The following is a 57671-nucleotide window of genomic DNA, read 5'->3' on the forward strand; positions in this document are numbered from 1 at the left end:
ATCATGCGTCCGGATCAATGACGGCATCCGACATATCATTGCGCGTGATAATAACCTTCGCTCCATTCGATTCGTGCGCCACGCGCAAGGCACTCACACTCCGCCCACTACTAATACTTCGGCGGAGTTCTCCATGGATCACTCACTCAAACCCTTGCGCTTCCCCCTCGCTGCCCTGGCAGTGGTGGTGCTCAGCGCTTGCGGTCGCACCCCCGACGCTGTGCAGGCTCCCGCCGCGCCCAAGGTCAGCGTGGCCAAGGTCATCGAACAGCCGATCAACGAATGGGACGAGTTCACCGGCCGCCTGGAAGCGCCGGAAACCGTAGAGGTTCGCCCACGCGTTTCCGGCCAGATCGACCTGGTGGCGTTCACCGAAGGCGCCCAGGTGAAGAAAGGCGATCTGCTGTTCCAGATCGACCCACGCCCGTTCCAGGCTGAAGTACGCCGCCTCGAGGCCCAACTGCAACAGGCCAAGGCCACCGCCATCCGCAGCGCCAACGAAGCCCGCCGCGGCGAGCGTCTGCGCGACAGCAACGCCATCTCCGCCGAATTGGCCGAGTCGCGCAGCAGCGCCGCCGCCGAAGCCCGCGCCGGCGTCGACGCGATCCAGGCGCAACTGGACCTGGCCCGCCTGAACCTGAGCTTCACCCGCGTCACCGCGCCGATCAGCGGCCGTGTCAGCCGCGCCGAGTTCACCGCCGGCAACATCGTCACCGCCGATGTCACCCCGCTGACCAGCGTGGTCTCCACCGACAAGGTGTACGCCTACTTCGACGCCGACGAGCGCGTGTACCTCAAGTACACCCAGCTGGCCCGCGACGGCCAGCGCGGCCAGAGCACCCCGGTGTACCTGGGCCTGACCAACGAAGCCGGCAACCCGCACCTGGGCCAGATGAACTTCGTCGACAACCAGGTCAACCCGCGCACCGGCACCATCCGTGGCCGCGCTGTGTTCGACAACCGTGATGGCCAGTTCACCCCTGGTCTGTACGCACGCCTGAAGCTGGTCGGCAGCGCCCAGTACGACGCCGTGCTGATCAACGACGAAGCGGTCGGCACCGACCTTGGCAAGAAGTTCGTGCTGGTCATGGACAAGGACAACAAGGCCACCTACCGCGCCGTGGAACTGGGACCCAAGCTCGAAGGCCTGCGTATCGTGCGCAGTGGCCTGGGCAAGGATGACCGCATCGTGGTCAAGGGCCTGCAGCGCGTGCGTCCGGGCTCGCCGGTAACCCCCGAGGAAACGCCGATGGCTAGCGAGCAGACCCTTGCCGCCCTGGCCCAGCAGCGCCAGGCCCTGGAAGCCAGCAACCCGGCGCCGAAGGTGGCCGGCACCAATGAGAAAGTCGCCAGCGCCCAGGCGCCGCGCGGTTAAGGGACCACACCGATGAACTTTTCGAAATTCTTCATTACCCGGCCGATCTTCGCCGCGGTGCTGTCGCTGGTGCTGCTGATCGCGGGCTCCATCTCGCTGTTCCAGCTGCCGATCAGCGAATACCCCGAAGTGGTGCCGCCCACCGTGGTGGTGCGCGCCAACTTCCCCGGTGCCAACCCCAAGGTGATCGGCGAGACCGTCGCAGCGCCCTTGGAGCAGGCCATCACCGGTGTCGAGAACATGCTGTACATGTCCTCGCAGTCCACCGCCGACGGCAAGCTGACCCTGACCATCACCTTCGCCCTGGGCACCGACCTGGACAACGCGCAGGTACAGGTGCAGAACCGGGTGACCCGCACGCAGCCGAAGCTGCCTGAGGAAGTGACGCGGATCGGCATCACCGTCGACAAGGCCTCGCCCGACCTGACCATGGTCGTGCACCTGACCTCGCCGGACAACCGCTACGACATGCTCTACCTGTCCAACTACGCCATCCTCAACATCAAGGATGAGCTGGCGCGCCTGGGCGGCGTGGGCGACGTGCAGCTGTTCGGCATGGGCGACTACTCGCTGCGCGTGTGGCTCGACCCGAACAAGACCGCTTCGCGCAACCTGACCGCCAGCGACGTGGTCGCGGCGATCCGCGAGCAGAACCGCCAGGTCGCCGCCGGCCAACTGGGCGCCCCGCCCGCGCCGGGCTCGACCAGCTTCCAGCTGTCGATCAACACCCAGGGCCGCCTGGTCAATGAGGAGGAGTTCGAGAACATCATCATCCGCGCTGGCGCCGATGGCGAAATCACCCGCCTGAAGGACATCGCCCGAATCGAGCTCGGCTCCAGCCAGTACGCCCTGCGCTCGCTGCTGAACAACCAGCCGGCCGTGGCCCTCCCGATCTTCCAGCGTCCTGGCTCCAATGCCATCGAGATCTCCGACGAAGTCCGGGCGAAGATGGCCGAGCTGAAGAAGGACTTCCCGGAAGGCATGGACTACAGCATCGTCTATGACCCGACCGTGTTCGTCCGTGGCTCCATCGAAGCGGTGGTGCACACGCTGTTCGAAGCCCTGGTGCTCGTCGTGCTGGTGGTGATCCTGTTCCTGCAGACCTGGCGCGCCTCGATCATCCCGCTGCTGGCCGTGCCGGTATCGCTGATCGGCACCTTCGCGGTGATGCACCTGTTCGGCTTCTCGCTCAACGCGTTGTCGTTGTTCGGCCTGGTGCTGGCCATCGGTATCGTGGTGGACGACGCCATCGTCGTGGTGGAGAACGTCGAGCGCAATATCGGGCTCGGCCTGAAACCGCTCGAGGCCACGCAAAAAGCCATGAGCGAGGTGACCGGCCCGATCATCGCCACCGCCCTGGTGCTGTGCGCCGTGTTCGTGCCGGCAGCGTTCATCTCTGGCCTGACCGGGCAGTTCTACAAGCAGTTCGCCCTGACCATCGCCATCTCGACCGTGATCTCGGCGTTCAACTCGCTGACTCTGTCGCCGGCCCTGGCCGCCGTCTTGCTCAAGGAGCACCACGCGCCCAAGGACCGCTTCTCGCGCTTCCTGGAAAAACTGTTGGGTAGCTGGTTGTTCGCCCCGTTCAACCGCTTCTTCGACCGTGCCAGCCACAGCTACGTCGGTGGCGTGCGCCGGGTCATCCGCTCCAGCGGCATCGCCCTGTTCGTCTACGCCGGGCTGATGGGCCTGACCTACCTGGGCTTCTCGTCCACGCCAATGGGCTTCGTCCCGGCGCAGGACAAGCAGTACCTGGTGGCCTTCGCCCAACTGCCTGACGCGGCGAGCCTGGACCGCACCGAAGCGGTGATCAAGAAGATGAGCGAGATCGCCCTCAAGCAGCCTGGCGTTTCCGACTCGGTAGCCTTCCCGGGCCTGTCGATCAACGGCTTCACCAACAGCCCCAACAGCGGCATCGTGTTCACCCCGCTCAAGCCGTTCGACGAGCGCAAGGACCCGAGCCAGTCGGCGCAGGCCATCGCAGCCGCGTTGAATGCCCAGTTCGCCGATATCCAGGACGCCTACATCGCGATCTTCCCGCCACCGCCCGTGCAGGGCCTGGGCACCATCGGCGGCTTCCGCCTGCAGATCGAGGACCGTGGCAACCTGGGCTACGAGGCGCTGTACAAGGAAACCCAGAACATCATCACCAAGAGCCACGAGGTTCCGGAACTGGCAGGCCTGTTCACCAGCTACCAGGTCAACGTGCCGCAGGTCGATGCCGCCATCGACCGGGAAAAGGCCAAGACCCACGGCGTGGCGATCAGCGACATCTTCGAGACGCTGCAGGTCTACCTGGGCTCGCTGTACACCAACGACTTCAACCGCTTCGGCCGCACCTACCAGGTCAACGTCCAGGCCGAGCAGCAGTTCCGCCTCGACGCCGAGCAGATCGGTCAGCTCAAGGTGCGCAACAACCTGGGCGAGATGATTCCGCTGGCGACGTTCATCAAGGTCAGCGATACCTCCGGGCCTGACCGCGTCATGCACTACAACGGCTTCATCACCGCCGAGATCAACGGTGCCGCGGCGCCCGGCTACAGCTCCGGCCAGGCCGAGGCGGCGATCGAGAAACTGCTCAAGAAGGAACTGCCCAACGGCATGACCTTCGAGTGGACCGACCTGACCTACCAGCAGATTCTCTCGGGCAACACCGCGCTGTTCGTGTTCCCGCTCTGCGTGCTGCTGGCCTTCCTGGTGCTGGCCGCCCAGTACGAAAGCTGGAGCCTGCCGCTGGCGGTGATCCTGATCGTGCCGATGACCCTGCTGTCGGCCATCACCGGGGTGATCGTTTCCGGTGGCGACAACAACATCTTCACCCAGATCGGCTTGATCGTGCTGGTGGGCCTGGCGTGCAAGAACGCGATCCTGATCGTCGAGTTCGCCAAGGATGAGCAGGCCAAGGGCCTCGACCCGCTGGCTGCCGTGCTGGAAGCCTGTCGCCTGCGGTTGCGGCCGATCCTGATGACCTCGATCGCCTTCATCATGGGCGTGGTGCCGCTGGTGTTCTCCTCCGGCGCCGGTGCCGAGATGCGTCACGCCATGGGTGTGGCGGTGTTCTCGGGGATGATCGGGGTCACCGTGTTCGGCCTGTTCCTGACCCCGGTGTTCTTCTTCCTGATCCGCCGTTTCGTCGAGCGTCGCGAGGCCCGCAAGGCCGAGCACGTTGCCGCGCTGGAGAACCATGCATGAAGCTGCTCAAACCCCTGACCCCGAGCCTGCTGGCGCTGGCCCTGGCGGCCTGCGCCGTGGGCCCGGACTACAAGAGCCCGGACACCGAGCCGGCAAGGCTGGACAGCGGCCTGGAGGCTAAGGCCTTCGACCGCAGCCGCTTCGAGAGCGTGTGGTGGAAGCAGTTCGACGACCCGGTGCTCAACCAGCTGGTAACGGCGTCGCTGGACGGCAACCGTGACCTGCGTGTGGCCTTCGCCCGCCTGAAGGCGGCGCGGGCCATCCGCGAAGATGCGTCCAACGACCAGTTGCCGGTGGTCACCAGCCGCGCCAGCAGCGACATCGGCAAAGGCCAGGTCCCCGGCCAGACCGAGCGCCGGGTCAACAGCGAACGCTACGACCTGGGCCTGGACATGGCCTGGGAGCTCGACCTGTTCGGCCGCATCCAGCGCCAGATCGAAGCCAGCGAAGCCCAGGAAGAGGCCGCCGAGGCCGACCTGCAGCAACTGCAGGTGAGCCTGATCGCCGAATTGGTCGACGCCTACGGCCAGCTGCGCGGCGCCCAGTTGCGCGAACAGATCGCCGTGGCCAACCTCAAGACCCAGCAGGAATCGCGGGACATCACCGTGACCTTGCGTGACACCGGGGTCGGCAACGAACTCGATGTGGTCCGCGCCGACGCCCGCCTGGCGGGGGTCGAGGCCACCGTGCCGCAACTGCAGGCCGAACAGGTACGGGCGAAGAACCGCATCGCCACCCTGCTCGGCCAGCGCCCGGACGCCATGACGGTCGACCTGGCGCCCAAGGCCCTGCCGGCCATCGCCAAGGCCCTGCCGGTGGGCGACCCCGGCGAGCTGCTGCGCCGCCGCCCGGACATCCGCAGCGCCGAGCGCCAACTGGCCGCGGCCACCGCCAATGTCGGCGTGGCCACCGCCGACCTGTTCCCCCGGGTGAGCCTCAGCGGCTTCCTCGGCTTCACCGCCGCGCGCGGTTCGCAGATCGGCTCCTCGGCCGCCAACGCCTGGGCGCTGGGCCCGACCATCAGCTGGGCGGCATTCGACCTGGGCAGCGTGCGGGCCCGCCTGCGTGGCGCCAAGGCCGAGGCCGACGGCGCCCTGGCCAGCTACGAGCAACAGGTGCTGCTGGCCCTGGAAGAGTCGGCCAATGCCTTCAGCGACTATGGCAAGCGTCAGCAGCGCCTGCTGGCGCTGATGCGCCAGAGCGAGGCCAGCCGCAAGGCAGCCGAGCTGGCCTCGGTGCGCTATCGCGAGGGCACGGTGGATTACCTGGTGCTGCTCGATGCCGAGCGCGAGCGCCTGAGCGCCGAGGATGCCCAGGCCCAGGGCGAGGTCGAGCTGTACAGCGGGATCGTGGCGATCTACAAGGCCCTCGGCGGTGGCTGGCAACCCGAGGTGATGGCCAGCGCGCGATGATCGCCCAATGAATTGAAGGCTCCTTTGGTTGGTTCCTCCCCCAACCACTTTGCCCCGCAGGCCTTGGTCCGCGGGGCTTTTTTATAAAGCATGTAGCAAGACGACGAGCACGCTGAAGGTTCTAGGTATCCGCGGCGCCACCATCAGCCAAAGGAAACCAGCTTGCTCAAGTTCTCGTTGAGCCCTTGGCTTAAAGGGAACTTCATGGGCTGGAGATTGTGCAGCCTGTTTGCATGCTCCAATGCCTGCTCGAGCCGAATTTGCGCGCAATCCAAAGCTTGCTGTATCACCGCAGTCGGCACGTTATTTCTCAAGAGCAGATCGATGAGTTTCACGAAAGCGATCGAGTCTTCATGAAACGCTTTCAAGCAGCCCTCGACCGTTGGCTGTGTGTCAACGGCCAGGTTGTACGTACCCTTGTTCAATGGCGGTGCCCAGAACACCCTGCGTAGCGCGAGCTCGATGCGTGCACGGTCCCAGTATTGCCTGTCGAACGTCTGAATCGATCGCATTTCCTCACAGGCACGGAACAAATCCATGAACAGTTTCGTCGATGTATCGTCATTCGAAGCAGCGCCCGCGCCGCTGACAATGTAATCAAGTATCGAGAGCCCGAGGTCGAAGGCCACGACCGTCAGATGTTCTGCAGAGGCTCGCTTACGCCAGCCGCTCTCGTCGTCAGGGTCACCGAACTCGGTAATCTCGCGAAGTACAAGTGTCCGCTCCCACAGGGACACCCAGTTTTCGTGAGGAGCACTTGAATACACGAACGGTAAGGCGAGCAAACGACTCGCCAACAGATTGCGACGCGCCTGCCTGGCCATGAAGTCGGCGGCCTGGGACTCTAACGAGCGACCTGCCGTCTGCGACCAGCTGTCTGCGTCTATATCCCAATCGGTGAGTACTTCTGCAGCAGCCGGAAAATCGCCATGTCCTTCGACCGCCAGCCAGGTTCTGAGGGCGCGATAGCGCCAAGCAATCTCGTGCTCAGGGTCCTCATGGGGCGCCACCCCAGGATTGAGACGCGCGGCGTGGGGGCCGATCGCAAGAATGAGCGACGTATAAACATGGATGGGGGAAGGGGTTTGCTGGCTACTTGGGTCATCCTGAGCAATAGCCCTCTTGATCAGTAATGCTCCCCACTGGGTAATCAACCACGGAAAGTCATCACGCCGAGCCAGGGTTTCGATGATCAGACGACTGAAACTGTCCATTTCGTCAAGCAGTTGATCTTTCTCGGCAGAGGGCTTCTGCCTGGTGACTTCCGACATACCTTGGACTTGTTGTCGCAAGGCGATGTCGAGCAGGAGAATGACGCCAAGGTCTCCATTCCAAATGCCATCCACCGTAAAGCTGGGGGGCGTGCTTTCCAATACCTTCCTCCACTGGCTGAAAGACTGATCGGTTCGCCCTGCCAGCAGTGCCGCCTGAACCGCGTTGGGCTCGGGAAACACGTTCAGCATCTGGGTGTACGTCTCCAGATCAAGGTAGGAAAGAATCTCGAACTCCATTCTGTTCCACAGGTGCCAATAGTGGTCTTCTGCCGCCCAGAGGTGATGCGACCAAACCGCTGTCAGCGATTTCTCCTCCTGCCAGACCTCCCGGGATGCCAGATATGATTCTCGGGCTTTTTGGCCGCATAGCGGGCCCTCGGTCGCGGCCTGGTTCAGAGAGGCCGTCATCAGCGATATGAATGGCTGCGCCCAGTCCGGCTCTACTCGCACTTGTGCCACCAGCGCCAGCGGGAGAATAAATCCTACTCGACCATGCGATGCGCAGATGCCCGACACGGATCGCCAGGTATCCAGTGCCGGATACCGTGCCAATGCCTTAATGCAGGCAAGCGCCAGCAGCAAATACTCTGCAAAATTGCATATGTTGGACTCTCGACCATCGCTGATGGATCGGAGGTCACACTCCAGCCGTTCTATCAGCGCCTGCGGGGACTGCTCTGCGCGCGTATGGAAGTGAGCAATCGACTCCACGCAGGCCTCGAACACCTCGGTACTCAGCGCTTCAGATTCGACGATGAAATCCTGAAACCCGGAAATGACGTCCTCATCTTCAGGACCGTTACGATACTGGAAACGCTCAGCAAGCCACTTCATCTTCTTTTCCCAACTTTCTCGTCATGGTCCCAGGCAAGACAGAAGAACTCTGCTGCCCCATGCTCGGCTGCCGACCAGCCTCGCGTGGTCGCGTTTACCTGGCGGTGCAACCCTCCCACAGCCGCACCGAAATGCCACAGTTCATCATCGACAATAGCGAAACGATCATGGACGTAGGGGAAGTTCGTTTGCAGCGAAAATCGCACGTCTATCTTGCATCGCTCGTTCCGTCTGAACGAATTTATCCTCTGGGTGCGTTCGTCGAATGCCTCCTTGTATACAGCATCCACGTCCTTCCCCGCACTTTTGGTTAGCAGTCGAATGTCACTAGCCGCCATGCCTATCGGAAACCATTCCAACAGTTGTTCAAGCTTGTCGACTTCCATCTCGCCAGAGGCTTTGAATAAATAGTCATCCAGCAACCAGACACGCATCCGCGCCTCGGCGATGGCCTGTACGAAAGAAGAAAGGGGTTGCAAACGCGTTGCGCTATGTCGCGCCTTGATCGCCTGCAACTCAGGAAACCTGCTGGCATCGTCCATGCCCCACAGGCTCGGCCAGAGCATTTGCTTGTCCTTGACGAACGGCTCAATCGGCGGTTCCACAATGAAGCGGGGGGCGTTATCTAACATTGACTTGCTCACGCGCCTCCTGTCCGCTTCGCACGATCATCGAAATCGCGAAGATACTTCTCGAAGGAGGGAGCACTCTTGGTCAATGCGAGCAATTGCTGAATGACCTCATCCGCGTTCGGCACCTTGAGTATCAAGGCGGGGGCATCGCCTAAAGAACTGAAGGAGTGGCCCATGAACCAGACGTCGTCGTCCACGACAAGAAAACGGTCATGCAACTTGGTCCTCCGGCCTGTGAGCACATAAGCCTGCATCTCTCCACGAAGCAGATTTTTGGTTTCGTTCAAGATCGTTTTAAATTTTTGGAGCTTCGCTGATGAGTTCTGTTTCTTCCGTTTTTCCCTCAGTTGCTCATACTCCTCAAGCGTCATGTCCTTTCGTACGCTGTCTTTCGAAGGTGTGCCCAGGTCATCGAATGCGGTTCGAGATGTGATCACGATGACGTTCACCTGCTGGCTGCTCACCTTCGGCACAAATTGAGCGATCTGCAGAGCCCCGAAATAAGGATCCGCCATGATGACGCGCCGGCGGGCATGCTCTATCCGGTCATGAATGAAGTCAATCGCCGCCTCGCGCTCATCATCGCCAAACCAGCGCTGGTCAAAACGCTTCGTCTCATCTTGCTGCCGGCGGCGCTCAGCGGCCTCTGCGACACGCATCGATGACGAGACGGCCACCTCTCCCCAGGTAGAGGGTGCAAGCGGTTCATTGCGATGACGCAGATAGGATTTCACTGGAGCGCCGAACTTGTCACGCACGGGCACAGCCACTTTTGTTGGCGAGGACATGACGTTCATTTGCAAGTTCATGCGTCGCAGGTAGTTGGAAAGGGGCTGGTACGCCAGCAGTTTATGCACCTTGTGGCTGATCAGAAATCCGCTACTTGCCGTTTCCGAGGCCCGATCATGCAGCACGACCCCATCTTCCGGAATGTCACACGTATAAAAACGACTGAGCAGATTCGCACTTCTCTCAAAAAATGTGATCTGCAGATCGCTTAGGCTTTTCCCCGTTCTGGCAACGAGTCTGATACACGCCTTTTCCGCACTGTCAGGTGTAGCCGGAACCAAGTAATTGTCGATACGCTCTATGACAGGGTCGGGAACAATCAGTGCCAACGAACCTAGGTACTCGCTATATTCTTCGATATTGAAATGAATGCGACGCTGCAGAAAACGAATGCACTCCTTGTCCTTGAGTACGGCCTCAAAGCCATTGCCACCACCAAACCGCCTATGCACCCTGGCCCCTGCATCCCCTCGAAAAGGAGCGGGATCCTCCCGCCCGGTCAGACCAGAAAAGATTTCCCCGGTAAAGGGAATACCCAGCTCCGGCCACACCGGATTATCTTCGAATCCTGTGCAATCCACGGGCACACCATCGAATTCTCTTTTAATTGCTTCCTGCTGCATGGGCACAGGCGTTTTGAAATTCCCTGGCGCAGCCGAACGGTACCATCGGAGCGCAGCCTCGGCGGTCATGACGACGCGACGAAAATATACTTTTGCTTTTCCGCCACGAAGCGGCCAGGTCTCGATCCCGGTCATGCCTTTCTCCGGTGAACGGCCGGATGCCAACAGGGAGACACTACCGAACAAGAGCTTGGCGGGTACATCGGAGGTCGCTTGAAAAGTCGTCAGCCTAACGACTGCATAAGTGTATTCACGAGCAAGTTCACGGACATCGACAGTCTTCAAGCAACCACTCCATGGAAATAATATGGCAATTGGCCTTCAGCCTCACAGAGCGCCCCACGGCAAGTCAAGCCAAACCGTCGGTCTCTGCAGGCTTAAAGCGCTGACGCCATTCTGCTTCGAGGCTGTTTGCGTCGACATCCTGCCCCTGCGCATAAACACGCTAACCGAGAGAAAAACGCCCTCGACAACTGGCGATGGAATCGAGAAAGCCATACCCGCGCCCAGAGGCTGCTAATTGCCCCAGCAGCATTCACCCCTTGATGGCTTTCTCGATGGCGGCGATATCGATCTTGCCCATCGTCATCATGGCCTCGAACGCCCGCTTGGCAGCCGCACGATCGGGGCTGGCGACAGCCTCGGTGAGGACGCGCGGGCTGATCTGCCACGACAGCCCCCACTTGTCCTTGCACCAGCCACACACACTCTCCTGCCCGCCGTTGTCGACGATGGCATGCCAGTAACGGTCGGTTTCCTCCTGGCTGTCGGTAGCCACCTGGAAGGAGAACGCCTCGCTATGGGTGAAGGCCTTGCCGCCGTTCAGGCCGATGCAGGGAATGCCCATCACGGTGAACTCGACCGTGATCACATCGCCCGCCTTGCCCGACGGATAATCAGCGGGGGCCTTGTGCACGGCAGTCACCTGGCTGTCCGGAAAGGTCTGGGCGTAGAAGCTGGCCGCCTCCTCGGCATCGTGATCGAACCAGAGGCAGATGCTGTTCTTCGGGGTCATCGTCATGGCTCCTGTGGCTGCACACTGCCACCGAGTCTAGCCCCGCAGTCCGCCCGGCTTGCGGGCCTGCGATCAACGGAGGGTCAACTGCCTTGCGCAAAACCGCTCAACTGAGTGTTTTCCCTGTGGGCCGGGCTGGACCGCAAAGCAAGCGACGCGGTGCCTGGCACCGGCTTCGCCGGTGTTCGCGGCGCAAGTTGCTGCAACCTCACAGGCGCTGCAAGGCTCCCGACGAACAGGCGAACGCCCGGACCAGCAAGCGCACTGTATGCCGCGTTTGCCGGCCATCTGTATCTGACGCTCGGTCGCCGGCGGATCTAGCATCGAAATCCCGATCCAAGGTGCCCGCCATGAACGATTTCCCTGCCACGCTCGACCTGCACGGCCTGGCCATGCGCCCACTGCAACCCAGCGACCTGGAGATGATCTGCGCCCAGCGCGAGGCCATGTTCCTCGAGGCCGGCGGCGATCCTGCGCGCTTGCGCACCATGAGCGAACACTTCCGCCCGTGGCTGCGACCTCGCCTGGCCGATGGTCGCTACCACGGTTTCGCGCTGCTGGACGCGGGCCTGGCCGTGGCGGCGATCGGGCTGATGGAGATCGAGTGGCCGCCCCACCCCGCCCACCCGAGGGAGGACCGCCGCGGCTATGTGCTCAACGTCTACGTCGAGCCCTCTCATCGCCGCCGGGGCCTGGCCTCGAGCCTGATGCGCCTGGCCGAGGCCGAGTTCATTCGCCGGGGCGTGGGCTTTGCCGTGCTGCATGCGACCGAGGTCGGCAGGCCGGTTTATGCCGGGCTTGGCTGGACGGCCACCACGGAGATGGCGAAGGTCCTGTGAGACCCTGACAGTTTTGCCAGTTGCGCACACCAGGCCACGCTTGCAAAGTCATCGCAGGGCCACACGGGGTGCTTGGGTTTGACGTGTGCCGGCATAACGTTCAAGGTCAGGGGCTGCGCCCCCCCCCAACGACCCGACACAGCATGGAGCCCGAGATGCATTTCGACCTGATCCAGACCCTGAGCCTGGCTGGCAAGCCCGGTGTCCCCAACGATGACCGCATCGGTTGCGCCGACCGTCATGCCTGGGTCATCGACGGCGCCACCGACCTGGGGGAGCCCGGATTGCTGGGGGAGCGTGGCGGCGCGGCCTGGCTTTCGTCGACGGCGCAACGGGCGTTCGCGGCCGCGTCGGGTTCGTTGTCCGATATCTGCCAGAACGTGTTCGCCAGCATTGCCAAGGCTTACGAGCATGATTGTCGGCGCGAGCCGTTCGGTAGCTGGGAGCTACCGCGCGCCGCCTTTGCCGCAGTCGCCCTGGAAGGCGACGAGCTGGTCTGCGCGCATCTGGCCGACTGCGTGGTGCTGCATCGCGGCACAGAAGGCGTACGGTTCCTTACCCCAGCGCCGGATCACGACGACGAATGCGCCGCCGCTGCCGCCCTAGGTGCCGGGATTGGCGCTCATGGCGTGCGCCCGCCTGCCGTGCTGGAAGACCGTCGCGCTGCGCGCATGCGCGCTCGGGAGGTCCTCAGCGTCGATGCCGTCTGCGCCGGTGAGAACACCTGCCACACACGCCACCCTGTCTCACAGGGTGACGATATCGTGCTGATGAGCGATGGCCTGGCGGCGCTGCTCTCGCCCTACCAGGTCCTCGGGCCCGAAGCGTTCATCGATCAGTTGCTGTCCAACGGACTGGACGACCTGGCCCGCCGGCTGCGCGCCATCGAGCAAGAGGATGCCGCCTGCCTGCGTTACCCGCGCTTCAAGAAGAGCGACGATGCCTCGGCGATCTGGTTGCGTGTCGCCTGAGGCGTCCATCCGAACGCACCCCACCCCATTCAATCGATATATATTTTTGTATACACCGTTGATTCCAATCGTCAGTCGGCGCTAGGATTGCCAGGCTTGGCAACGCTCCCTAGACCTGTCAAGTGAAATCAAGCCCGTCGATGCCCTGGGGAGGGTGAGTCGACGGGCTTTTTATCGCCTATCGCTGTATATAAAAATCTATAACGAGGCCGCACGCCGTAACCGGCATGGCCCAGCAAGGAGCCGACATGAAGTCGCTAGCCCCCCGCCTGTCCCTGGCCGCGCTCGCCGCCATGGCCACCTCTGCGGCGTTCGCCGACGAACAGGAAAAACCATTCACCCTCGGTGAAATCCGCATTTCCGCGCCGCAGGACGACAAGCTGGCCACCGGCAACTCGGTGGTCGAGGCTGCCGACATGCGCCTGCACGACCGTGAAACCGTGGACAAAGCCCTCGCCCTGGCCCCCGGCGTCAACCTCGCCTACATGGGCGGACGGGCCGAACAGGTGGTCTTCGTGCGCGGCTTCGACCGCCTGCAGGTGCCGGTGTTCATCGACGGCATTCCCACCTACGTGCCCTACGACGGCAACATCGACCTGGGCCGCTTCACCACCTACGACCTGTCGCGCGTCGAAGTCGCCAAGGGCTTCGCCTCGCTGCTGTATGGCCCCAACACTCTGGGCGGCGCCATCAACCTGGTCACCCGCCGCCCGACCCAGGCCTTCGAAGGCGAGGTGGGCGGCGGCCTGGAGCTGACCGACCACGGCAACGTCAATGCCTACCGCAGCTACGTCAACGCCGGCTCCAACCAGGGCAACTGGTGGATGCAAGGTGGCGTGTCCTACGTCGACTACGACTACACCCTGCTACCCGACGACTTCAAGCCGACCAACAACCAGCAGGGCGAAGGCCGCCGGGAGAACAGCGACAAGCGCGACGGCAAGTTCAGCTTCAAGCTCGGCCTGACCCCCAACGACACCGATGAGTACGTGCTTGGCTATGTCCAGCAGCAAGGCCGCAAGGGTCAGCCGCCCTATGCCGGCGACCTGCCCGCCAGCGGGCAGCGCAAACGCTGGTGGGAGTGGCCGACCTGGGACAAGAGCAGCCTGTTCCTGGCCACCAACACCCGCTTCGGCGAGCATGGCCTGAAGACCCGGGTCTACCACGACACCTTCAAGAATTCGCTGGAGAGTTTCGTCTACAACAACGGCATCGTCGGCCCGTTGCAAGCGGGCTTCCCCAGCAAGTACGACGACGAATCCAGCGGTTTCTCCCTCGAAGGCGACCTGGCCCTGACAGCCAGCAACCGCCTGGGCATCGCCTACCACTTCAAGGAGGATGTGCACCGCTCCCGTGATGGCGGCGACCCGTGGACCCATTTCCGCGACCAGACCCAGTCCATCGCCCTGGAGGACACCTGGAAGCTCGACGAAGTGTTCAGCGTGGTCGGCGGCGTGTCGTACAACTACCGCAAGAGCCTGGATGCCGAGAACTTCGGCACCAACGCGGCCTCGCCCCGGGTCAAGACCCTGTACGACGAACCCACCGGCAGCGACGATGCGGTCAATGCCCAGTTGGGTCTGTTCATGAACACAGGCCCCCTGCTGGCCATCGACCACGACGGCCAGGTGCGCCTGACCGTGGCGCGCAAGAGCCGCTTCGCCACCATCAAGGACCGCTACTCGACCCGCTTCGGCACGGTGATCCCCAGCCCGGACCTGAAATCCGAACGCGCCACGCACTACGAGCTGGGCTACGCCGGTTCGCTGGGTAGCCTGTGGTCGCTGGATGCCGCGCTGTTCGTCAGCGAGATCGAGGATTCCATCCAGCAGGTCACGGTGGCGCCGCAGCCCGGCTGCGCGGCGCCCTGCGGGCAGTACCAGAACATCGCCAAGGCTCGCAACCAAGGCGTGGAGCTGGGCCTGAAGAGCGATATCGGCGACTGGCAGCTGGGCGCCAGCTACACCTACCTGGACCGCCAGAACCGCAGCAACCCGGACATCCGCCCGGTGGATACCCCGCGCCACAACCTGTTCGCCTCGGCCACCTGGAACCAGGGGGCCTGGCGCCATACCGGCAGCGTCGAGGCCGCCTCGCGCCGCTACAGCGCCTCGGACGGCACCCAGACCGCCAATGGGTACGCCGTCTACAACCTCAAGACCGGCTACACCTTCGCCAACGATCTGCGCATCGAGGCCGGCGTGCGCAACTTGCTCGACCGTCTCTACGCGTACACCGAGGGCTATCCGGAAATGGGCCGCAACTACTTCGTGCAGTTCAATGTGCCGCTGTAAGCCATGGCTGCTGGCCCTCGCCCTGTGGGCCGGGGCCGCGCAGGCGCAGCCGGTGGTGGTGCTGACCAGCTATCCCGAGGCGATGATGACCCGCTTCGAGGACGCCTTCGCCCAGGCCCACCCCGAACACCGTCTGCACCTGATCTGGCGCCAGGGCTTCGATGCCCTGCCCTTCCTGCTGCAGCCCGACCAGGGCGGCGTCGATGTGTACTGGGCGCCGTCGCCCGGCAACTTCGCTCGGCTGGCCCAGGGCGGTGGCTGGCAACCGCTGGGCATCGACCTCGACGGGCTGCCGGCGAAGATCGGCGGCATGCCTTTGCGCGACCGCGATCGACACTACCAGGCCACCGAGCTGGCAGGTTACGGCTTCGCCACCAACCCGGCGCTGTTGCGCCGACTGGGGCTGTCGCCACCGAAGGACTGGTCCGACCTGCTCGACCCACGCCTGCGCGCACGCATCGCCCTGCCCGACCCCGGCCGGGTCGGCTTTGCCCCGGTAATGCTCGATATCGTCCTCGATGCCTACGGCTGGGACCGCGGCTGGGCACTGTGGAGCGAACTGGCCGGACAGTCGCGGCTGGTCAGCCGGGGTGGCACGCTGGTGACCGACGAGGTCACCAGCGGTCGTGTCGCGGTGGGGCTGTCCATCGACTTCTTCGTCGCCTCGGCGATCGCCAATGGCGAAGACGTAGGCTTCGTCTATCCGCGCCATGGCGGGCTCAACCCCGCCCACATCGCGATCACCGCCAAGGCCCGGCATGTACAGGGCGCACGGGATTTCGCGGCCTTCGTGCTGTCGCCGGACGGCCAGAAACTGCTGGCCGACCCGGAGATCCGCAAGCTGCCGGCGCGCCCGAGCGTGTACGCCCAATTGTCCGGTGCCTACCACGACCCATTCGCCGCCGCGCGCCAGGGCGCCTACCGCTACGGCAACGACGCCTCGCGCGAACGGCTGGGGTTGGTCAGTTCGGTCTTCAGCCAGTGGCTGGCCCTGCCGCACGAACGGCTGAGCGGCTTGTGGGCGCGCGTTCACGCGGGCGAGGCCGCCGGTCACGATCTGCAGGCCGTGCGTGAACAGCTTACTCGACCACCGCTCACCTCGGCACAAGCACACTCGCCCGCGCTGCTGACGCTGTTCGCCCAGCGCCAGGACCGTGGATCGCAGGCATCACCCACGGACGCACTGGGGCGCCGCGAAATCGACTGGCAGTTCCAGGCCGCGCTGCACTTCACAGAGGCCGAACGGTTGCTCGACGGGATGGGGCTGTGAAGCGTCTGCGTATCGCGTTGCTAATGTTGCTGGGTACGAGTGGGCACGTCTGTGCGCAAGCCCCCCGCATGGCGTTCGCCCAGCCCATGCCCGGCCTGGTCGAGGATGCGCAGCTGGAGCGGTTCTTTCGTGGTCGTGGCCTGTTCCACCAGGCCTGGGTGATCGCGCCGTCGCTGGACACCGCGGTCGACGGCCTGGGCCCGTTGTACAACCGCATCACCTGCATCGCCTGCCATCCGCGCAATGGCCGGGGCCAGGCGCCCGCACAACCCGACGAGCCGATGCGCAGCATGTTGGTGCGGCTGTCGGTCGAGGGCCTCGGCGAACACGGCGAACCCGCGCCCCACCCGCTCTATGGCGACCAGCTCAACGAGCAGGGGATTCCCGGTGTGCCCGGCGAAGGCCGGGCGCTGCTCGACTGGGAGGAACATCCGTTGCCGCTGGGCGACGATGAAACGGTCATGCTGCGCAAACCGGCCCTGCGCTTCGAGGCATTGGCCTACGGCCTGCCGGGGCCGGTACGCACCTCCGCCCGGGTGGCGCCGCCGGTATTCGGCCTGGGACTGCTCGAAGCCATCGAGGCCAGTACCTTGCAAGCGCTGGCCGATGCGCCGAAACCCGACGGAGTGAAAGGCCGGATCAACCAAGTGTGGAGCGTCGAGCGCAAGCGCCTGGAGCCTGGTCGCTTCGGCCTCAAGGCCAACCAGCCTGACCTCAGGCAGCAGATCGCCAGCGCCATGCACGGTGACCTGGGGATTACCTCGCCACTGTATCCGCAGCAGAACTGCACCTCGCTGCAGCGTGCCTGCCGGCAGGCACCCGTCGGCGGCGAGCCGGAACTCGATGGCCTGCAACTGAGCGACCTGCATTACTACTTCGCCCACCTCGCGGTCCCTGCACGGCGTGATCGCGACAAACCCGAGGTGATCGAGGGTGAGCGGTTGTTCGCCGCTCTCGGTTGCGTCGCCTGCCACACGCCTTCGGTGCAGACTGGCGAACACCCGGATTTTCCCTCGCTGCCCCGTCAACGCATCGAGCCCTACAGCGACTTGCTGCTGCATGACATGGGCGAGGGCCTGGCCGACGGACGCGAGGACTTTCGCGCCAGCGGACGCGAATGGAGGACGCCACCGCTGTGGGGGCTCGGGCTGAGCCAGACGGTCGCGCCCGGCAGTGGCTACCTGCATGATGGCCGGGCCCGGAGCCTGAGCGAGGCGATCCTCTGGCACGGCGCAGAGGCCGAGGCGGCCCGCGAACGCTACCGCCAGCTGCCTCGTACGGCACGCCAGGCGCTGGAAGCGTTTCTGATGTCGCTCTAGGCATTGCATGAAACTCTTGTGTCTCCTTTCCGGTCACATCCCACGAGCATGCAACAAGGACCGCCACCCAATGGAGACTGGAAATGCCCCACCCTCTTCCCGCTCATTTGCGCCCACTGACCCTGGCCGGGGTCCTGCTTGCCTGTACACCACTGGCCAACGCCGCCGATGTGCTGCTGGTGGGCAACAAGGCCGACGCCAGCATTTCGGCGCTGGACACCCGCAGCGGCAAAGAACTGCTGCGCCTGCCGGTCGGCACTGGCCCGCACGAAGTGGTGGTCAGTGACAACGGCCTGCTGGCGGTGGTCGGCAACTATGGCGCTCAGGGCACGGCCAACAACAGCCTGAGCGTGATCGACTGGCCGAGCCGCACGGTGGTCCGCACCATCGACCTGGGGCAGGACTCGCGCCCGCACGGCATTCGCTTCCTGCCTGACAGCCAGCGGGTGGTGGTCACCACCGAGGACAGCGAACGCCTGCTGCTGGTCGACCTGGCCCAGGGCCAGGTGCTCGAGCGCATCGACGTTGGCGGCGGCAAGCCACACATGGTCGCGCTGTCACCGGGCGCCGATCGCGCCTATGTCACCCATGTCGACGGCGGCAGCCTGTCGGTGGTCGACCTGCTGTACAAGAAGAAGATCGCCACGATTCCCACCGGCAACGGCAGCGAAGGCATCGCCGTGACACCGGACGGCAGGCAGGTGTGGGTCAGCAACCGCGAAGGCGATGACGTGGTCATCGTCGATGCCCAGCGCCTGGAGGTCACCGACCGGCTGCGCACGGGAATGTTCCCTATCCGCGTGGCCATGACCCCGGACGGCAAGTATGCGCTGGTGACCTGCGCGAAATCCGCCGAGCTGGCGGTGTTCGACGTGATGGCCAAGAAAGAGATCAAGCGCATCGGCCTGGCCCGCGAAGGTGCCGAGTACCGGCGCACGCTGCTCGGTGAAGAGGCGCTGCCCATCGGCGCCGTGGTGTCGCCCGATGGCAAGCGGGTGTATGTGGCGATCAGCGGTGGCGATGAGGTGGCCGTGATCAGTACCGCCAACTGGACCGAGAAGGCGCGCTGGAAGACCGGCCCCGAGCCGGACGCCCTGGCGATCGTGATCCAGCCGAAAGAGGAAAGTTCAGCGTCGGCCAGGCCATGACGGCGCGGCCCCCATACGTACGACGCCTGGCTCGAAGCCCGGGCGAACGATGTGGGGGCTTGTCGCTGACTGGCCTGGAACCTAGTGAAAATCCCGGCTGCGCACATCCAGCCCCTGCAGCAGCGGGCTGATATCTTCCAATCGCCGCGCAATCAGGTGTCGCACTCCGTTTTCCTGCTCCAGGCGACCGCTCACCTTCAACAGTTGCGACCCCACCAGTGCCCGCCGCTGGCGCTCGGCCAGATCCCGCCAGACCACCACGTTGACCATGCCGTGCTCGTCCTCGAGGGTGACGAACGTCACCCCGCTGGCCGTTCCGGGCCGTTGCCGGCCGACCACGATCCCGGCCACCGCGATGTGGTCGCCATGCTCGACCTCCATCAGTTCCCGTGAGCTGCGACAACCCAGTGCGCGCAAGCGCGAACGCAGCAGCCGCAAGGGATGCGGGCCAAGGGTGGTGCCGAGCGTGACATAGTCGGCGACCAGGTCCTCAGCCACGCTCGGTGCCGGCAACTCGACCGCCGGCTCGGGCTGCGACTCGACCAGGGCGAACAACGGCAACTGCGCCTGCACCGCCGCCACCTGCCAGCGGGCCTGGTGCCGGTTACCGGCCAGCCCGCGCAACGCCCCGGCATCGGCCAGGCGGGCACGGGCCCGGGCATCGAGCCCGGCCCGCAGGCACAGGTCTTCGACATCGCGCCACGTTCGTTCGGCCCTGGCCTGCCGCAACCGCTCGGCATCTCCTGCGCTGAAGCCCCGGATCTGGCGCAAGCCCAGGCGAATGGCCAGCGCGCCCTCGCCCACGGGCTCCAATGTGCAGTCCCACTCACTATGGAACACATCCACGGGCCGCACCTCGACGCCCTGGCGACGAGCCTCCTGCAGCAACTGATCGGGACTGTAGAAGCCCATCGGCCAGCTGTTGACCAGGGCGCAGGTGAAAATGGCCGGTTCGTGGCACTTCAACCAACTGCTGGCATAGCACAGCAAGGCGAAACTGGCGGCATGGGACTCAGGAAAACCGTAGCTGCCGAAGCCCTTGATCTGCTCGAAGATACGTTCGGCGAAAGCCCGCTCATACCCGTTGCGCAGCATGCCGTCGATCAACCGCTGGCGATGCGGCTCCAGACCACCATGGCGCTTCCAGGCGGCCATGCTGCGGCGCAGCTGGTCGGCCTCGCCCGGGGTGTAGTCGGCAGCGACCATCGCCAGTTCCATCACCTGCTCCTGGAACAGGGGGACGCCCAAGGTGCGGTGGAAGACCTCCTTCAATTTCTCCGAAGGATAGGTGACCGGCTCCTGTTTAAGCCGACGGCGCAGAAACGGATGGACCATGTCGCCCTGGATCGGCCCGGGACGCACGATGGCCACTTCGATCACCAGATCATAGAACTCGACAGGCTTCAGCCTGGGCAGCATGGCCATCTGCGCCCGTGACTCGATCTGGAACACGCCCATGGTCTCGGCGCGGCCGATCATGGCGTAGGTGGCCGGGTCCTCCTTGGGCAGGGTCGCCAGCGTGTACTGCTGTCCCCGGTGCCGGGCGATCAGGTCGAAGCAGCGGCGCAGCGCGCTGAGCATGCCCAGGGCGAGCACATCGACCTTGAGCAGGCCGACCATGTCCAGATCGTCCTTGTCCCACTGGATCACCGTGCGCTCGGCCATCGCGGCATTCTCCACCGGCACCAGCTGGTCCAGGGGTTGTTCGGAAATGACGAAGCCACCTGGGTGCTGCGACAGGTGCCGGGGGAAACCGATCAACTCCCCCGCCAGCACCAGAATGCGTCGCAACGACGGGCTCTGCGGATCGAAGCCAGCCTCGGCCAGGCGCTCGGCGTCGGGAATACGGTCGCTCCAGCGCCCGCAGCACTTGGCCAGGGCATCCACCTGGTCGGCTGGCAAGCCGAGCACCCGCGCCACATCGCGCACCGCGCCCGCGGCGTGGTAGCTGCTGACCACCGCGGTCAGCGCGGCACGGTGCCGGCCATAGCGGCGAAACACGTACTGAATGACCTCTTCGCGGCGATCATGCTCGAAGTCCACGTCGATGTCCGGTGGCTCATTGCGCTCCCTGGACAGGAAACGCTCGAACAGCAGGCGATGCGCCATGGGGTCGAGCTCGGTGATGCCGAGGACGAAGCACACCACCGAGTTGGCTGCGGAGCCCCGGCCCTGGCAGAGGATGCGCTGGCTGCGGGCGAAGGCGACGATGTCGTGGACCGTGAGGAAATAACTCTCGTAGCCCAGCTCTTCGATCAGGGCCAGTTCCTTGTCCAGCGTCATGCGGACCTTGTCGCTGACCCCCTGGGGCCAGCGCTCGGGCAGGCCGCGCTCGCACAGCGCGCGCAGCCAGCTGGCCGGCGCATGCCCCTCGGGTACCAGCTCGCGTGGGTACTGGTACTTCAATTCGGCAAGATCGAATGTGCAGCGCTCAGCGAGCGCCAGGGTGCTTGCCAGCAGCTCACCGGGATACAGCTCGCGCAGCTGCTCCAGCGACCTCAGGTGGCGCTCGCCATTGGCGAACAGGAACTGCCCTGCCTCGGCCACCGTGCAATGCTCGCGAATGGCGGTCATGCAGTCCTGCAACGCACGGCGCCCGCGCACATGCATGTGTACATCGCCACAGGCGACCAGGGGGATGGCCAAGCGCCGACCCAGCGCCTGCAGGCCCACGAGACGTGCGGCGTCGTCAATTCCACGGTGCAGGTGCGCCGCCAGCCACAGCCGCTCGCCAAAGATGGCCCGCAACTCGCCATCGGCGACATCACCCGGCTCGGCCACCCACAGCGCCAGCAGGCCGTGGTGATGGGCCTGGAGGTCTTCGACCAGCAATCGATATTGCCCCTTCGGCGCCCGCCGTCGCGCATGGGTGATCAGCGCGCACAGGTTCTGGTAACCGGTGAGGTCCTGCACCAGCAGGACCAGCTTCGGCCCCTGATGCACCCGGACCTCGCTGCCGACGATCAGCCGCAGCTGGTGCTCCTTGGCCGCCTGCCAGGCGCGAACGATACCTGCCAGGGTGCATTCGTCGGTGATCGCCAGTGCCTGGTAGCCCTGTTCCCGGGCACGGCGAAACAGCTCATCGGCACTGGAGGCGCCGCGCTGAAAGCTGAAGTTCGACAGGCAATGCAGCTCTGCGTAACCCTGGCGGCTCATGCGAACCAGCCTTGCAACCACAGCGGTCCCGGCGCGGCCAGGTCACGGAAGGCCCAGCCGCGCAGGCCATTGTGGGTTTCGATGCGGTAATAATCACGCCGTACATCGCCACCGTCCCACCAGCCGGACTCGATACGCTCGGCCGGCCCCAGCAGTTGCAGACCGGCTTCGGACAGGGGCCGGGGCGCTGGCAGCAACCACCCGGGGCGGCTGCCAGGTGCCATCACCAGACGCCCCGCAGCACCTTGCTCGGCGCCTTGCCAGGCGCACTCGGGGCGATGGTCCGCCTCGGCCCGCATGCCCTTGACCGCGTCATCGCCGAGCCGCGCGCGCAAGCGTTCGCGCAGTTGCTCCCAGGGCTGAGCCTGCTGCGCACGCGGGTCGAACAACGCCTGGTGCGGGGGTACGAAAGGTGGCAGGTCGGCGGCGACCAAGCGCAGGTTGCGCACTGGCGCCGGGATGCGCAGTGGCTCCAGGCGTCCACGCGCCAGCTCGAACAACAGCGTGGCATCACGCTCGGCCGCCAGCAGGCCGACCTGCAGCAGCGTGTCTTCACCGTCAGCGTGTTCCAGGTGCAGTGCGAAACGCTGCACCCCGCAGTCACGCCCGGCCAGGAACACCGCCAGGTCGCTGACCAGGCGGCGCAAGGGGAACAGCAACGCCTGGTGTGACTCGACATCGAAGTTCAATTCGAGCCGGGCCTCGAAACGATCGGGCGGCTGGTAGAAGTCCAACCCCAGCGTGCGAAGGCCCAGCAACTGGTCCAGATGCAGTTGCACCTGGGCGCTGAAACGCCTGGCCAGGGCATCACGGGGTAATGCCAGTACCTGCCCCAGCTGGCGCAGGCCCATGCGGGCGAAGGCCTGCGCCGCCTCGGCAGGCAAGCCGACCCGATCCACAGGCAGGGTCAACAGCGTGGCACGGGTCGCCTCCGGGCAAGTCAGGGCCAGGCCATCGTAGCCATTGGCGAGCACTCGGGCCGCCACCGGGTTGCTGGCCAGGACGATACGCTGGCGCAGCCCCAGTTCCGCCAGTTCCTGGCGCAGGCGCGCCTCGAACAGCGGCCAGGGCCCGAACAGTTGCAGGCTCGAGCCGACCTCCAGCAACAAGGCGCGGGGGTAATGCAGGCTGACCTGGGCACTGAAGCGGTAGGCCCAGGCCGCCAGCAGTTGCTGCATCTGCTCGATGCGCGCCGGGTCGACCTCGACGCAGGTGAATCCGTCGGCCAGGGCGCGGGCGGCGGTCAAGGTCTGCCCGGCGCGCAGGCCCAGCGCGCTGGCGGCGCCGTTGACCGCCTGGAGCACACGGCGCTGGGTCGGGCCACCGATCAGCACCAGCGGTGTGTCAGGGTCGTCACGCTCGCGCAGGATGGTATCCAGCGCCAGCTGTGGCAGCAGGATGCAGGCCCAGAGCATGGCGCATCACCCCCGCCCGGGGCAGACAATGGGCATGACGGGCGGCAGGCCGCCACGGCACTTGAGTACCCGCCATTGCGCCGGGCGGCTGTCGATGGCGATACGCAGCGCGGCGGGCGACGGATTCAGCGCGGCCTGCTGCGGGCGGCAGGCGAACGCCAGGGCGTCGCCGGTTTCCGCGGCCACCTGCAGGCGCCGCAAGGCGCGGTCATCGGCGCGCTCCGGCCAACACAACACCGCCGAACAACTGCCCGAACGCAGGCACTGCTCGGCGGCCCACAGGGCATCCTTCGCCTCGGCGTCGACCTGCACCAGCCAGCGCAGATCAACCCCCGCTGCCTGCCAGGCCGGCGCATAGGGAATGAACGGCGGCGCCACCAGCAGCACCCGTTCGCCCTGCCCGGTCAGCCGGGCCAGGGTGGGCCAGAGCAATTGCAGTTCGCCACAGCCCGGGCTGGCCAGCAGCAGCTCGCTCAGCGCCGCCGCCGGCCAGCCGCCATCCGGCAAGCATGCGTCGAGCGCGGCATGGCCGCTGGGCTGCAGCCCCGACGGACGTGCCTGTACCTGCCGCCCACGCCACACCTGGCGCTGGTCGAGCAAGCGATCGAGTTCGATCACCGCGCCCATCAGTCACGCCTCAGCAGGCCGCAGAACACGCCTTCGATGAAGAATTCGCGCTCGGGGCTCACGTCGATGGGGGCATAGGCAGGGTTGCGCGGTAACAGTCGATAACCGCCAGCGGTACGCTGCAGGCGCTTGATGGTGACCTCGCCATCGAGCCGGGCGACCACGATCTGGCCATCACGGGCCTCGCCCTGTTGACGGATGCCGACCAGGTCGCCGTCGAAGATGCCGTCGTCGATCATCGAGTCGCCACGCACCTTGAGCAGGTAGTCGGGCGTGCGCCGGAACAGGCTGGGGTCGAGCAGCAGCTGCTCGTGGATATCCAGGTCGGGGCCGATCGGGGCGCCGGCGGCAACCTGGCCGAGCACCGGTACTTCGAGGATCTCCGGCCGGCGCAACGGCTCGGCCAGGCGGATACCGCGCGCCTGGTTGGGCGTGACGTCGATGAAGCCGGCCTGACACAGTGCGGTGATGTGCTTGCGCGCCACGCTGCGCGACGCGAAACCGAAGCCCTCGGCGATGTCGGCCAGCGACGGTGGCTGGCCCTGATCGGTGATGCGCTCGCGAATGAAGTCGAGAATGGCGCGGCGCTTGGGAGATAAAGTGTCCATGGAGCACATTTGTACTCTTTTCGACGCACACTGAACAGCCCCCTTCGTCGCGACGCCTCGACGGTCAGAACAGGCTGAGTGGATAGTCGACGATCAAGCGGTACTCGTCCGCGCTTGAGTTGCCCCGGGTATTGCCTGGCGCGGTATAGCCATCGCCCTCGCGATGAGTCGCCCAGCGCAGGGTCATCGACAGGTCCTTCGCCGGCCCGGCAGGCACCTGGTACTTGACGGCCAGATCGCGTTCCCAGTGCTTGGCGTGCTTGCCATCGGGGTTGTAGATGTAGCCATAGCCGATGCTGCCGGGATCGACACGGGTCAGGTCCGCCTCGCCCCGCGTGTAACCGGCGGTGAACTGCAACGAAGGCATCCCCAGCGGGGCCAGGTTCGTCTCGTACTGCAGGCGCCAGGACTTTTCGCCGGGGCCGTTGAAGTCGGCGAACTGCTGGGAGTTGCTGAGGTAGAGAAAGATCCGGTCGTTCTGCGTGATGTAGTCGAAAGGCGTCCTGCCGTCGACCTTCTGCAGCCCGAGGGTCAGGGTCTGGCCATGGGCCGTGGCGCTGATGCCGGCGCTGTAGGTGTCGTTGTCGATGTCGCCCAGCTGGCTGCGCCCCTGGTCCCGGGTCTTGTAGTAGTGCAGGTAGGGTTTGAGCACCAGCGCCTCGCTGACCTGCACGACCTCGGAGACCCCCAGATAGTACTGGTTCCACATGTCCTCGAGCTGGCCGCCGTAGACCGTCAGCTGCAGCCCTTGCGGACGGCCGTAGACAGCACCCAGCCAACCGATATGGGGGCTTTCGCGGTCCGCGGCCACGCCGGCATGATCACGCGCGCCGTAGGCGGTGACCAGGTGGGAGTGGCCGCTCTGGTTGCGCAGGCGGGTGCTCTCCACGAAGCCCGCATCCAGCCACAGGTTCGCGACGCTCTGGTTCTTCAGGGTGACGCCACGATACGCCTGCGGAAAGAGGCGGCTCGTCCCGCTGGCGAGGATGGGGTTTTCAACCAGCTGGTCGCCGGCTTTGACCAGCGTATCGAGGTACCTGAACTTGAGCGCCGCGCCCGCGCTGGCAAATTCGTCCTCCGGCCTGAGCGCAGCGTCCAGCGGGAGCAGGCCGGCGCCGCCACTGCCACCGCCGCCATCGAGCTTGAGCCCGAGAAAGGCATGCGCGTCCACGCCCACCCCGAGCGGCGTATCGGTAAACCCGGACCTGAACGAAAAGAGAAAACCCTGAGCCCATTCGGTGGGATCGCGACTCACCAGATCGGAATGGTTGTCGCGCTGGAAGTAATAGTTCCTGACCAGGGCATCCAGGCGCGCCCCCTCGATCAAGCCCGGTGGGATACGCAGCTCGACGGCTTGTCGCTCATTAACGCCGGTGAAGATGTTGTCCTGCTGCCCCAGGGCATTGTCGGCCTGCGCGGGCGAGGCCAGCGCCAGGCCAATGCCCAAGAGAGGGAGAAGCAGGTATCTGTTCGCGTGGCGGCTAGTCATCCGAGATGGCCTTTTGTCATTCGTTCGAGGGTTTTCAGGCCGCAGGGGTTAACAGTAGCTGACGACACCCTCCACGCTAGGTCGATCAGACGCCTCACAGCGTTCTGTTTGGTGAACGATGGGAAACTCCGATTGTGCAAACGCCTTCCCTGATGGAAAAATCCAGCGTTCCGCTCCGATGACTCCAGGATGCCCGATGCTGACCGCCCTGCTGTTCGACCTCGATGGGACTCTCACTGACACCGACACCCTGCACCTGCAGGCCTTTCGCACGCTGCTGCACGACCACGATGGCCGTGAACTGACCCAGGAGCAGTTCGACACGCAGGTCAGTGGTCGTTCCAACGGACTGCTGTTCGCCGACCTGTTTCCCGAGGCCGACGCGGCCCGGCGCCAGGCCCTGGCAGAACGCAAGGAGGCGCTGTTCCGCGAGCTGTCCCCGACCCTGTCGCCCCTGCCTGGCCTGCTCCGCCTGCTGGCCTACGCCGAACGCCACGCCATCGGCATGTGCGTGGTGACCAATGCGCCGCGCCTGAACGCCGAGCACATGCTCTCGGCCATGGGCCTGGGCGAGCGCTTCGAGCATGTGCTGGTCGCCGACGAGCTGGAGCGCCCCAAGCCCGACCCGCTGCCCTACCTCACCGGCCTGCAGCGCCTGGGTGCCAGCGCCGGGCAGGCGCTGGCCTTCGAAGATTCGCTGCCGGGCGTCAAGGCGGCGGTGGACGCCGGGATCTTCACCGTGGGGCTGGCGACCACGCAGACGCCGGAGCGGCTGCAGGCAGCCGGGGCGCGGCTGGTGATCGAGCATTACGACGATCCGCGCCTGTGGGACTTGATCGAGGGCATGTGATCCTGCCATCGAAGGTGCGAAGCAGCCCCACTCGGTTTCCACCGTCTGTCGGCCAAGGAGTGCTTGCTGTCGAAACGCCGGGGCGTCATTCGACCAGTCGATGAATCCACCCCCCTGGAGTCGCCGCCATGAGCAATGCCGAACACAAGCACGCCGTGGTTTCACGCAGCCAGTGGCTCGCCGCCCGCGAGCAGTTGTGGCTGCACGAGAAGGCCTTCACCCACCAGCGCGATGAGCTGGCCGCCGCCCGCCGCGCCCTGCCCTGGGTGCGGGTCGAGCAGGATTACCGCTTCCACGGACCGAACGGCGAACTGACCCTGGCCGAGCTGTTCGATGGACGCAGCCAATTGCTGGTCTATCACTTCATGTTTGCCGAAGGCTGGAACGAGGGTTGCCCGGGCTGCTCGTTCCTGGCCGATCACTTCGACGGCGCCAACCTGCACCTGGCGCACCACGACGTGAGCCTGGTCGCGGTGTCGCGGGCGCCCTACGCCGAGTTCCAGGCGTTTCGCCAGCGCATGGGCTGGCGCTTTCCCTGGTTTTCGTCACACGGGAGCAGCTTCAACCAGGATTTCGGGGTCAGCGTCGCCACCGATGGCAGCGCCCGCTACAACTACGAGCCCTATGCCGGAAACGAGAACGAATTGCCCGGCCTCAGCGCGTTCTACCGGGAAGCCGATGGCACGCTCTATCACACCTACTCCACCTACGCCCGGGGGTTGGACATCCTGGTCAATACCTACAACTTCCTCGACCTCGCTCCGCTGGGGCGCAACGAGGAAGGCACGATGGACTGGGTACGTCACCACGATCGCTATGAAGGTGCCGCCGGCAAGCCACACTGTTGCGGGGAGTGAGGCCGTCGCGTTTCAGATCGCCTGCATCGCCAGCAGCTCGGTCAGCACTTCGGCCAGGGCCTTGACCATCACATCCGCCGTGGGCCGGTGCACGATGACGATCTCGTAGCTGTCCACCTCCGGCAGCCCCTGCCCGGCGCCGAGCACTCGATGTTCGCCGCTCGCCGCCCGGGGCGGCAGCAGGCTGATGCCCATGCCATCGGCCACCGCCGCCTGGATGCCGCTCAGGCTCGAACTGGTGAAACTGATCCGCCAGCGCCGGCCCATGCCTTCGATCGCGCTGATCATGTCGTCGCGGTACAGCCCCCGCGGCGGGAAGGTCACCAGCGGCACGGGGTCGAGCTCGAAGGCCGGCATCCGCGCACTGTCGATCCATTGCAGCCGCTCCGGCCAGCAGGCCACGCCTTCGCGGCTGTTGCGCCGCTGCTTGAGCAGCACCAGGTCAAGCTCGCCATTGTCGTAGGCCTGGCTGAGGTCACGGCACAGCCCGCTGGTGACCTCCAGCTTGACCTGGGGATGGCGCCGGCTGAACGCGGACAAGGCATTGGTGGTGCGCCCCCCGACGAAGTCCTCCGGCACGCCCAGGCGCACGGTGACGCCCACCATGGCACCTGCCAGGGCCTCGAGCATCTGGTCGTTGAGCGCCAGCATGTGCCGGGCATAACCCAGCAGGGTCTGCCCGGCGTCGGTAGGCAGCACGTCGCGGTTGCCGCGCACCAGCAGGCGATGGCCGACCATCTCTTCGAGGCGCCGGACCTTCTGGCTGATGGTGGACTGCGTCGAGTGCAGGCGCGCGGCGGCGGTGGTGAAGCTGCCGCAGTCGGCCACCACGACGATGGCCCGCAACAGGTCAAGGTCGAACAGTGTCCTATTCGATTTCACGCTGGTAGACATCCTGGTATTCAACTTATGAATGACGAGCCTGACTTCTACCATGGGCCCGAACACCCGGCAACATTCGCAAACGCACTGGGTTTCATCCAGATAATTCACTTCTGCTACAACCACAGGTTGCCTAGCATCGAACCACGCCATATCAGGAACCCTGCCCATGCGCCTGTCCTTCACCGCCTTGCTGCTGACCCTGTTCACCTGCCTTGCCGCCAAAGCCGAGACCCCCGCCATGAACGCTGACCTGCTCGAGGCCGCCCGCCGGGGCGATGCGCCTGCCATCCGTCAACTGCTCGACCAGGGCGCCCAGGTGGATGCGCGCAACGACCAGGGCCAGACCGCACTGCTGGTGGCGACCCATGCCAACCAAGTGGATGCAGCCAAGGTGCTGATCGACGCCGGCGCCGACGTCAACGCCAAGGACAGCATCAACGACAGTCCCTATCTGTATGCCGGGGCGCGGGGCCTGAACGACATCCTGCGCCTGACCCTCGCCCATGGCGCCGACCTCGGCAGCACCAACCGCTACGGTGGCACCGCACTGATCCCGGCTGCCGAGCGCGGGCATGTGCAGACCGTGCAACTGCTCATCGATGCCGGCGTGGATGTCGACCATCTCAACCGCCTGCACTGGACCGCGCTGCTCGAGGCGGTGATTCTCGGCGATGGTGGCCCACGGCATGTGGAAATCGTGCGTCGGCTGCTGGCGGCCGGGGCGGACCGGTCGATTGCCGACAAGGACGGAGTGACCGCGCTGGCGCATGCGCGTCAGCGCGGGTATCGAGAGATGGTCAGCCTGCTGGAGAAATAGAATCGAACGCGCGGCATGCCGCGATGGGTCGCGAAGCGGCCCGCCCCTATTCCACGGCCTCGAACGGCAGCCCCACATAGTTCTCGGCGATATTGGCCAACCCCGCGGGCGACCCGAGGTAGTACTCGCGGTCGGCCTCCTGCATCTTGCGATCCCAGGCATCCTGGTGCTCGCCGAAGTCGTGCAGCAAGCGGGTCATGAACCAGCTGAAGCGCTCGCCCTTCCAGACACGACGCAGGGCCAGGGGCGAGTAGCGGGCCAACAGTTCGGTGCGCCCCTCGCGATACACCTTGACCAGTATCCGGTACAGGTAGTTGACGTCCGAGGCCGCCAGATTCAAGCCCTTGGCCCCGGTGGGCGGGACGATATGCGCGGCATCGCCCACCAGGAACAGCCGGCCATGCTGCATGGGTTCGACCACCTGGCTGCGCAGCGGCGCGATGCTCTTCTCCAGCGCCGGCCCGGTGACCACCTGCGCGGCCACCTCCTCGGGCAAGCGGGCCTTGAGTTCGTGCCAGAAGCGCGCATCCGGCCAGTCCTCCACCCGCTCGTCCAGGGGCACCTGCAGGTAGTAGCGACTGCGCGTGCGCGAGCGCTGGCTGCACAGGACGAAGCCGCGCTCGTGCTGGGCATAGATCAGCTCATGGCTGACCGGCGGGGTATCGGCCAGCAGGCCCAGCCAGCCGAACGGATAGGTTCGCTCGTAGAGTTTCAGCGCGCCGGCCGGGATGCTCTGGCGCGCCACCCCGTGGAAGCCGTCGCAACCGGCGATGTAGTCGCAGTCGACACGATGCTGGCGACCCTCCTGGTCGAACGTCAGGTAGGGCCGTTCGCCGTCGATGCCATGGGGCTGCACATTGCTCGCCGAATAGATGATCGGCGCCCCGCTCTGCTCACGCGCCTGCATCAGGTCACGGGTGACTTCGGTCTGGCCGTAGACCATCACGGTCTTGCCGCCGGTCAGCGCCTTGAGATCCAGGCGCTGGAGGCGACCGTTGACCAGCAACTCGACGCCCTCGTGCACCAGCCCTTCGCGGTCCATGCGCTCGGCCACGCCAGCCTCGCGCAGCAAGTCGACCGTGCCCTGTTCGAGCACGCCGGCGCGAATCCGCCCCAGCACGTATTCGGCACTCTGGCGTTCGACGATCAGCGTGTCGATGCCCGCCCGGTGCAGCAACTGGCCCAGCAACAAGCCGGAAGGACCGGCGCCGATGATTGCAACCTGAGTTTTCATTGTTGTTGTCTCATGATGAGCGTGCCCGCCTGGCAGTGGCGGGCATCTGCTGTTAGGGTTTTCACCTGTATTTTTAATGGCATCAACCTGACAAAAAGTGCGATATCCGATGGCAAAGCTGCACTTTTGAAAAATATGTTCGATTAACGGACAGGCCACGCCCCATGCATAGCCCTCTCCCCGGCATCCCGCTTTTCCAGCTTTACGGCGAGAACCGCGCCTGGCCGGACACCGACCTGCTGCACTGCGAGTCGATCCCCGCGCGCAGCCGTCTGCACCACTGGGAAATCAAACCGCACCAGCATGCCGAGCTGTTCCAGCTGCTCTATGTGCAGCGGGGTGAAGCGCGGGTGGAGATCGAAGGACGGCACAGCGTCATCCGCGAAGCCGCGATCCAGGTGGTGCCACCGCTGACCGTGCATGGCTTTCATTTCAGTGCCGATATCCAGGGGCATGTGCTGACCTTCGGCACCGCCCTGCTGAGCGAGCTGGAGCAGCGCCTGGGTGTGGCGTTGCACATGCTGGCGGCGCCACGCTGCTATCCGCTGGGCAAGGATCGGTCGCGCCTGCACCGCCTGATCGATACCCTCCAGCAGGAATACCAGGGCAACGCACCGGCCCGCGCAGCCATGCTGCAGGCGCTGGTCACCGCACTGATGGTCTGGCTCAGCCGCCAGCAGCAAGCCCTGCAGCCGCGCAGCCGGGACGAGCGCGACCAGCAGTCGCTCGGTCGCTTCCTGCGCCTGATCGAAGCGCACTACCGGGAACACTTGGGCGTGGACGTTTTCGCCCGCCGGATGGCCATCACCAGCGTGCAGCTCAACCAGTTGTGCCGCACGCTGACGGGGCAGACCGCACTGCAGCTCATCCATCAGCGAGTGCTGCTGGAAGCGCGACGCAACCTGGCGTACACACGCATGAGCATCGGGCAGTTGTCCGATAGCCTGGGATTCACTGATCCGACCTACTTTGCACGGTTCTTCAAGAGGCTCACCGGGCAGACACCCAACGGGTACCGGAAATCGGTGCAGGCCGGTTGAACAAGATCCCATGAGGAGTCGTTCGCATACCCCGCTTGACGTATACGTCAAGCGGGCATTAGGTTACCTGCATCACCTCCCCCGAGCCCTAGCATGAGCAGCCAGACCTATAGCATTTCCGACCTGTCCCGCGAGCTGGACATCACCACCCGGGCCATCCGCTTCTATGAGGAGCAGGGCCTGCTCAGCCCCGAACGCCGCGGTCTGGAACGCATCTACTCGGCCCGCGACAAGGTCACCCTCAAGCTGATCCTGCGGGGCAAGCGCATTGGTTTCTCGCTGGCCGAGTGCCGCGAGCTGATCGAGCTCTACGACCCCTCCGGCGGCAACCAGAAACAGCTCACCAGCATGCTGGCCAAGATCGCCGAACGTCGCGCCCAGCTCGAACAGCAGATGCTCGACATCCAGCAGATGCACCTGGAGCTGGACACCGCCCAGGAACGCTGCGAGCAGGCCCTGGCCGCCACCCTGAACCCGTCGCACAACAACCGTTGATCCGCCACAGGAACTCCACCATGTCATTGCCCGAGAACGTTCGCCTGGTCGAAGTCGGCCCTCGCGACGGCCTGCAGAACGAAGCCCAGCCCATCAGCGTCGCCGACAAGGTGCGATTGGTGGACGACCTCACCGAGGCGGGCCTCGCCTATATAGAAGTCGGCAGCTTCGTCTCGCCCAAATGGGTACCGCAGATGGCCGGTTCCAGCGAAGTGTTCGCCGGCATCCGCCAGCGCGAGGGTGTCACCTACGCGGCGCTGGCGCCCAACCTGCGCGGTTTCGAGGATGCCCTGGCGGCAGGCGTGAAGGAGGTCGCGGTATTCGCCGCGGCCTCCGAATCCTTCTCCCAACGCAACATCAACTGTTCGATCAGCGACAGTCTCGCCCGCTTCGAACCGATCATGGAAGCCGCTCGCAACCATGGCGTGCGGGTGCGCGGTTATGTGTCCTGCGTGCTCGGCTGCCCCTACGAGGGCCGAATCGGCGCCGAGCAGGTCGCCCCAGTGGCCCGCGCCCTGCACGAGATGGGCTGCTACGAGGTGTCCCTGGGCGACACCATCGGCACCGGCACCGCCGGCGATACCCGCCGCCTGTTCGAGGTGGTCTCGGCCCAGGTACCGCGCGAGCGGTTGGCCGGACATTTCCACGACACCTATGGCCAGGCCCTGGCCAACGTCTATGCCAGCCTGCTGGAAGGCATCGCCGTGTTCGACAGTTCGGTGGCGGGCCTCGGCGGCTGCCCCTACGCCAAAGGCGCCACCGGCAATGTCGCCAGCGAGGACGTGGTGTACCTGATGCAGGGCCTGGGTATCGACACCGGCATCGACCTGGACCGGTTGATCGCCGCAGGCCTGCGGATCAGCGAAGTGCTGGGACGTGTTACCGGGTCACGGGTGGCGCGGGCACGCAGCGCGCACTGAGTCATACGGCTGTCACAAAGGTGTGGGTGGAGTGTTACCGCCTACACGCTTCCCAGAAAAAAATCGGGTAACAGGGAAACAATTCGACAGAATTTCATGTGCCAATTTTTCCTCTAAAACAGTTAAGTCATTGATTTTAAAGCGATTTAAAAAGTTGGCACGCCACCTGCTATATCTCTGGCATAACAAGAACAAAAAACGCGATACCCAATAAAAACAACAGAGAACGGCTCTGACATAACAAGAACAATACGGCAGAGACGTAGCAAGCAGATTTTTTTGGAGTCGACGTGCTTTCCAGGGGTAACCCGCAACCTGACACAGAACAATAAAACTACCTGCAAGGTAGCGGCGGTCACGGTTGGATCACGTTGGATGAACGCAGGTCAGCGCTCAAAAAAATACGTTTGCTCTTGGCCCCGGTTGGGGGCCCCGCAGTGCAGGGACAACGGTCGACAAAAACAACAACAGGCCCGTCTCCAATAACAATAAAGAGCAGGCAACATCGCTTTGAGGGGAGCTTCGGCTCCCCTCAGTGCTTTCCACCCTCCCCGTTTTCGCCTTCCACCTTCTCCACCACCAGCGGCATGCTCGCCAGCACCAGCAATGCCAGCACGGTGCTGATCAACGCCGTGGCTTCTCGCCCCATGCCGGCGGCGGTGCCGATGGCGGCAGTCATCCATAATCCTGCCGCGGTGGTCAGGCCCTTCACATGGTGAGTGTCCTGGCCATGGCCCTTGAGGATGGTCCCGGCACCCAAGAAGCCGATGCCGGCGACGATGCCCTGGATCACCCGGCTCAGCGCCTGCTCATCGGCACCGGCCATGCTCGGCGCCAGCACGAACAACGCCGCGCCCATGGAGACCAGCATGTGTGTGCGCACACCAGCCGACTTGCCCTTGCTCTCGCGCTCGAACCCCAGCACCGCACCCAGCACCGCAGCCATCAGCAGGCGCAGCAGGATCCGAATCACCTCACGTTCATCGGTGACATCGGCGAACTCGGCCTGTATCACCGCAACGATCGAACTCCACAGTGCGTCCATCTCGTATCTCCAGCAGGCCCTCCGGCTTCTATGGAGTCGACCGCGGTACCTGGCGAACAGTGCCAGCGATCCGCCGAGCGGGTGCGGTGTATGGCCGCACGTGCCTGCAGGCCACCGCTACAACCTCCGTGAATCAAGGCCTTTCATTGCGGCAGGAGAAATCTGATACGGTTTTTATCGCCATAGCTGAGTCTGTGCTGCAAACAGATCCACCGCCATAGTGCCTGGGCCTGATAGAGGCCTGATGAGCGATGAACCATGAGCGATAGAATCCCCTTCCGAGTCATCGAGATTGCCCCTGCCGCCCCGCAAAAGAGCAAAAGCCATGCGGATGGCGGCATTCATACGCGCAGCTTCACCGGTTTCTACCGCAACCTGCGCATCGCCTTCGCCGGCTTGCTGTTCGCGCTGTTCTTCGGCACGGCCTGGTTGCAGTGGAACGGCCGCCAGGCCGTGCTCTGGGACCTGGCCGACAGCAAGTTCCACATCTTCGGCGCGACCTTCTGGCCCCAGGACTTCATCCTGCTGTCGGCGCTGCTGATCATCTGCGCCTTCGGCCTGTTCGCCATCACCGTGTTCGCCGGCCGCGTCTGGTGCGGCTACAGCTGCCCGCAGAGCACCTGGACCTGGCTGTTCATGTGGTGCGAAAAGATCGCCGAGGGCGATCGCAACCAACGCATCAAGCTGGCCGCCGCCCCCTGGGGCGTGGAGAAGATCGCCCGGCGCGGCTTCAAGCATGGCCTGTGGCTGGCCATCGGCCTGCTCACCGGGCTGACCTTCGTCGGCTACTTCACCCCGATCCGTCCGCTGGCCGCCGAGCTGTTCAGCTTCGAGTTGGGCGGCGTGGCACTGTTCTGGATCCTGTTCTTCACCGCCGCCACCTACCTCAACGCCGGCTGGCTGCGCGAAGCGGTGTGCATGCACATGTGCCCCTACGCACGGTTCCAGAGCGTGATGTTCGACAAGGACACCCTGGCGGTGGCCTACGACCCCAGCCGCGGTGAGGCGCGCGGCCCGCGCAAGAAAGGCAGCGACCCGCGCAGCCAGGGCCTGGGCGACTGCATCGACTGCACCCTGTGCGTGCAGGTGTGCCCGACCGGCATCGACATTCGCGACGGCCTGCAGATGGCCTGCATCGGCTGCGCCGCGTGCATCGACGCCTGTGACGGGGTGATGGACAAGATGAACTACGCCCGCGGCCTGATCGGCTACAAGTCCGAGCACAACCTGCAAGGCGGCAGGACCCACTGGCTGCGCCCCCGCCTGCTGGGCTACGCCGCCGCCCTGGTGGTGATGATCGGCGCCCTGGTGGTCGCCCTGCAGATGCGCCCGATGGTGTCGATGGACGTGATCAAGGACCGTGGCCTGTTCCGCGAGAATGCCCTGGGCCAGATCGAGAACATCTACCTGCTCAAGATCATCAACAAGACCCAGGAACCCCAGCACTATCGCCTGCGCCTGGTGGACGCCGACGGTTTCGAGCTGCACGGGCGCACCGACTTCACCCTCGCCGCCGGCGAGATGAGCGAGCTGCCGGTCTCGGTGGCGATGCTCGCCGACCGCCCGGCCAGCAGTTCCCAGGAACTGACCTTCGAGATCCAGGACAGCGACCAGCCAGGCGTACGCGGCACCGCGCGCAGCCGTTTCGTCGCGCCGATGAATCGCTGATCCCTTACACTGACCTTCACCTTGCCTGCCAAAGCCATAATGAAACGCTACGAACGATTCGCCGACGACATTGCCGAACTGATCCGCTCCGGGGTGCTTGGCCCCGGCCAGCGCGTGCCTTCGGTACGCTATGCCAGCCAGACCCACGGGGTCAGCCCGTCCACGGTGTTCCAGGCCTATTACCTGCTGGAACGCCGAGGCCTGATCCGAGCCCGGCCGCGCTCGGGCTATTTCGTCAATGCCCACGCCCCACGCCCGTTCAGCGAACCACAGGCGCAGGCACCGGCCACCGAGTCCACCGACGTGGACGTGAGCGGGCTGGTGTTCTCGATCCTCGACTCGATCAAGGATCCGCACACCGTGCCGTTCGGCTCGGCCTTCCCCAGCCCCACCCTGTTCCCCCTGCAGCGCCTGGCCCGCTCCCTGGCCAGCGCCAGCCGGGCCATGGACCCGCGCATGGTGGTCACTGACCTGTCGCCGGGCAACCCGCAACTGCGCCGGCAGATCGCCCTGCGCTACATGGTTGCCGGGCTGATGCTGCCGATGGAGGAACTGCTGATCACCAACGGTGCGCTGGAAGCGCTGAACCTGTGCCTGCAGGCCGTCACCCAGCCAGGCGACCTGGTGGCCATCGAGGCCCCCGCCTTCTATGCCTGCCTGCAGGTGCTCGAGCGCCTCAAGCTCAAGGCCGTGGAGATTCCGGTACATCCACGCGAGGGCATGGACCTGGGCGTGCTCGCCCAGACCCTGGAGAAACATCCGGTCAAGGCCGTCTGGTGCATGACCAACTTCCAGAACCCGGTGGGCGCCAGCATGCCGGAAGCGAAGAAGCAGGCGCTGGTCGAACTGCTGCGCCGTCACCAGGTGCCGTTGATCGAAGACGACGTCTATGCCGAACTGTACTACTCGCAGCAAGCCCCAAAACCGGCCAAGGCGTTCGATACCGAAGGCCTGGTGATGCATTGCGGCTCCTTCGCCAAGAGCCTGGCTCCGGGTTATCGCATCGGCTGGGTCGCCGCCGGGCGCTTCGCGCAGAAGATCGAACGGCTCAAACTGATGACCTCGCTGTGCGCCTCGATGCCTGCCCAGGCCGCGATCGCCGACTATCTGCAGCACGGGGGTTATGACCGCCATCTGCGCAAACTGCGCTATGCGCTCGAAGGTCAGCAGGCCAACATGCTCGCCGCCATCGCCCGCCACTTCCCGGCACAGACCCGCGTCAGCCGGCCGGACGGCGGCTATTTCCTGTGGCTGGAGCTGCCCGAACAGATGGACGCGCTGAAGCTGTTCCACATGGCCCTGGCCCAGGGCATCAGCATCGCGCCCGGACCGATCTTTTCGCCGACCCGGCGCTTTGGCAACTGCATTCGCCTGAACTACGGCAGCCCATGGGGCGATGGCGCGGAACAGGCCATGGAAACACTGGGGCGAATTGTGCGCTCGTTCTAGCGACGGCATGGCGGGCAATCCACGGCGCGGTTATAGTTTCGCGACCGGCCGATTGGATCCAGCCTATGTCCAGCACACCCTCATCCGAACAACTGCAGGCGCGTATCGACGAACTCGAAGCCCGGCTGGCCAGACGCGACCTGGAGCTGGACTGTTTCCAGCTCTTGCGCAGCCACATGGCCGAAGGTTTCTGCGTGTTGGAGATGCTCGATGGCCCTGGCGGGCCACTGAGCGACTACCGCTACCTGCTCAGCAACGACGCCTGCCTACAGCACACCGCGCATGGCAAGCAGATGGGGCAGACGGTTCGCGAGCTCATCCCGGAAGAGGCCGATGCCTGGGTCTCGCGCTTTGCCGAGGTCGTGCGTACGGGGCGCCCGAGCCATTTCGAACAACGGCTGAAGGTCACCGACCGCCTGCTCACCCTCTCGGCCCACCGCCTCGGCCCTGCCAACGACCGGCGCGTGGCCGTGCTGTTCACCGGAGTCCCGGCCAGCGAGCAGGCCCGCAACCTGCTGCTCGAACGCGCAAACAAGCGCGTGGGCGAAACCGAGTTGAACAACAAGCTGCTCGGCGAACTGGTCGACCACAGCCTCGCCAATGTGTTCGCCGCGGACAGCAACATGCGCCTGGTGGCCATCAACCGAACGGCGCGCGAGACCTTCGAGCGCCTGCACAGCTTCACGCCCAAGATCGGCGACTACGTCCCGCACATCCTCGACCGGCAGCCGGAGATCATGGCCAAGCTGGAACCCGTGTGGCCAAGGATGCTGGCAGGCGAGGCGCTCGTCGAAACGGTGACCCTGGGCCCGCGTGACGCGCCACGCCACTACGATATGCGCTACAACCCGCTGCTCGATAGCGATGGTCGGCTTCAGGGTGGCTACCTGTTCGCCTACGACATCACCGAGCGGGTCAAGGAGCAGGAGCGCCTGCGCCAGACCGAGGAAGCCTTGCGTCAGTCGCAGAAGATGGAAGCCATCGGCCAGCTGACCGGCGGCATTGCCCACGACTTCAACAACCTGCTGGGCGGCATTCTCGGCGCGCTGGAGCTGGCGGACAAACGGCTGGTCCAGGGGCGTCAGCAGGACAGCCGGCACATGCTCGGCATCGTCCGGCAGAATGCCTCGCGCGCGGCCTCGCTGATTCAGCGCCTGCTGGCCTTCGCCCGTCAGCAGACACTGCTGCCCCAGCCCGTGGACGTGCATCACCTGGTTGCCAGCATGCACGAGCTGATCCAGAGCTCCATCGATTCGCACATCGCCTTCGTCGACGCGACCCTCGCCGGTCAATGGCTCATCCGGGTGGACCCGCCCCAGCTCGAGAGCACCCTGCTCAACCTGTGCATCAATGCCCGGGACTCCATGACACGGGGCGGCACCTTGCGCATCGGCTGCAACAATTGCACCCTCGACGCCGCCCAGGCCGCCGAGCTTCAACTGCCCCCCGGGCAATACCTGCACATCCAGGTCGACGACACCGGCTGCGGCATGCCTGAAGAGGTCACTGCGCGCGCCATCGAGCCGTTCTTCACCACCAAGCCTCTGGGGCAAGGCACGGGCCTGGGCCTGTCCATGGCCTACGGCTTCGTACGGCAGTCGGCGGGCCAGCTGCTCATTGACAGCCAACCAGGTCACGGCACCCGGATTCACCTGTATCTGCCCCGAGATCCGCAAAGTCCTTCGTCGCCACCGGTTGCCGTGGTCACGCCCGATAGCCCGAAACCCCATCGCCTGCGCGCCCCCCTGCTGCTCGTGGAGGACCAACCGACACTGCGCCTGGTGATCCGCGATGTGCTCGAGGAGCAAGGCTTCGAGGTCCAGGCATTCGACAGCGGCCATGCCGCGCTGCGCGCACTTGGCAAGGGCACGCAGCCAGGATTGCTGATCATCGACATCGGATTGCCGGGCGACGTCGATGGCTATCAGGTCGCCAACGCCTATCGCGCCCTAGACGAACAACTGCCCATTCTGTTCATCACAGGCTACGACGGAGCCATCGACAGCCACGCCTTGCGCTCTGCGCAGCACACTGCACTGTTGCACAAACCCTTCGAACTGGCGCTGTTGTCCGCCCAGGTCGAGCAGCTGCTGAGCCTGGCCGACGCGACACGCGGGCCTGATGACCCCGCACGGCGATAACAGACGATCACTGCTTTTCTCCCTTGCAACGGATGCCCGCATGCCCTCTCGTGAATTGCAGTCCCTGCGCCAGGAAGTCGAACACCTGCGCCAACGCAACGCCCTGCTGGAGGCAAGGCTGAGCGCGCCTGAACAGGATGATCCGCACCTGTTGCGCTGCCTCTTCGACACCATGGACGAAGGGTTCTGTGTCATCGAGTTCTTCGACGGCCCCCATGGCCCGCTCAGTGACTACGTGCATGTCGTGGCGAATCCGGCTTATGCACGGTATGCCGGAATACCCGATGTGGTCGGACAGACACTGCGCCAGATCGCCCCGGAGGAAACGAGCAATTGGCTCGCGCGCTATGGCGAGGTCCTGCGAACCGGCCAGCCCCTGCATTTCGAGCAGGAACTGGTGGCAACGGGACGGGTGCTCTTGGTCACCACGTTCCGCATCGGAACGGCCGAGCGTCGACAGGTGGCGGTGCTGTTCACCGACGTCACCGAGCGGCGGCGCGCCGAACTTGCCCTGCGACAGCTCAACGAGCAGCTCGAGCGGCGGGTGAACGCGACCCTGGCCGAACGCGCCCTGCTCGCCGAGCTGGTGGAGCACTGTGTCGCCCGCGTCCAGGTCATGGACCGGTCACTGCGCTTTCTCGCGTTGAACGCGCGTGCGGTCAAGGACTTCGAGTACTTGTTCGGGCGTCGCGTGCAAGCCGGTGACAGCTTGCTCGAGTGCATGGACGGATTCCCCGAGGAATGCGCCAGGTCGGTGGCCTCATGGCGCCGGGCGCTGGACGGCGAAAGCTTCACCGAAGTGATCGAGTATGGGCGCGGCGATGCCACGCGCCACTTCGAACTGCGTTTCACCCCGCTGCGTGACACGGCGGGTGAAGTGAGCGGTGCCTATCTGTTCATCTACGACATCAGCCATCAGGTCGAGGAGCAACAGCGCCTGCTGCAGACCGAAGAGGCCTTGCGCCAGGCGCAGAAAATGGAGGCCGTGGGCCAGCTGACCGGCGGCATCGCCCATGACTTCAACAACCTGCTCGCTGGCATCCTCGGCGCCCAGAAGCTGATCCGCCGCCGCCTCGAACAAGGCCGCCATGCCGAGGTTCCGACATTGCTCAACGCCGCCTGCGACTCGGCGCAGCGCGCCGCCACCCTGGTACAACGCCTGCTGGCGTTTTCTCGCCGCCAGACCCTGCAACCACGGGCCACCCGACTGAGCACGCTGGTCGAAGGCATGACAGAGCTGATCAGCCGCAGCGTCGGTCCGAGCATCGAGGTGCGTGCGCACTTCGCACAGGAACAGGGCACAGCCTTCATCGATCCGCCGCAGCTGGAAAGCGCCCTGCTCAACCTGTGCCTCAATGCCCGCGATGCCATGCCAGGCGGCGGCCGCATCGACATCAGCTGCACGACACTGCGGTTGACCGACGAAGCGGCCCGGGCCGTTGCGCTCCCCAGCGGCACGTACTTGCGTCTCAGCGTCCTGGACTGCGGGGGGGGGATGCCACCCGAGGTGGTCTCACGGGCCTGCGAGCCGTTCTTCAGCACCAAGCCGCCGGGACGCAACAGCGGTCTGGGGCTGTCGATGGTCTACGGATTCATCCGCCAGTCGGGCGGGCAGTTGCATATCCAGTCCGCCCCCGGCGTGGGCACTTCGGTTCACCTCTATCTACCCTGTCACGACGATACTCCGCCAGCACGGCAAGACGCCTGGCCCAAGGCGCCGGAGCCAGTGCGCAAACCTGGCGGACGGGTCCTGCTGGTTGAAGACCAGCCGGCCATGCGCCTGGTGATCACCGAGGCGCTCGAAGAGCTGGGACATCGGGTCGAGAGCCATGCCAGCGGCCCCGCCGCGCTCGGCAGTGCTTTTCAGTTCGACCTGCTGATCACCGACATCGGGCTGCCCGGCGGACTCGACGGACATCAGGTGGCGCGAGCCTTCAGAGCGCGCAGCCCGGCCGTACCGATCCTGTTCATCACCGGCTACGATCCCAGCGTTGTCCTGAGCGACAACCCGCTGCCGGCAGGCGCCCGGATCCTGACCAAGCCCTTCCCGCTCGAAGCGCTGATCGAGCAGGTCGATCAGTTGCTGGAAGCCGCCGCCCCCCCTTTACAGGCAAGGAGCCACATCGATGCAGCCGCACCCGCAAAACCGATCCCATGATGAGCTGCACGCCCTGCGCCAGGCGCTGCGCGAAGAACAGCAACGGAGCGCGCGGCTGACCCAGGACCTTGAGCGACTGCATGAGCGGATCCAGGAAGCCGAGCGCTACCGCTTCCTGTTCGAGACCATGGAAGAGGGTTTCTGCATCATCCAGTTCATCGATGGCCCCGACGGCCCCTTCAGCGACTACCTGCACCTGATGGCCAACCCGGCCTATTGCCGTCATGCCGGCCTGACCAACGTGGTGGGCCGCACGTTAAGGGAAGTCATCCCCGACGAGGCCGATATCTGGCTGGAGCGCTTCGGCAACGTCGAGCGCACGGGCGAGCCAACCTACTTCGAACACGAACTGTTCGCCACCGACCGCTGCCTTGGCCTGGCGGCCATCCGGGTCGAGCCCGCCGAGAACCACCAGGTGGCGGTGATCTTTCGCGACGTGACCGCGCGCAAGCGTGCCGAAACCGCGCTGCAGGCGCTCAATACTCAGCTGGAGCAGCGCATCGCCGAGGCCGTCGCCGAGCGCAAGCTGCTCGCCGACCTGGTCGACGGCAGCGTCGCCTGCGTCCAGGTCGTCGACGCGCAACTGCGCTGGCTGGCCATCAACACGGCCACCCGCGCCGAGTTCACGCGACTCTTCGGCTTCGAGCCCGAGATCGGGGCATCGCTGCTGGACGAGTTCGCCGCCGACACGAGCGACTGCCAACGCTCACTGGCGCTCTGGCGCAAGGCGCTGACCGGCGATGCGTTCATCGAGGTCGCCGCGTTCGGCCAGGACCAGGCGCTGCGCCATTATGAAATGCGCTTCGCCCCCTTGCTGGATGACCAGGGCGGGGTGTTCGGTGCCTACCTGTTCGCCTACGACATCAGTGAACGGATAGCGGAGCAGCAGCGCCTGGAGAGGGCCGAGCAGGCCTTGCGCCAAGCCCAGAAGATGGAAGCCATCGGCCAGCTGACCGGCGGTGTCGCCCATGACTTCAACAACCTGCTGGGCGGCATGCTCGGCGCGCTGGAACTGGCCAGCCAGCGCCTGCGCGCAAAACGCTACAGCAACCTGGCACCGTTGCTGGGCAGCGCCCAGGATGCCGCGCAGCGGGCCGCGGCACTGGTGCACCGGTTGCTGGCGTTCTCCCGGCAACAGACCTTGCAGCCCATGCCCACTTCGGTCGACGCACTGGTCACCGGCATGCGCGAGCTGGTCGCTCGCACTGTCGGCCCGCACATCGCGCTGGACTGCCGGAGCACCCCGCATCTGTGGGAGGTACGCATCGACCCGCCACAGCTGGAAAGCGCGCTGCTCAACCTGTGCATCAATGCCCGCGATGCCATGCCCGAAGGCGGTGAGATTCGTATCGCCTCCAGCAATGTCGAGTTGAGCGAGGAACAGGCCCACCGGTTGGACCTGGACGCCGGGCATTACGTCTGCCTGAGCGTCGCTGATGACGGTTGCGGCATGGCGCCACAGGTGGTGGCCCGAGCCATGGATCCGTTCTTCACCACCAAGCCGCTCGGCCAGGGGACCGGCCTGGGGTTGTCGATGGTGTTCGGTTTCGTACGCCAGTCCGGGGGCCAACTGCACATCGAGTCCACGCCTGGCCAGGGCACCCGCGTGCAACTGTTCCTGCCACGTCACCAGGCACAGTCGGCGCCAAATGCCGTGCCGGTCACGTCATCCCAGCCGACGGCGGATGAACGTGTCGCGGCGCGAACGATCGCGGTGGTCGAGGATGAAGTGGCCATGCGCGTGGTCATCGGCGAGGTGCTCGAGGGGCTGGGGCACCGGGTGCTGATGTTCGAGAACGGCCCGCTTGCCCTGGCGGGCCTGCAGGCATCGCCTGACCTGCTGGTCAGTGATGTCGGCCTGCCGGGAGGCCTCAACGGTCGACAACTGGCCGACGCGCTGCGCCAACGCTACCCGGGCCTGAAGGTACTGTTCGTGACCGGCTACGACGAGACCGCCGCCTTGCGCGATGGCAACCTGGCGCCAGGCATGAGCCTGCTGACCAAGCCGTTCAACCTGCGGCAGCTGACCGAGCGTGTCGCCGGCCTGCTGCGCGATTGAACGGGGCGGGCCTAGCGCCCGCCGCCCAGGTCGATGAAACTGCCGGTCGAATAGGACGCCTTGTCCGAAAGCAGCCACAGGATCGCCTCGGCCACTTCTTCCGGGCGACCGCCGCGCCCCATGGGCAGGCCGGGCTCGAGCTTGGTGACGCGGTCGGGGTCGCCGCTCAGGGCGTGGAAGCCGGTATGGATGTAGCCCGGACGCACGCCATTGACCCGCACCCCTTCGCCCGCCATTTCCTTGGCCAGGCCGATGGTGAAGGTATCCAGCGCGCCCTTGGAGGCGGCGTAGTCGACATACTCGTTGGGCGAGCCCAGCCGCGCCGCGATAGACGAGACGTTGACGATCGCCCCGCCCTGCCCGCCATGGCGGCGCGCCATGCGCAGCAAGGCATGCTTGGCGCACAGCATCGGGCCGACCACATTGGTCTTCATCACTTTCAACAGGCGGAACTCGGACATCTCCTCGAGCCGACTCTGCTGACCGATGGTTCCGGCATTGTTGACCAGCGCCGTGACCGGACCCAGCTCCTGATCGACACGCTGGAACAACCGCGCCACCTCATCCTCGACGCTGGCATCGGCGCGCACGGCGATAGCCTCGGCGCCCGCTGCGCGCACCTGGGCCAGCACCGCCTCGGCGGCCTGGTCATCGGCGTGATAGTTGATGCAGATGCGGTAACCCTGTTGCGCCGCCAGCCACGCGGTGGCGGCGCCGATGCCACGGCTGGCGCCGGTGATGACGATGACCTTGTCCATGAGTCTGCCAAGTAGTCGGGAAAAGGCCTACAAGGTTAGGGGAAAAGCATCAGCGTGATCAATGCCCTGCCGAGGCCGGTGCGGCCTTGGCCGTGAACGGAGGCTTGGCCAGCCAGACCAGCAGGATCAACCCGGCGAACACCCAGGTCAGCAAGGTGAAGTAGTCCACCGTCGACATCATGTACGCCTGGCTGTTGAGGATCTGCTCCAGCTTGGCGTAGCTCTGCTGGTTGGTACCGCCGAGCTGTTCGAGGGTCTGCCGGGTGGCCGGGTCGAAGGCGCTGATGTGCTCGCTCAGGTAAGCATGATGCTGGTCGGCGCGGCGGATCCAGATCCAGGTGGTCAGCGACGCGGCGAAACTGCCGCCCAGGGTGCGCAGGAACGTCGCCAGCCCCGAACCGTCGGCGATCTGGCTGGGCGGCAGGTCCGACAGCAGGATGCTCAACGTCGGCATGAAGAACAGCGCCACGCCAATGCCCATGAACAACTGCACCAGGGCGATGTGCAGGAAGTCCACCTCGTTGGTGAAGCCGACGCGCATGTAGCAGCTGGTGCCGATCGCCAGGAAGGCGATACCGGCCAGCAGGCGCAGGTCGAAGCGGTGTGCGTACTTGCCGACGAAGGGCGACATGAGCACCGGCAACAGGCCGATCGGCGCCACCGCCAGGCCCGCCCAGGTCGCGGTGTAGCCCATCTGCGTCTGCAGCCACTGCGGCAGGATCAGGTTGATGCCGAAGAAGCCCGCGTAGCCGCCCACCAGCACCAGGGTGCCGATGCGGAAGTTGCGGTGCACGAACAAGCGCAGGTTGACCACCGGATGACGGTCGGTCAGCTCCCAGATGATGAAGATCGCCAGGAACACCACCGAGATCAGCGTGCCGACCACGATGAACGACGACTCGAACCAGTCCAGGTCGTTGCCCTTGTCCAGCACCACCTGCAGCGCGCCGACACCGACGATCAGGGTCAGCAGGCCGATGTAGTCCATCGGCTGGCGGCTGGTGACCACCGGCCGGGCGCGCATCTGCTGGCGCACCACGGCAGCGGCGAACAGGCCGATCGGCACGTTGATGAAGAAGATCCACGGCCAGCTGTAGCTGTCGGTGATCCAGCCGCCGAGGATCGGCCCTGCGATGGGCGCCACCACCGTGACCATCGCCAGCAGCGCCAGGGCCATCCCCCGTTTCGCCGGCGGGTACACGGCGATCAGCAGGGTCTGGGTCATCGGGTACAGCGGACCGGCCACCACGCCCTGGAGCACGCGGAACAGCACCAGCTCAGGCATCGACTGGGCGACACCGCACAGGAACGAGGCCAGCACGAACAGCAACGTGGCCCAGATGAACAGCTTCACCTCGCCGAAGCGCCGGCTCAGCCAGCCGGTCAACGGCAGCGCGATGGCATTGCTCACCGCGAACGAGGTGATCACCCAGGTGCCCTGCTCCGAGCTCACCCCGAGGTTGCCGGAAATGGTCGGCAGCGCCACGTTGGCGATGGTGGTGTCGAGCACCTGCATGAAGGTCGCCAGCGACAGGCCGATGGTGGTCAGCAGCAGGCTCGGCGGGGTGAACTGCGCAGGGGCCTGCTGGCTCATCGCTGGGCCGTCTTGCCGGTGGCGCTGTTGTCGTGGATCAGCCGGGCAATCAGGTCGTCGGCTTCGACCAGCTGGCGGTCATACACCTGGGTGGTGTAGCTGGCTTGTTGCGGCGGTTGCTGGGCCAGGGCCGGACCGCTCTGGTCGTGCAGGTCGACTTCGGCGACGGTGGACAGGCCGATGCGCAGCGGGTGGTCCTTCAGCTGCTCGGGGTTGAGGTGGATCCGCACCGGCACGCGCTGGACGATCTTGATCCAGTTGCCGGTGGCGTTCTGTGCCGGCAACAGGGCGAAGGCGCTGCCGGTGCCGGCGCCGAGGCTGTCGACGGTGCCGTTGTACTTCACTTCGCCGCCATACAGATCGGCGGTGATCTCCACCGGCTGGCCGATGCGCATGTCGCGCAGCTGGGTTTCCTTGAAGTTGGCGTCGATCCATACCTCGTCCAGCGGGATCACCGCCATGGTCGAAGTGCCCGGTTGCAGACGCTGGCCCAGCTGCACGGTGCGCTTGGCCACGTAGCCGGTGACGGGCGCCACCAGGGTCGTGCGGGCGTGATCGAGATAAGCCTGGCGCAACTCGGCGGCGGCGGCCATGACCTCGGGGTGGGACGAGACCACGGTGTCATCGACCAGCGCGGTGCTGGTGTTGAGCTGCTGGCGCGCGCTGTTGACGGCGGCCTGGGCCACGGTCAGGTCGTCGCGGGAGTGGGAGACTTCCTCGGCGGCGATGGCGCCGCTGTCGGCCAGCACCTTGCGCCGGTTGTAGTCCTGCTGGGCCTTCTGCAGCTCGGCCTGGCGGGTCTGCAGCTGCGCCTTGAGCGAATCGACGTTGCTGTACAGTCCGCGCACCTGGCGCACGGTGCGCGCCAGCTTGGCCTCGGCCGCCTGCAGGGCGACCTCGCTGTCGGCCGGATCGAACTGCAGCAGCACCTGCCCCGCATGTACCAGGTCGCCATCGTCGGCGCCGATGCTGGTCACGGTACCGGTCACCAATGGGGTGATCGCCACCACGTTGCCGTTCACATAGGCGTCGTCGGTGCTTTCGTGCCAGCGTCCGACCAGGCTGTACCAGGCCCAGGCGCCGGCCCCCGCGAGCAGCAGGATCAGCAACAGGGCGAGCAGCCAGACCTTGCGCTTGCGCGTGTTGTCCGGCGCGGGTGCTGGGGTGGAGGTGTCAGCGGGAGTGGCCATGACAATACCTTGGAGAATACGTGACAGGGATCAACGATCGCCGAAGCGGCGGATCGTCATAGGGTCGCCAGCGCTGAGCAGGACTTTGGCGAGCAAGTTTTCGAGCACCTTGAGCTCTTCAGGCTGCAGCACCCCGACCAACTCGTTCATCGCCGCCGCGCCCACCTCGGGCAACCGGTCGGCCAGGCGCTGGCCGTCGGCGGTAAGGGCCAGGCGCACCTGGCGGCGGTCATCGGGGCAGCGGTTGCGCAGGATCAGCCCCTTCTGCTCGAGGCGGTCGAGCATGCGCGTCATCGAACCGCTGTCCAGGCCGAGGTAGCGGCACAGCTCGGCCGGCGTGTCGACCTGGTACTGGGTGACGATGATCAGCACCTTGAACTGGGCGGCGGTGACGCCATCGGCCTCCAGGTGCCAGTCGAGGATGCGGTCCTTCAGCAACGCGGCGCGACCGAGCAGCATGCCGATGGTGCAGGTCTGAAAATTTTCCGGCGTGAAATGGGACATTCGGGAGCTGCTCGAGCAATTGTGTGCAAATATTACTGCCTAGGCAGTGAATGTCCAAGCGCTGATTAGCGGGCTAACTAAAATTTCATCCTTCTGCAAGAAGATCTGGCTACCGGCGACCCACGGCAGCAGAATCGATCCGTCACCGCCGACGCCCCTTTCCAAGGCCCCGATCATGCTCTACCGCCTGGCAGCCGATTCTCTGGTCCTTTTGCACCTGTCCTTCATCCTGCTGGTGCTGTTTGGTGGCCTGCTGGTGCTCAAATGGCGCCGCGCGCTGTTCATCCACCTGCCCGCCCTGGCCTGGGGGCTGGCCGTGGAAGGACTGCACCTGGAGTGCCCGCTGACCGACTGGGAAAACCGGATGCGCAGCGCCGCCGGCCAGGCCGGCTACCACGGCGGTTTCGTCGAGCACTACATCTGGCCGCTGATCTACCCCGCCGGGCTGACGGCGCAGATCCAGCTGTGGCTCGCCGCCGTCGTGCTGCTGCTCAACCTCGGCGTCTACGGCTATGTGCTCTGGCGCCTAGCGCGTCGCCACCACGAATAAGCGCGGGAATGGCAGCAGCACCTTGCCATCGGTGGCCGGCGGATAATCGTGCTGCATGGCCTGCAGGTACAGCTGCAGGAAATCAGCCTGCTCCTGCATGTCCAGGCGCGCCAGATAAGGGCGCAATGCCGAGCCCTTGAACCACTCCACCACGGCTTCGGCCCCGCCTGGCAGCGGGTGATGGTAGGTGGTGCGCCACACGTCCACCCGGGCGCACAGCGGGCTGAGCAGGTCGTAGTAGAAGGCCGCGTTGTGCCGGGGCGGCAGGCTGAAATCGGCGAACTTAGCCGCCCATGGACCACGGCTGGCGATCTCGCGCAGTTGCCGGTGGGCCGGTTCGTCGAGGTTGTCCGGGGTCTGCACGGCCAGGCTCGCGCCTTCGCTCAGTTGCCGTACCAGGTGCGGGTAGAGACTGCCGTGGTCCGGCACCCATTGCAGCGAGGCATTGGCGAGGATCAGGTCCTGGGGCTCCTGAGCGGTCCAGCCGGCGATATCGCCGATCTCGCAGCGCACCCGGGGAATGCTCAGGCGCGGACGCTGGCGAGCCTTGTCGACCATGTCAGGGTCGCTGTCCAGGGCCGTGACCTGGGCATCGGGATGGCGCTGCAACAGCACTTCGGTGGAGTTGCCCGGGCCACAGCCCAGGTCGGTGGCGTGCCGCACGGGCCGCGGCGGCACGGCGGCAAGCAGGTCGCGCACGGCGCGGGTGCGTTCGTCTTCGAAGAGTGAATACTGGGTGGCGGACCAGGCCATGGGGCAGACTCCTTGTAGGACAGGTGCGCCCAGCATAAGCCAAGTGGTGTCCTCGCTGCCTGACGTTGTTGGGCATCCAGGCGCTATGCTGCAGGTCGGCCCAGATAAGGACGACCACCATGAAGACAACCCTCGCCCTGATACTGCTCGCCCTGATCGCCGCCTCCGCTCTGCTCGGCTTCCCGTGGATGAACCAGCGCTTCGAACTGGCCGACCTGCGGACCAGTGCCCAACAGGAGCTGTCCCGCCCGCTGAACGATGGCAGCCTGCTGGTGTTGCAGGCCAGCACGGCGGTGGACGTGGAATACGACGCGCAGCAACGCCGGGTGACCCTGCTCGAAGGCGGCCTTTGGGTCGAAGTGGCGAAGGACGACCCCCGCCCTTTCCTGCTGGTTACCGAGCACGGCACCCTGGCCACCCATGACGCGCGCCTGTCGCTGGTGCGGCTCGCCGGACAGACCCAGGCTCGTCTGCTGTCCGGCAACGCCGAACTCGACAGCGCCGGGCAGCGCGTGCACGTGCAGGGTGGGCAGGCGATTCGCTTCGGGGCTGGTGGGCCTCTGGGCCCATGAGCCGGTCTTGCCTGGGGCCCGACTCGAATCGCGGTGTCCGCTTCGCGGGTGAACCCGCTCCCACAAGGACCGTATTGCGCTTGTGAGGGCAACGAAAACGGCCGGGACCCCGCAAGGCCCCGGCCGCTTCATGCAGCGCTATCGCGTTCAGTGACGCTTGGCGGTACGCAGTTGATGCACCACGCCCATCGCCACCACGATGGCCGCGGCGATGCCGGTGGAGATCACCAGGATCTGGTAGTCAGGCATGAACGCCATGGTCACCAGCGCCGCCACGATGAACACGATCACCAGGTAGGTCAGCCAGGGGAACAGCCACATCTTCAGGCGCACTTCCCTGCCCTCGGCGATCAGCTTGCGGCGCATGCGCAGCTGCGAGAAGGCGATCACCAGGTAAACCAGCAGGGCGATCATGCCGGTGGTGTTCATCAGGGTTTCCAGCACGTCCTTCGGTCGCAGGGTCTCGCTGAAGTTGATCAGCGCGCAGAACACCGCCACCAGGCACGAGCCGACGATGGCATTCACCGGCACGCCGGTGCCAGTGCGGGTGAACTTGAACAGACGTGGCGCGTCGCCACGCTGGGCCAGCGAGAACAACATGCGCGAGGCGGTGTAGTGGCCGGAGATCAGGCAACTGCTCACCGAGGTCAGCACCACGAAGTTCATCAGCAGCTCGGCGTATGGCACGCCCAGCAGCTCCAAGGTGCGACGGTAGGCGCCATAGCCGGATACGCCCAGCTGTGGGTCGTTCCACGGCACCAGGCAGACGATCAGGAAGATCGAGCCGACGTAGAACAGGCACACCCGCCAGACCACCGAGTTGGTCGCCTTGACGATCTGGGTGGCCGGATCCTTCGCCTCGGAGGCGGCGATGGTGACGATCTCGGCGCCGAGGAAGGCAAACATCACCCCCAGCAGCGCTCCGATCACCGTGGTGATGCCGTTGGGCATGAAGCCCTCGGAGGTCAGGTGGCTGATGCCACGCACTTCACCGAACTGCCAGATGTTCATCACCGCGGCGGTGCATACCACCAGGAAGCAGACGATCGCCACCACCTTGATCAACGCGAACCAGAACTCGAACTCGCCATAGTGCTTGACGTTGAAGAAGTTGACGGTGATCAGCAGCAGGGTCGTGGCCAGCACGAACACGTTGACGCTCACGTCGGGGAAGAAGCCGTGCAGGATCTTGCCCGCCACATAGGCCTCCCAGGCCATGAGGATCACCCAGTACCACCAGTACAGCCAGCCGATGGTGAAACCGGCCCAACGGCCGATGGCGCGATCGGCGTAGGTGGAGAACGAGCCGGTGTCCGGCGAGGACGTCGCCATCTCGCCGAGCATGCGCATGATCAGCACCACCAGGATGCCGCCGGCCAGGTACGCCAGGACGGCGGCCGGGCCGGCGCTGTGGATGACACTGCCGGATCCGACGAACAGCGCGCCGCCGATGACCCCGGCGATGGACATCATCGTCAGGTGGCGCGACTTGAGCGAGGCACTGAGCTTGCTCTCGTGCCCGTCCTTCGCGGTGGTGGATGTGGATGTTGCGTCCATCAGTTATGTACCCCGTGCTTCTTTTTATCCAAGGAAAAACTGTGAAACCCCGATGGTTATCGGTCTCACCTGTACATCAGCGCTAATGCGGGCAGGGAGGTGCGCCGGAGCGCACGCAGGCCATCCGTGGCGGCCTGCTTACGCGGCCAGAGGCGACCCTCTGGACGAACTGAACCATGCGGGGGACGGACGATGGGTGTCCGACCACGCGAAAAGAAGGTGCGAGGCGGACCTCGACGGTAAAGCAGCGATGTTGTGATTATTCATGACGCTGGTACGTGCTGTGTTGGCTATATCTGACACGTAATGTAAAAATGTCGAACACTTTGAGCCATGCACAGTGGCATGAAATCCGCACTGCACTGTACAGGCCGCCGATGCAGTACACCCGCGATACCCCGCAGGCGCCTGGCTCCCCGCACACCTGAAGGCACCCGAATGCTCCAGCTACATCCGGACTCCTCCACCCCGCTGGTCAACCAGATCATCGACGGGCTGCGCGCATTGATCGACAACCAGACGCTCAAGCCCGGGGCGAAGGTTCCCTCGATCCGGGCCTTTGCCGCCACCTATTCGGTGAGTACCTTCACCGTGGTCGAGGCCTATGACCGGCTGGTGGCCCAGGGACTGCTGGTAAGCAAGGGCAATGCGGGGTTCTTCGTCAATCGTGCGGCGAACGAGTTGCTGGAGGCGAACAACGTCGAAACCGACAGCCACCGGCCGACCTTCAATTCCGAGTGGTACCTGCAGCAGATCTTCGAGATCCGCCAGCTGCCGTTCAAACCCGGCTGCGGCTGGCTGCCCAACGACTGGATGTATGAAGAAGGGCTACGTCGCGGCCTGCGCCAGGTGGCCGGCAGCCCGCTGGAGCTGTCCGGCTACGGTGATCCCCTGGGGCTTGCGGAACTGCGCACACTGACCGCGCAGAACCTGCAGCAGGAACTGTCGATCGTCGCCAACCCGGCGCAACTGATGCTCACCCACGGCGCCAGCCAGGCCCTCGACCTGGCCGTGCGTACCCTGGTGCGTCCCGGCGACGTGGTGCTGGTGGACGATCCGGGCTACCCCAACCTGATGAGCATCCTGCGCACCCAGGGCGCCACCCTGGTGGGCGTGCCACGTACCCCGGCCGGCTACGACCTCGACCAGCTCGAACGCCTGCTGGCGCATCACCGCCCCACCGCGTTCTTCACCCAGCCGCACCTGCACAGCCCGACCTGCTCGCGCACGCCGCTGGCGCAGCTGCATCGCTTGCTGCAGTTGGCCAGCCAGCACGGCTTCCGTCTGGTGGAGAACAACCTCTACGCCGACATGATCGCCGACCCGCTACCGTGCCTGGCCAGCCTCGACCACTTGCAGCAGGTGGTGTACGTGGGCAGCTATTCGAAGAGCATCTCGCCCAACGTGCGGGTCGGCTACCTGCTGGCCAACCCCGCACTCACCCAGCAGCTGCTGCACCTGAAGATGCGCTCGGGCCTGACCACCTCGCAGGTGATGGAGCGGGTGGTGTACGCCGCGATCATCGACGGCCGCTGGCGCAAGCACCTCAAGCGCCTGCGCCAGCGCCTGGCCGAGGCGCACCAGGAAGTCGGCCGGCACCTGCACCGGCTGGGCTTCGAACTGTTCATCGAATCGGACGAGGGGATGTACATCTGGACCCGCCATCCGGCTATTCCGGACAGCGCGGCGCTGCTCGACGACGCGCTGGAGCAAGGGATCATGCTCGGGCCCGGGCAACTGTTCATGGTCGATGCCCAGGCCACCGGGTGGATGCGCTTCAACGTGGCGTTCAGCACCGATCCGGCGATGTGGGAGTTGCTGGAGAAAGTGCTGGTCAAGCATGTGCGTCGGGGTGGGGTGTGACACGCAATCGCGGGGCACCCCCACTCACCCAGGTAAGTTGCAACCGTGGGAGCGGGCTTGCCCCGCAACGAGCCTACCGCCAGTCGCGCTTTTCGCAGAAGAATGCCCGTGCATTCGCCTCCAGGCTTTCCAGGTGATAACCCCCTTCCTGCACGATCAGGCAGGGTAAGCGCAGGGCCCGAATTCGCTCTCCCAACCGCGCAAACCCATCGGTCGTCACCGCCACCTTGCTCTGTGGATCCAGCTCGTAGATATCGAAGCCCAGCGACAACACCAGCACCTCGGCGCCGAATGCCTTCACCGCGTCCAGCGCGATCTCCAGCTGCGCCATGAAGTCTGCCTCGCTGGCGCCATGGGCCATCGGCAGATTGAGATTGCAGCCCTCCCCCGCGCCACGGCCCCGCTCGTCCGCGAAGCCGGCCACGCCGGGATAGAAATTGGTCGGATCGCCATGCACCGAGACGTACAGCACATCGTCACGGTCATAGAAGATCTCCTGGATCCCCTGCCCGTGGTGCATGTCGGTGTCGAGGATCGCCACCCGGCCATATCGGCCGCGCAGCACCTGGGCGGCAACGGCGGCATTGTTGAGGTAGCAGAAGCCACCGGCGGCGTCGTGACGCGCATGGTGCCCCGGCGGTCGGCACAGGGCATAGGCAGCGGGCTCACCGTCGAGAATGGCCTTGGCCCCGGCCACGGCGCTCTGCGCCGACCAGTAGGCCGAGCGCCAGGTGTGCTCGCCCACCGGGCAGCTGCCGTCGGCCAGGTAGCGCGCGGCCTGGGCGAGGATGCCGCGCAGGGCGTTGGGCTCACGCACGAAGATGTTGGACATCACTTCGTCGCCCCAATCCTCGGGCACCTCCTTCCAGCGCGCATGGGCCTCTTCGAGGAAGGCCAGGTAGGCTTCGCCATGCACGGCCTTGAGCGGCTCGAGGCCGGCGTCGAGCGGCTGGCGGATATCGAAGTCCAGCGCCTTGGCCGCCTGCAGCAGCCGCTGGGCACGCTCGGGCACCTCCTGCGGCGTGCGCATCGCGCCACGCGAGTAATAGCTGCGCGGATGGTGCAGCAACTGTTCGGGGTGGAAATAGCAGCGCATCAGGCCTCTCCTTCGGCGACCCGGCCGGCACGGGCCAGCACGGCATTGAGCAGTACGTCGGCGCCCTGACGGGCGTCGTCGGGCAACACGTCCTCGGCTTCGTTGTGACTCAGGCCGCCGACGCAGGGAATGAACACCATCGCCGTCGGGCAGTAGCGCGCCAGCAGGATGGCGTCGTGGCCGGCGCCGCTGACGATGGCCTGCTGGCTGTAGCCCAGACCATCCACGGCCTGCTGCACGGCGGCCACGCACTCGCCATCGAACGGTGTGGCCGGGCTGACCCAGTGCCGCTCGATCACCACGCGCAAGCCGCGCTGGGCCGCGATAGCCTGCAGTTGCAGGCGCAGGTCACGCTCCATCGCCTCGATGGCGTCGTCGCAGTGATGACGCAGGTCGACGGTGAAACGCACCAGGCCAGGGATGGTGTTGCGCGACGACTTGGCAATGCTCAGCTCGCCGACCGTGGTCAGGCCTTCCGGGGCGAAGCCCTCGGCCAGCTGCTCGACCACCTGGACCATCCGCGCCACCCCGTACAAGGCATCCTGGCGCAACTTCATCGGTGTGGTACCGGCATGGGCTGCCATGCCTTCGACGGTCACATCCAGCCAGCGAATGGCCTGCCCACCCCGGACCACGCCAATGCTTTTGCCGTTGTCCTCGAGGATCGGGCCCTGCTCGATATGCGCCTCGAAATAGGCATCCACCGCACCGCCCAAGGGGCGCTGGCCGGCGAAACCGGTACGCGCCAGTTCGTCGGCGACGCTGATGCCGGCGGCATCGCGGATAGCCAGCGCTTCGTCCAGTCCCAGGCTGCCGGTGAACACCGCCGAACCGAACATGGCCGGGGTGAAGCGCGCGCCCTCCTCGTTGGTCCAGACCGCGATCTCCAGCGGCTTGCGGGTACGGATGCCAAGGTCGTTCAACCGCCGCACGACCTCCAGCCCGGCCAGCACGCCATAGACACCGTCGAAACGACCGCCCTCGGGCTGGGTGTCCAGGTGGCTGCCCATCATCACCGGGGCGGCATCCGGATCGCTTCCGTCACGCCGGGCGAACAGGTTGCCGATACCGTCCACGCTCAAGCTCAATCCGGCTTCGCGGCACCAGTGGCTGAACAGTTCACGTCCGGCCTTGTCTTCGTCACTCAGGGCCAGCCGGCAGCTGCCGCCCCGGGCGGTGGCGCCGATCTCGGCCATGGCCATCAGGCTCGCCCACAGGCGTTCGCCGTTGCTTTTCAACATTACGGATACTCCAGAATCAGGCCAGCTCGAGCTGCTGGCTACGGGCGTACTGACGCGCCAGCGCCAGCACGCAGACCAGGGAAACAGTAGCGATCAGGCTGTAGAACACTGCCATCGGCCACCATTGGCCGGTGAAGCTGTGGGCCAGCCAGGTGCCGATCAGTGGCGTCAGGCCACCGGCGATGGCGCCGCAGACCTGGTAAGCCATGGAAATGGCGGTGTAGCGCACGCGGGTCTCGAACATGCCGCTGACATACCCGGCGATCACCGCATAGAACGACGCCATGCAGGCCGCCGCCAAGGCGATGCCGAGCACGATCAGCGGACCTTCGCCACTGCTCACCAGGACGAACATCGGATAAGGCGAGGCCATCGCCAGCAGCGCCACCAGCGCCAGGAAGCGCGTGGCGCCGAGCTTTTCCGACAACCAGGCGGCCAGCGGCTGCACGCAGAACTGGATGACCGCCACGAAGAACAGGCACTCCAGGATCAGCGAACGCTCCAGGTGCAGCTGCTGGGTGGTGTAGCTGATCATGAAGGTATTGGTGAAATAGACTCCGGCGATGCCCAGGGTATTGGCGCCGATGCACAGCAACAGCGGCCGCCAGGCGGTACGCAGCACTTCCAGCACCGGTGCCTGCTCCTTGCGCCGGGTTTTCTCGGCCTGCGCGCGGCTGGCGAGGAACTCGGGCGATTCATTGACGCCCAGGCGGATCGCCAGGCCTACCAGCAGCAGCAGCGCGCTGGCCAGAAACGGCACCCGCCAGCCCCAGCTCATCAGCTCCTCTTCCGGCAGACGGGTGACCGCGCTGAACGCCAGCAGCGAAAGGATCAGGCCCGCCGGGCTGCCCAACTGGGCGAACGAGGCGAAGAAGTTGCGCCGCCCCTTGGGCGCGTGCTCGCCAGCCATCAGCACCGCTCCACCCCACTCGCCACCCACCGCGATGCCCTGGACCACCCGCAGCAGGACCAGCAGCACCGGGGCGGTGGCGCCGATCTGTGCGTAGGTGGGCAACAGCCCGATCCCCACGGTGACCACGCCCATCATCAGCAAGGTGATCACCAGGGATTTCTTGCGCCCGATGCGATCGCCGATATGGCCGAAGACGATGCCGCCCAATGGCCGGGCAAAAAAGCCCACGGCGAAGGTGCCGAAGGCGGCCATGGTGCTGAACAGGCTGTTGTCGGAGGGAAAGAACAGGGCACCGAACACCAGCGCGGCGGCGGTGGCGTAGATATAGAAGTCGTACCACTCGATCATGGTGCCGATGAACGCCGCGGCGGCGGCACGGCGCGGTTGGGGTGAAGCGACGGGCTTCATGGGGTGGCTCCTTTGCTTGTTTTTCTGGCAGGAGTTTTCGGGTCACGGTGGCGACCTCATCGCGGGGCAAGCCCGCTCCCACCCCTGCATCAGGCGTTGTGGGAGCGTGCTTGCCCCGCGATGAGGCCTGCACTGCTGGAGATGATTCATCGCCGCGACCTATAATTCAATTTTCTATTTATTATTCGAACTATTAACCACGCTTATCATCGAGCCCGCCATGCCCGACCGCCTGCTCAACGACCGCCTCGACTGGAACCTGCTGCGCACCTTCCGCGTGATCGGCCAGGAATTGTCCATCAGCCGCGCCGCCGCCCGCCTGCATCTCACTCAGCCCGCCGTGAGCCAGGCGCTCAAACGCCTGGAGGAACAGCTCGGTCGCCAGCTCATCGCCCGCCGAGGGCCGCGCTTCGTGCTCACCGAGGTGGGCGAACAGCTGTTCCAGCTGGCCGGCGAGGTGTATGGGCAGATGTCGCAGATCGGCGGGCTGCTGGAGCAACCCGCGGACGAGTTGGTGGGCAAGGTGCGCCTGTTGATGATCAGCCGCATCGTCAGCGAGCGCTTCGATGAGTTCCTGGCCGACTTCCACCGCCAGCACCCTCGGGTGGAACTGGAGATCGACGTGATGCGCAGCTCCGACATCGTCGCCGCGCTGCAGGAAAAGACCGCCACCGCCGGGCTCAGCCTCAACCGCCGGCCCCAGCCGCGCCTGGAGCAACGCCTGTTCCTGCGCCAACGCTATGCGTTCTTCTGCGGCAAGCACCATGCGCTG

The 57671-nt window shown here is 65.2% G+C and carries 45 protein-coding genes (1 of these 45 running past the window's edge); 24 read left to right on the forward strand and 21 right to left on the reverse strand.

Going from position 1 to position 57671, the window contains the following annotated elements:
- The first annotated feature begins 133 nt into the window (after positions 1 to 133).
- Genes mexE through N7422_RS16375 form a run of 3 tightly spaced genes read left to right on the forward strand, consistent with a single transcriptional unit; the run spans position 134 to position 5979 of the window.
- Positions 134 to 1375, forward strand: coding sequence for a multidrug efflux RND transporter periplasmic adaptor subunit MexE (gene mexE / locus N7422_RS16365; protein ID WP_279807496.1), 1242 nt, complete (start codon positions 134 to 136; stop codon positions 1373 to 1375).
- A gap of 12 nt (positions 1376 to 1387) precedes the next feature.
- Complete coding sequence (locus tag N7422_RS16370; RefSeq protein WP_279807497.1) at positions 1388 to 4567, forward strand: efflux RND transporter permease subunit; 3180 nt, start codon at positions 1388 to 1390, stop codon at positions 4565 to 4567.
- A complete protein-coding gene (locus N7422_RS16375) occupies positions 4564 to 5979 on the forward strand; it encodes a TolC family protein (protein ID WP_279807498.1) in 1416 nt (471 codons plus the stop codon). Before N7422_RS16370 ends, N7422_RS16375 begins: the two co-directional genes overlap by 4 nt.
- A 143-nt stretch (positions 5980 to 6122) precedes the next feature.
- Here the strand turns inward: N7422_RS16375 and N7422_RS16380 are convergent, their stop codons facing one another.
- The 4 genes from N7422_RS16380 to N7422_RS16395 all read right to left on the reverse strand — a co-directional run bounded on the left by N7422_RS16380 (position 6123) and on the right by N7422_RS16395 (position 11146).
- Entirely contained in the window at positions 6123 to 8087 is a 1965-nt protein-coding gene (locus N7422_RS16380) for a hypothetical protein (protein ID WP_279807499.1), read from the reverse strand.
- Complete coding sequence (locus tag N7422_RS16385) at positions 8084 to 8731, reverse strand: hypothetical protein (RefSeq protein ID WP_279807500.1); 648 nt, start codon at positions 8729 to 8731, stop codon at positions 8084 to 8086. Before N7422_RS16385 ends, N7422_RS16380 begins: the two co-directional genes overlap by 4 nt.
- Entirely contained in the window at positions 8728 to 10416 is a 1689-nt protein-coding gene (locus tag N7422_RS16390) for a VPA1262 family N-terminal domain-containing protein (protein ID WP_279807501.1), read from the reverse strand. The genes N7422_RS16385 and N7422_RS16390 overlap by 4 nt, the downstream gene beginning before the upstream one ends.
- 250 nt (positions 10417 to 10666) lie before the next feature.
- The gene (locus tag N7422_RS16395) at positions 10667 to 11146 is read right to left on the reverse strand and encodes a VOC family protein (protein WP_279807502.1); all 480 of its coding nucleotides are present in this window, start codon (positions 11144 to 11146) and stop codon (positions 10667 to 10669) included.
- Positions 11147 to 11496: 350 nt separating this feature from the next.
- Between N7422_RS16395 and N7422_RS16400 the strand changes: the two genes are divergently transcribed.
- From N7422_RS16400 to N7422_RS16425, 6 genes are all read left to right on the forward strand, one after another.
- Positions 11497 to 11985 carry a GNAT family N-acetyltransferase gene (locus tag N7422_RS16400; RefSeq protein WP_279807503.1) on the forward strand — a complete coding sequence of 163 codons (489 nt, stop codon included), beginning with the start codon at positions 11497 to 11499 and terminating at the stop codon, positions 11983 to 11985.
- 155 nt (positions 11986 to 12140) lie between these two features.
- Positions 12141 to 12956 carry a protein phosphatase 2C domain-containing protein gene (locus N7422_RS16405; RefSeq protein WP_279807504.1) on the forward strand — a complete coding sequence of 272 codons (816 nt, stop codon included), beginning with the start codon at positions 12141 to 12143 and terminating at the stop codon, positions 12954 to 12956.
- A gap of 248 nt (positions 12957 to 13204) precedes the next feature.
- Positions 13205 to 15250 (forward strand): TonB-dependent receptor, encoded by a 2046-nt coding sequence (locus N7422_RS16410; protein WP_279807505.1) that lies wholly within the window; start codon positions 13205 to 13207, stop codon positions 15248 to 15250.
- A complete protein-coding gene (locus N7422_RS16415) occupies positions 15237 to 16520 on the forward strand; it encodes an extracellular solute-binding protein (protein ID WP_279807506.1) in 1284 nt (427 codons plus the stop codon). Before N7422_RS16410 ends, N7422_RS16415 begins: the two co-directional genes overlap by 14 nt.
- A gap of 23 nt (positions 16521 to 16543) precedes the next feature.
- Positions 16544 to 17839 (forward strand): di-heme oxidoredictase family protein, encoded by a 1296-nt coding sequence (locus N7422_RS16420; protein WP_279807623.1) that lies wholly within the window; start codon positions 16544 to 16546, stop codon positions 17837 to 17839.
- A gap of 83 nt (positions 17840 to 17922) precedes the next feature.
- Positions 17923 to 18987, forward strand: coding sequence for a cytochrome D1 domain-containing protein (locus N7422_RS16425; RefSeq protein WP_279807507.1), 1065 nt, complete (start codon positions 17923 to 17925; stop codon positions 18985 to 18987).
- Positions 18988 to 19068: 81 nt separating this feature from the next.
- On the opposite strand, the gene N7422_RS16430 is transcribed toward N7422_RS16425, so the two are convergent.
- Genes N7422_RS16430 through N7422_RS16450 form a run of 5 tightly spaced genes read right to left on the reverse strand, consistent with a single transcriptional unit; the run spans position 19069 to position 26282 of the window.
- Entirely contained in the window at positions 19069 to 22143 is a 3075-nt protein-coding gene (locus tag N7422_RS16430) for an error-prone DNA polymerase (protein WP_279807508.1), read from the reverse strand.
- A complete protein-coding gene (locus N7422_RS16435) occupies positions 22140 to 23558 on the reverse strand; it encodes a DNA polymerase Y family protein (protein WP_279807509.1) in 1419 nt (472 codons plus the stop codon). The genes N7422_RS16430 and N7422_RS16435 overlap by 4 nt, the downstream gene beginning before the upstream one ends.
- A gap of 6 nt (positions 23559 to 23564) precedes the next feature.
- Complete coding sequence (gene imuA / locus N7422_RS16440) at positions 23565 to 24185, reverse strand: translesion DNA synthesis-associated protein ImuA (protein ID WP_279807510.1); 621 nt, start codon at positions 24183 to 24185, stop codon at positions 23565 to 23567.
- Complete coding sequence (lexA, locus tag N7422_RS16445) at positions 24185 to 24802, reverse strand: transcriptional repressor LexA (RefSeq protein ID WP_279807511.1); 618 nt, start codon at positions 24800 to 24802, stop codon at positions 24185 to 24187. The genes imuA and lexA overlap by 1 nt, the downstream gene beginning before the upstream one ends.
- Before the next feature lie 55 nt (positions 24803 to 24857).
- A complete protein-coding gene (locus N7422_RS16450; protein ID WP_279807512.1) occupies positions 24858 to 26282 on the reverse strand; it encodes an OprD family outer membrane porin in 1425 nt (474 codons plus the stop codon).
- 196 nt (positions 26283 to 26478) lie between these two features.
- On the opposite strand from N7422_RS16450, the gene N7422_RS16455 reads away from it, so the two are divergent.
- Positions 26479 to 27132, forward strand: a complete 654-nt coding sequence (locus tag N7422_RS16455; protein WP_279807513.1) for an HAD-IA family hydrolase — start codon at positions 26479 to 26481, stop codon at positions 27130 to 27132.
- Between the two features lie 128 nt (positions 27133 to 27260).
- Complete coding sequence (locus tag N7422_RS16460) at positions 27261 to 27989, forward strand: thioredoxin family protein (protein WP_279807514.1); 729 nt, start codon at positions 27261 to 27263, stop codon at positions 27987 to 27989.
- Between the two features lie 12 nt (positions 27990 to 28001).
- On the opposite strand, the gene N7422_RS16465 is transcribed toward N7422_RS16460, so the two are convergent.
- Positions 28002 to 28883: a LysR substrate-binding domain-containing protein gene (locus tag N7422_RS16465; protein ID WP_279807515.1), complete on the reverse strand. Its 882-nt coding sequence runs from the start codon at positions 28881 to 28883 to the stop codon at positions 28002 to 28004.
- Positions 28884 to 29040: 157 nt separating this feature from the next.
- On the opposite strand from N7422_RS16465, the gene N7422_RS16470 reads away from it, so the two are divergent.
- A complete protein-coding gene (locus tag N7422_RS16470) occupies positions 29041 to 29691 on the forward strand; it encodes an ankyrin repeat domain-containing protein (protein WP_279807516.1) in 651 nt (216 codons plus the stop codon).
- Between the two features lie 46 nt (positions 29692 to 29737).
- On the opposite strand, the gene pobA is transcribed toward N7422_RS16470, so the two are convergent.
- Complete coding sequence (gene pobA, locus N7422_RS16475; RefSeq protein ID WP_279807517.1) at positions 29738 to 30925, reverse strand: 4-hydroxybenzoate 3-monooxygenase; 1188 nt, start codon at positions 30923 to 30925, stop codon at positions 29738 to 29740.
- Positions 30926 to 31089: 164 nt separating this feature from the next.
- Here pobA and N7422_RS16480 point away from each other — a divergent pair, with 164 nt between their 5' ends.
- The 3 genes from N7422_RS16480 (at position 31090) to N7422_RS16490 (ending at position 33380) form a co-directional block, all read left to right on the forward strand.
- Positions 31090 to 31965: a helix-turn-helix domain-containing protein gene (locus tag N7422_RS16480; protein WP_279807518.1), complete on the forward strand. Its 876-nt coding sequence runs from the start codon at positions 31090 to 31092 to the stop codon at positions 31963 to 31965.
- 93 nt (positions 31966 to 32058) lie between these two features.
- A complete protein-coding gene (locus N7422_RS16485; protein ID WP_279807519.1) occupies positions 32059 to 32460 on the forward strand; it encodes a MerR family DNA-binding transcriptional regulator in 402 nt (133 codons plus the stop codon).
- Positions 32461 to 32480: 20 nt separating this feature from the next.
- Entirely contained in the window at positions 32481 to 33380 is a 900-nt protein-coding gene (locus tag N7422_RS16490; protein ID WP_279807520.1) for a hydroxymethylglutaryl-CoA lyase, read from the forward strand.
- A 532-nt stretch (positions 33381 to 33912) separates the two neighbouring features.
- Here the strand turns inward: N7422_RS16490 and N7422_RS16495 are convergent.
- Positions 33913 to 34425, reverse strand: coding sequence for an MgtC/SapB family protein (locus N7422_RS16495; protein ID WP_279807521.1), 513 nt, complete (start codon positions 34423 to 34425; stop codon positions 33913 to 33915).
- Between the two features lie 258 nt (positions 34426 to 34683).
- Here N7422_RS16495 and ccoG point away from each other — a divergent pair, with 258 nt between their 5' ends.
- From ccoG to N7422_RS16520, 5 genes are all read left to right on the forward strand, one after another.
- Positions 34684 to 36093 carry a cytochrome c oxidase accessory protein CcoG gene (gene ccoG / locus N7422_RS16500; protein WP_279807522.1) on the forward strand — a complete coding sequence of 470 codons (1410 nt, stop codon included), beginning with the start codon at positions 34684 to 34686 and terminating at the stop codon, positions 36091 to 36093.
- Positions 36094 to 36132: 39 nt separating this feature from the next.
- The gene (gene mapR / locus N7422_RS16505; protein ID WP_279807523.1) at positions 36133 to 37542 is read left to right on the forward strand and encodes a GntR family transcriptional regulator MpaR; all 1410 of its coding nucleotides are present in this window, start codon (positions 36133 to 36135) and stop codon (positions 37540 to 37542) included.
- 65 nt (positions 37543 to 37607) lie between these two features.
- Entirely contained in the window at positions 37608 to 39683 is a 2076-nt protein-coding gene (locus tag N7422_RS16510; protein WP_279807524.1) for a PAS domain-containing sensor histidine kinase, read from the forward strand.
- 40 nt (positions 39684 to 39723) lie between these two features.
- Positions 39724 to 41841: a PAS domain-containing protein gene (locus tag N7422_RS16515; RefSeq protein WP_279807525.1), complete on the forward strand. Its 2118-nt coding sequence runs from the start codon at positions 39724 to 39726 to the stop codon at positions 41839 to 41841.
- Complete coding sequence (locus N7422_RS16520) at positions 41810 to 43900, forward strand: ATP-binding protein (protein WP_279807526.1); 2091 nt, start codon at positions 41810 to 41812, stop codon at positions 43898 to 43900. Before N7422_RS16515 ends, N7422_RS16520 begins: the two co-directional genes overlap by 32 nt.
- A gap of 11 nt (positions 43901 to 43911) precedes the next feature.
- Here the strand turns inward: N7422_RS16520 and N7422_RS16525 are convergent, their stop codons facing one another.
- Genes N7422_RS16525 through N7422_RS16540 form a run of 4 tightly spaced genes read right to left on the reverse strand, consistent with a single transcriptional unit; the run spans position 43912 to position 47946 of the window.
- Positions 43912 to 44658 (reverse strand): SDR family oxidoreductase, encoded by a 747-nt coding sequence (locus N7422_RS16525; protein ID WP_279807527.1) that lies wholly within the window; start codon positions 44656 to 44658, stop codon positions 43912 to 43914.
- 58 nt (positions 44659 to 44716) lie between these two features.
- Positions 44717 to 46252, reverse strand: a complete 1536-nt coding sequence (locus tag N7422_RS16530; RefSeq protein ID WP_279807528.1) for a DHA2 family efflux MFS transporter permease subunit — start codon at positions 46250 to 46252, stop codon at positions 44717 to 44719.
- A complete protein-coding gene (locus N7422_RS16535) occupies positions 46249 to 47442 on the reverse strand; it encodes an HlyD family efflux transporter periplasmic adaptor subunit (RefSeq protein ID WP_279807529.1) in 1194 nt (397 codons plus the stop codon). The genes N7422_RS16530 and N7422_RS16535 overlap by 4 nt, the downstream gene beginning before the upstream one ends.
- 30 nt (positions 47443 to 47472) lie before the next feature.
- The gene (locus tag N7422_RS16540; RefSeq protein ID WP_279807530.1) at positions 47473 to 47946 is read right to left on the reverse strand and encodes a MarR family transcriptional regulator; all 474 of its coding nucleotides are present in this window, start codon (positions 47944 to 47946) and stop codon (positions 47473 to 47475) included.
- 175 nt (positions 47947 to 48121) lie between these two features.
- Between N7422_RS16540 and N7422_RS16545 the strand changes: the two genes are divergently transcribed.
- Positions 48122 to 48496 carry a DUF2784 domain-containing protein gene (locus N7422_RS16545; protein WP_279807531.1) on the forward strand — a complete coding sequence of 125 codons (375 nt, stop codon included), beginning with the start codon at positions 48122 to 48124 and terminating at the stop codon, positions 48494 to 48496.
- Here N7422_RS16545 and tam read toward each other — a convergent pair.
- Positions 48473 to 49249, reverse strand: a complete 777-nt coding sequence (tam, locus tag N7422_RS16550; protein WP_279807532.1) for a trans-aconitate 2-methyltransferase — start codon at positions 49247 to 49249, stop codon at positions 48473 to 48475. The genes N7422_RS16545 and tam overlap by 24 nt on opposite strands.
- 119 nt (positions 49250 to 49368) lie before the next feature.
- Here tam and N7422_RS16555 point away from each other — a divergent pair, with 119 nt between their 5' ends.
- A complete protein-coding gene (locus tag N7422_RS16555) occupies positions 49369 to 49821 on the forward strand; it encodes a FecR domain-containing protein (RefSeq protein ID WP_279807533.1) in 453 nt (150 codons plus the stop codon).
- Positions 49822 to 49968: 147 nt separating this feature from the next.
- On the opposite strand, the gene N7422_RS16560 is transcribed toward N7422_RS16555, so the two are convergent.
- Entirely contained in the window at positions 49969 to 51378 is a 1410-nt protein-coding gene (locus N7422_RS16560; protein ID WP_279807534.1) for an amino acid permease, read from the reverse strand.
- Positions 51379 to 51816: 438 nt separating this feature from the next.
- On the opposite strand from N7422_RS16560, the gene N7422_RS16565 reads away from it, so the two are divergent.
- Positions 51817 to 53241 (forward strand): PLP-dependent aminotransferase family protein, encoded by a 1425-nt coding sequence (locus N7422_RS16565; protein ID WP_279807535.1) that lies wholly within the window; start codon positions 51817 to 51819, stop codon positions 53239 to 53241.
- A gap of 73 nt (positions 53242 to 53314) precedes the next feature.
- Here the strand turns inward: N7422_RS16565 and N7422_RS16570 are convergent, their stop codons facing one another.
- From N7422_RS16570 to N7422_RS16580, 3 genes are read right to left on the reverse strand one after another with little or no spacing between them, the layout of a single operon-like run.
- The gene (locus N7422_RS16570; RefSeq protein ID WP_279807536.1) at positions 53315 to 54337 is read right to left on the reverse strand and encodes a histone deacetylase family protein; all 1023 of its coding nucleotides are present in this window, start codon (positions 54335 to 54337) and stop codon (positions 53315 to 53317) included.
- Complete coding sequence (locus tag N7422_RS16575; RefSeq protein WP_279807537.1) at positions 54337 to 55578, reverse strand: Zn-dependent hydrolase; 1242 nt, start codon at positions 55576 to 55578, stop codon at positions 54337 to 54339. The genes N7422_RS16570 and N7422_RS16575 overlap by 1 nt, the downstream gene beginning before the upstream one ends.
- Before the next feature lie 16 nt (positions 55579 to 55594).
- Positions 55595 to 56899 (reverse strand): MFS transporter, encoded by a 1305-nt coding sequence (locus N7422_RS16580; RefSeq protein ID WP_279807538.1) that lies wholly within the window; start codon positions 56897 to 56899, stop codon positions 55595 to 55597.
- Positions 56900 to 57119: 220 nt separating this feature from the next.
- Between N7422_RS16580 and N7422_RS16585 the strand changes: the two genes are divergently transcribed.
- A protein-coding gene (locus tag N7422_RS16585; protein WP_279807539.1) for a LysR family transcriptional regulator crosses the window boundary here: on the forward strand, positions 57120 to 57671 show its 5' portion. 357 nt of this gene lie beyond the right edge of the window; only the first 552 of its 909 coding nucleotides appear in the window; its start codon is at positions 57120 to 57122; its stop codon lies off the right edge, out of view.

Source organism: Pseudomonas sp. GD04091 (assembly GCF_029836165.1).
Taxonomy (GTDB): Bacteria; Pseudomonadota; Gammaproteobacteria; order Pseudomonadales; family Pseudomonadaceae; genus Aquipseudomonas.

Bases quoted from the DNA above. Each gene is read 5' to 3' on its own strand.
- mexE (WP_279807496.1), top strand. From the start codon at position 134: ATGGATCACTCACTCAAACCCTTGCGCTTCCCCCTCGCTGCCCTGGCA.
- N7422_RS16370 (WP_279807497.1), top strand. From the start codon at position 1,388: ATGAACTTTTCGAAATTCTTCATTACCCGGCCGATCTTCGCCGCGGTG.
- N7422_RS16375 (WP_279807498.1), top strand. From the start codon at position 4,564: ATGAAGCTGCTCAAACCCCTGACCCCGAGCCTGCTGGCGCTGGCCCTG.
- N7422_RS16380 (WP_279807499.1), bottom strand. From the start codon at position 8,087: ATGAAGTGGCTTGCTGAGCGTTTCCAGTATCGTAACGGTCCTGAAGAT.
- N7422_RS16395 (WP_279807502.1), bottom strand. From the start codon at position 11,146: ATGACCCCGAAGAACAGCATCTGCCTCTGGTTCGATCACGATGCCGAG.
- N7422_RS16400 (WP_279807503.1), top strand. From the start codon at position 11,497: ATGAACGATTTCCCTGCCACGCTCGACCTGCACGGCCTGGCCATGCGC.
- N7422_RS16405 (WP_279807504.1), top strand. From the start codon at position 12,141: ATGCATTTCGACCTGATCCAGACCCTGAGCCTGGCTGGCAAGCCCGGT.
- N7422_RS16410 (WP_279807505.1), top strand. From the start codon at position 13,205: ATGAAGTCGCTAGCCCCCCGCCTGTCCCTGGCCGCGCTCGCCGCCATG.
- N7422_RS16415 (WP_279807506.1), top strand. From the start codon at position 15,237: ATGTGCCGCTGTAAGCCATGGCTGCTGGCCCTCGCCCTGTGGGCCGGG.
- N7422_RS16420 (WP_279807623.1), top strand. From the start codon at position 16,544: ATGTTGCTGGGTACGAGTGGGCACGTCTGTGCGCAAGCCCCCCGCATG.
- N7422_RS16425 (WP_279807507.1), top strand. From the start codon at position 17,923: ATGCCCCACCCTCTTCCCGCTCATTTGCGCCCACTGACCCTGGCCGGG.
- N7422_RS16430 (WP_279807508.1), bottom strand. From the start codon at position 22,143: ATGAGCCGCCAGGGTTACGCAGAGCTGCATTGCCTGTCGAACTTCAGC.
- N7422_RS16435 (WP_279807509.1), bottom strand. From the start codon at position 23,558: ATGCTCTGGGCCTGCATCCTGCTGCCACAGCTGGCGCTGGATACCATC.
- imuA (WP_279807510.1), bottom strand. From the start codon at position 24,185: ATGGGCGCGGTGATCGAACTCGATCGCTTGCTCGACCAGCGCCAGGTG.
- lexA (WP_279807511.1), bottom strand. From the start codon at position 24,802: ATGTGCTCCATGGACACTTTATCTCCCAAGCGCCGCGCCATTCTCGAC.
- N7422_RS16450 (WP_279807512.1), bottom strand. From the start codon at position 26,282: ATGACTAGCCGCCACGCGAACAGATACCTGCTTCTCCCTCTCTTGGGC.
- N7422_RS16455 (WP_279807513.1), top strand. From the start codon at position 26,479: ATGCTGACCGCCCTGCTGTTCGACCTCGATGGGACTCTCACTGACACC.
- N7422_RS16460 (WP_279807514.1), top strand. From the start codon at position 27,261: ATGAGCAATGCCGAACACAAGCACGCCGTGGTTTCACGCAGCCAGTGG.
- N7422_RS16465 (WP_279807515.1), bottom strand. From the start codon at position 28,883: ATGTCTACCAGCGTGAAATCGAATAGGACACTGTTCGACCTTGACCTG.
- N7422_RS16470 (WP_279807516.1), top strand. From the start codon at position 29,041: ATGCGCCTGTCCTTCACCGCCTTGCTGCTGACCCTGTTCACCTGCCTT.
- pobA (WP_279807517.1), bottom strand. From the start codon at position 30,925: ATGAAAACTCAGGTTGCAATCATCGGCGCCGGTCCTTCCGGCTTGTTG.
- N7422_RS16480 (WP_279807518.1), top strand. From the start codon at position 31,090: ATGCATAGCCCTCTCCCCGGCATCCCGCTTTTCCAGCTTTACGGCGAG.
- N7422_RS16485 (WP_279807519.1), top strand. From the start codon at position 32,059: ATGAGCAGCCAGACCTATAGCATTTCCGACCTGTCCCGCGAGCTGGAC.
- N7422_RS16490 (WP_279807520.1), top strand. From the start codon at position 32,481: ATGTCATTGCCCGAGAACGTTCGCCTGGTCGAAGTCGGCCCTCGCGAC.
- N7422_RS16495 (WP_279807521.1), bottom strand. From the start codon at position 34,425: ATGGACGCACTGTGGAGTTCGATCGTTGCGGTGATACAGGCCGAGTTC.
- ccoG (WP_279807522.1), top strand. From the start codon at position 34,684: ATGAGCGATAGAATCCCCTTCCGAGTCATCGAGATTGCCCCTGCCGCC.
- mapR (WP_279807523.1), top strand. From the start codon at position 36,133: ATGAAACGCTACGAACGATTCGCCGACGACATTGCCGAACTGATCCGC.
- N7422_RS16510 (WP_279807524.1), top strand. From the start codon at position 37,608: ATGTCCAGCACACCCTCATCCGAACAACTGCAGGCGCGTATCGACGAA.
- N7422_RS16515 (WP_279807525.1), top strand. From the start codon at position 39,724: ATGCCCTCTCGTGAATTGCAGTCCCTGCGCCAGGAAGTCGAACACCTG.
- N7422_RS16520 (WP_279807526.1), top strand. From the start codon at position 41,810: ATGCAGCCGCACCCGCAAAACCGATCCCATGATGAGCTGCACGCCCTG.
- N7422_RS16525 (WP_279807527.1), bottom strand. From the start codon at position 44,658: ATGGACAAGGTCATCGTCATCACCGGCGCCAGCCGTGGCATCGGCGCC.
- N7422_RS16530 (WP_279807528.1), bottom strand. From the start codon at position 46,252: ATGAGCCAGCAGGCCCCTGCGCAGTTCACCCCGCCGAGCCTGCTGCTG.
- N7422_RS16535 (WP_279807529.1), bottom strand. From the start codon at position 47,442: ATGGCCACTCCCGCTGACACCTCCACCCCAGCACCCGCGCCGGACAAC.
- N7422_RS16540 (WP_279807530.1), bottom strand. From the start codon at position 47,946: ATGTCCCATTTCACGCCGGAAAATTTTCAGACCTGCACCATCGGCATG.
- N7422_RS16545 (WP_279807531.1), top strand. From the start codon at position 48,122: ATGCTCTACCGCCTGGCAGCCGATTCTCTGGTCCTTTTGCACCTGTCC.
- tam (WP_279807532.1), bottom strand. From the start codon at position 49,249: ATGGCCTGGTCCGCCACCCAGTATTCACTCTTCGAAGACGAACGCACC.
- N7422_RS16555 (WP_279807533.1), top strand. From the start codon at position 49,369: ATGAAGACAACCCTCGCCCTGATACTGCTCGCCCTGATCGCCGCCTCC.
- N7422_RS16560 (WP_279807534.1), bottom strand. From the start codon at position 51,378: ATGGACGCAACATCCACATCCACCACCGCGAAGGACGGGCACGAGAGC.
- N7422_RS16565 (WP_279807535.1), top strand. From the start codon at position 51,817: ATGCTCCAGCTACATCCGGACTCCTCCACCCCGCTGGTCAACCAGATC.
- N7422_RS16570 (WP_279807536.1), bottom strand. From the start codon at position 54,337: ATGCGCTGCTATTTCCACCCCGAACAGTTGCTGCACCATCCGCGCAGC.
- N7422_RS16575 (WP_279807537.1), bottom strand. From the start codon at position 55,578: ATGTTGAAAAGCAACGGCGAACGCCTGTGGGCGAGCCTGATGGCCATG.
- N7422_RS16580 (WP_279807538.1), bottom strand. From the start codon at position 56,899: ATGAAGCCCGTCGCTTCACCCCAACCGCGCCGTGCCGCCGCCGCGGCG.